Source organism: Corallincola platygyrae (assembly GCF_039544265.1).
Taxonomy (GTDB): domain Bacteria; phylum Pseudomonadota; class Gammaproteobacteria; order Enterobacterales; family Neiellaceae; genus Corallincola; species Corallincola platygyrae.
Map to the genome: position 1 here is coordinate 1 of NZ_BAABLI010000033.1, position 57,671 is coordinate 57,671.

A 57,671-nucleotide genomic window follows, 5' to 3' on the forward strand; every position below is an offset into this window, starting at 1 on the left:
ATACTCCACTTGAATACGGTCAGGAGCACTTCTAATGCATGTTTTAAGTAATCAGTCACCTTAAAAACCTGTATACACATAACGCCTAAAACAGGGAGCAAGTTAGCGGCAAAGCCGCGCTGTTTAGCTTGTCCCAATGGTTTTTCTTGTTAAATGCCGTTGCCTTCATTCTTCCACGCTGTGTTCTTTGATAGAGGCTCGTAATTGCAACACCAGATATGCTGGGACGAGTGGTAAAAATGCCATCCATGACTGCATTTGAAACGTCCAAAAGTATACGAACCAACACTGAGCGACCAGAAGACCACATATTTTCAGCCACCTTGGAATACGCATAAGGTCGCCCATAGCCGCCAGCAGAAGACCAAAACCTAACGCTCCTAACCCATAAAGCCAGAGGTTAAAATTACTGCTGGACTCGATAAACCCAAGATCAACTACTATTCCGAGTATCGATGGAATAAGCACTAAAAACATTACAGCCGATAAGAAGCGTTCGCCTCTACGCTGTTTTTGATGAGCCTTATTCTTCGCTGCAAGTTTCTCTAGAGCATCCATGGCATTTAACGCTGAGTAGGTATACACGGGGTATCTATCTGATTAAGGGAGCCATGTATACCTATCCCCCTTAGTACCCCTATCCTACTTCCCTAAAAAATAATCCTTCAATCTTAACCCACTGATACCTATGTTTTTCTCAGTCATGTCACAAATAACGCTGAAATAAGGGGCATACAGTTCCTTGACAGATATCACATGGTGTTCCATACATGTATGTACATTTATACAGTTAAAATCAGCGCAGACATGGAACAGTCGCCAAAGAAACTTCAACAACGCTTTCACGAAGCTATCAAACGCAACCACTATGCCCTTAAAACGGAAAAAACGTATTGGCATTGGATCAGGCGATTTATCTTGTTTAACAACAAGGTACATCCAGAAAAGCTTACCAAATCAGATGTGGAAAGATACCTCACTCACTTAGCGGTAAAACGTTTAGTGTCGCCCGCAACGCAGAATATAGCCTTAAACGCACTTCTCTTTTTGTATCAGAAGGTATTGGGGCGAGAGCTAGAGGGAATTAGAGCCCAGCGTGCGAAACCTAAAGAAAAAATACCTGTCGTTTTGACCCATGCAGAGGTGAGCCAACTCCTATCTCAGCTCAATGGTCACTATCAGCTAATGGCTTGCCTTATGTACGGTGCTGGTCTGCGACTTAGCGAATGCCTTCGGTTACGCATCGAAGCGCTCAATTTCGAACAGATGACCATCACCGTCCGTCGCGGCAAAGGTGGAAAAGACAGGGTGACCATACTGCCACCCAATTTGATTGAAACGCTGAGAGTCCAAGCAGAAAAGGTCCGATTAATACACGCACAAGATAGAGCAGAAGGTTTTGGCGAGGCCTCTATGCCACCAGCGCTCTATCGGAAGTATCCACATGTCGCCAAAAGCTATTATTGGCAGTATTTGTTCCCGTCACCCAACCGGGCGATAGACCCTATGACGGGTCGTATCAAGCGTCATCACTTATTGGAAAAAGGGTTACAAAGGGCGGTGCGAAAGGCTGGTGTTCAAGCTGGGATTCACAAGCATGTGACCTGTCATACGTTGCGTCACTCGTTTGCCACCCACCTACTTCAAAACGGAACGGATTTAAGAACTATCCAAGAGTTGCTGGGGCATGAAGATATTAAAACAACGCAAATCTACACCCATGTTCTAGGGATGCATGGTAGCGGCGTAGCCAGTCCACTTACGGCTATTAATCTGAGCACAATGATGAGTACTACCCCGGACTCGCCACCCGGTACAGCACCTTATCGTGATAGCCGGTGATCACAGCAATGGTACCGCAAAGCTGTTGGTTGAGTTCGGCATCGCCGGTATCGGCAATGAGTGGGCGGCCGTTTAAAGAACTGAGTTTGGCCTTGGTGGCCACTACCAGAATATTTTCTCGTTTGATCTGTTTGAGTAGCGCAGGGCTAAGCTGCTGATTACCACGGCCAAATAGATGCCCTTGGCCTCCGATAAGGGTGATCACCAGTTTCACGCTGTCGATATCGTTATGGGCTTCGATTTGTTCCAGTAGCTGCGCGGCGGTCTGATCGCTGGCAACAAGCGTTTCGTCTTGTATCAGGTCAACACCCAGCAACGTGTTGTCCAGGCCAAGCCGCTCCATCACGGCGGCGACGGTACTGCCTGATCCCATCAGGCAAAGGTCATCAGGCTCAAGTTCGTCAATCACATGGTCGGCGATGGCATCCAGCACCAATTCATCCGACTCCTGGCCACCTACTTTAACGCTTTGCACATACTGCAGCTCAGCAGGGATCGCCATTTCACCAAAACGTTTGGCTCTTACTCTGCCCTCACGAAAGGCAGCTTCGTCGATATCCATCACGTCGGCATCCATCAGGCTGACGGGTTTGCCTGTGATCAGATCTTCCACCACACGCCCGGCCGCGGCCGGCGTCACGCAGTAAACGCCGGAATGGATCTTACAGCCGGCGGGAATCCCCAGCACTGTGGTGTGTTCGGCGTCGCAGGCTTCTAACGCTGCGCAGATATCTCTGGCGGTGCCATCGCCACCGGCAAACAGGATCAGATCAACCTGTGCGTTGACCAGCTGCTCGGCAGCAGCACGGGTATCAGATGCTTCGGTGGGAGATTGCAGGGGCTGATAAACGGTATGAGTTTTAAAGCCCAGCTGTTTGCTAAGCTCCTCGCCCATAGTGCCAGTGACGGTGAAAACCTCCAGCTGATCTCGATATGGCTGTAAACGCAGCAGCGCCTGTTCAGTGCGAGTTTGGGCCAGAGGCTCAGCGCCCATGGCCAGTGCCTGCTCACGTATCTCTGCGCCATCACTGCCCTTAAGTGCGACGCTACCACCAATACCGGCAAAGGGGTTGATGATCAGGCCCAGCCGAAACCTAGCGCTCATACATGCCTCGGTAATCAAAACTCTCGCGGGTGATCTCAGGAACAGCAAACGCTTTTTGCAGCGCTCGCATCAGCTGTGCGGCTCTGGGAGGGAAGCCGTTTTTCAGGTACACCATCGCCTGATCATGAACTTTGTGCTGAAACGCCAACCGGTCTGGCATCACGCCATTAAGGTTGTCACTACTGACGTTAAACGCAAAGCCGCAGGCGACTGCCAGACCCCACTCTATCGCCTGAGGTTTAATTTCTACCTTTTCAAAATCTGCCTGTTGCTGCGCATCTCTTCCGTCTGGGCAATACCAATAGCCGTAGTCGACCAGTTGTCGTCGTTTTTCGCCGGCCTGACACCAATGGGCGATTTCGTGCAGTGCGCTGGCAAAGTACCCATGGGCAAAGATGATCTGGTGGTGGGGATTGTTGTCATCCGCGGGCTGATAAAGCGGCTCTTCATCGCCAGCCACCAGCACAGTATTCAGTGACTGTTTAAACTCTTGATTAAACAGGGAGATAAGGGCGTGGTAATCGTGTTCGGTTGTCACCGTCTCAACATTCGAATTTTCAGCGACAGCAATGTCAGACATAAATAAAACGCGGATTGCTTTAGTTGGCTGGCATTGTAATGGGTTCAACAGCTCAAATCACCTGTGTCGTCCTTGCTTCATTTGTGCGTTGGCGCCAGGCGCTGTGTGGGGATAAACATAATAAGTGCCCAGGCTAATAGGGCTGCGATGGTAGCAATGGCAAAACTGGTCGTTGCGCCCTGTCCTTGCTGCCAGGTCAACCCGGCGATCCAGGCACCAATGGCACCGCCAACGCCAAAACCGATACTGTTATACATCGCCTGACCGCGGCCCTGCTGTTTTTCACTGAAATAGCCATGGATAAACTGGATGGATGCGGCATGGGTCAGACCAAAGCTGGCCGCATGAAGCACCTGAGCCAGCAGCAGAGTTGGCAACCAGTGTGCAAACCAGGCCAGTAACGCCCAACGCCCTGCGGTTAACAGCAAGGCACCGGCTAATACCGCTTTAATCCCCATACGCTCAAGTAAGCGCCCACTGACCATAAACACGCCTATCTCAGCGACTACCCCCAGCGTGATCAGCCAACCAGCAATGGCATTGCTATAACCAAACTGTTCCATGTAAAGCACGAAAAAACCGTAATAAGGTCCGTGGCTTATCTGTAGCAAGATGGTCGAAACCATAAACGCCGCCATCGGCCAACTCAGCCAATTTTCGGCCAGAGTCTGGCTTTGCGAGTCGTCACGCGGTATTGCTATATCGTTAATCAGGTAAGTGCTGACTACCAATAAACCCAGCAGCACAGAGCCGATAATCAGTAGCTGTTCTGCCCCACGCGCTTCAATCACATAGCCCGCGATCACCACTACCAGAATAAAGCCGATGCTGCCCCAGGCCCTGATTTTGCTGTAGTGATGGCGCTCCTGACCCAAGCTGCGCAGTGTCAGCACTTCCAATTGAGGCAAAATCGCCGCCCAGAAAAACGAGAAGCTGGCCAATGCCAGTGCCATCCAAGCGATGCCGCGGTTGGGGTAAGCCAGAAAGAAACAAACAAACGCCAGCAGTGCGCCAACGCGCATCACGTGAACGCGTTTACCGGTATGGTCGGCCACATAGGCCCAAAGGTTGGGAGAAACAATGCGAGTGGCCATAAGGATGGCCAGCAGCTCACCGATTTGCAGTGAGCTGTAGCCGCGGCCATCAAGGAATACGCTGAGATATGGCACCATCAACCCCAGTATGGCGAAAAAGGCAAAGTAGCCTGAGCCAAAACTGAGGTGATGGCGAGGGGTCATCAATCTAACCCTTTTTTATGCGCGGTATGATCAGATCAGGCTTGACCGGGCAAAACCGGCGTTTGGCTGTTCACATCAGCATTTTGACCACGATGGCGCAGGCAGTGATCCATCAGCGCTAATGCCATCATGGCTTCGGCGATAGGCACGGCTCGAATACCCACACAAGGATCATGACGGCCCTTGGTGATCACTTCCGCTTTCTCGCCGTTGATGTCGACAGTATCGCCCGGCACGGTAATGCTGGAGGTAGGTTTCAATGCGATGTGAGCGATCACTGACTGACCGGTGGAGATACCACCCAGCACACCACCGGCATGGTTGGAGGTAAACCCTTCTGGCGTGAGTGTATCGCGATGCTCACTGCCTTTTTGGTTTACGCAGTCAAAGCCATCACCAATCTCAACGCCTTTGACCGCATTGATGCTCATCATCGCGTGGGCGATATCGGCATCCAGGCGATCAAAAATAGGCTCGCCGAGGCCAACCGGCACGTTTTCGGCAACCACGGAAACTTTGGCACCGATGGAGTCACCCTCTTTTTTCAGGTCGCGCATCAATGCGTCCAGTGCTTCCAGCTTACTTGGGTCTGCACAGAAAAACGGGTTCTCTTCGGCTGCATCCCAATCTTTGATGTCGCATGTCACATCACCCATCTGGGTCAGGCAGGCGCGGATCTTAATACCATGTTTTTCGGCCAGGTATTTTTTGGCGATAGCACCGGCGGCGACACGCATTGCGGTTTCGCGGGCAGAAGAACGGCCACCACCGCGGTAATCGCGGATGCCATATTTTTGCTGATATGTGTAGTCGGCATGGCCCGGACGGAACAGGTCTTTAATCTTGCCGTAGTCCTGTGAGCGCTGATCCTGGTTAAAGATGACCAGGCCGATAGGCGTCCCCGTGGTTTTGCCTTCAAACACGCCGCCCAGGATCTGAACTTCATCAGATTCACGGCGCTGCGTGGTATAGCGGCTGGTACCCGGACGGCGACGGTCCAGATCAACCTGCAGATCTTCGGCTGATATCTCTAGTCCTGGCGGGCAGCCATCGACAATACAGCCCAATGCCACACCGTGACTCTCACCAAAGGTGGTTACGGTGAACAATTTGCCAAATGTGTTCCCTGACATCTTTCTCTTGTCCCCTAGAATCGCTTATAGATAATTATTTTATGTTCTTAATTTACTTATTGAACTGGTTTAGCGAGCTGGTCGCGAAACAGCGACTGAAACTCTTTTAGCTGTGCCTGATCCAACATGAAGACACCGTCACCACCGCGCTCAAACTCGAGCCAGGTGAAAGGCACTTCCGGGAATTGATCCATCAGGTGGATCTGGCTATTACCCACTTCCACAATCAGCAGGCCGTTTTCATTCAGGTGGTCGGCCGCTTCTGCCAGCATGCGGCGGGTCAGGTCCAAACCGTCGTTGCCAGATGCAAGGCCCAGCTCAGGCTCATGACCAAACTCTTCTGGCATATCCGCCAGATCTTCGGCGTCTACATACGGAGGATTACTGACGATCAGATCGTATTTTTGTCCCGGCAACTGATTAAACAGGTCGGACTCAATCGGATAGACACGATCATGCAGGTGATAATTCTGCACATTAATCTCTGCCACCTGCAGTGCCTCGCTGGAGATATCGACGGCGTCGACTTCAGCGTCTTCAAATGCATGGGCCAGCGCAATAGCGATACAGCCACTGCCGGTACACATATCCAGTACCCGCATTGGCATCTGCTGCAACCAGGGTTGGAAGCCCTGCTCAATCAATTCAGCGATCGGTGAGCGAGGGACCAGTACGCGTTCATCAACAAAAAACTCGAGTCCAGCAAACCAGGCGCGGTTGGTGAGATAAGGCACAGGTACGCGGTCAACGATGCGTTTAACTACACGGTCAACAATGCGCTTTTTCTCACACGTCGTCAGGCGCGCTGTTTGCACACTGGGGTCCACATCAATCGGCAGGTGCAATGTCTGCAATACCAGCGCTACGGCTTCGTCCCAGCTATTGTCAGTACCATGACCACAAAATACCTGAGCATCATTGAAACGGCTGACACTCCAGCGGATCATGTCACCGATAGTGCGCAGTTCATTCACTGCATCATCGACAAATATCTTGTCCAAAATAATCCTCTCTCAGTACCATAGCGGCCATGATAGGTCTGAAAACACGCCACCACTGGTCATGAAAAAACCACCTTCTACGTCCGATGACGAGTTACAGATGTTCCTCGACGCCGTCTCTGGCAGCAAAAAGTTGCAGCAGGATACCATACGTCACGCCCGCGCGCAGACTAAACCGACCAGAGCAACTGCCAAACCCGTCGCCAGTGAAAAGCAGGTAGATCAGTTTTTCAGTGATGATTATGAACCCTTGCTGGATTTCAGCCAGGGCGTTGAGTTTCGTCAGCCTGATCTTGCTTCACATCAACTGAAAAGACTAAAGCGTGGCGACCTGCCACCAGAGCTATTTCTCGACCTGCATGGTTTAAGTAAAGCGGAAGCTAAACAGGAACTACTGGGCTTGTTTAATACTGCCCGCAAAGAGTGGATTGATGTGGTGTCAGTGATGCATGGACAGGGGTTTGGGATCTTAAAACGGCAGCTGCCAAAATGGCTGGTGCAACACCCTGCCGTGTTGGCGTTTTGTGAGGCCCCCAGAGAGTATGGCGGCAGAAATGCCTTGCTGGTGCTATTAGATACGCCGGATCCTAAAGCAGGTTAAAAAATCCTGCCATCTATTGGTTACTACACCATATTCACGGCATCCTGCATCGCCAAAAGATGGCCAGACATTGAGTTAACATCATACTCAATACGTGCAACAGAGCTGGGAGCAAACATAGGCAAAGAACGCTGAACATCCAGCGATTCCACCAAAAAGCTCACCAGGGGCATGTGAGATACAATCAACAGGGAATCGACTTTCTTCTCTGCCAGCGCATAGATGTAGCCTGCGATCATTTCAGGATCACCATGGGGCGTCAGCTCATCCATCACTTCAACACTGGTCTGATTTAAGGTAAGTACGGTATTCACTTGGGCAAAGGTTTGCAGCGCTCTCAGGTAGGGGCTGACCAAAGCATGCTGAAATACCCCCCCCTGTTCCACCAGCCAACGCGCCATTAAACTGCTTTCCAGCATACCGTCTGGGGTCAGGGCGCGATCTTTATCTCGTCCCGCGAGTTCCTCTGCCTGACCATGACGCATGATGAACACTTGCATTCAAGTACAACCATAAAGAAGAAATTTCTTATATTTGCACTAGCATAGGGAAGGCCCTAACTTAGGGCAAGCAGAACCCGGACAAATTCTCATCTTGATAACAAACCCTGAGACAAGTCTTTGATGATCAACTAGTATTTATAATCTTCCAGTTTGAGACGGGGGTCTCGTGCTAACCAGCCCTAATGATCATAGAAACTACCGCTATCTGCGGTTAAAAAACGGGCTGCGAGTACTGCTGGCTGAAGACGCAAAAGCGACCAAATCGGCCATGGCATTAGCGGTGAACGCAGGACATTTTGACGATCCTGATGACAGACACGGCATGTCGCATCTGCTTGAGCACATGCTGTTTCTGGGCACGGAAAAATATTCCGATGCCGATGAATACCAGCGTTTTATCTCCACTCATGGTGGCAACCACAACGGTTGGACCGGCACCGAACACAGCTGCTATTTCTTCGATATCGAGCATCAACATTTTCTTGATGGCCTAGATCGGTTCGCTCAATTCTTTATTTGTCCGCTGCTTGACCCCGATTGGCTTGAAAAAGAACGCCAGTCAATAGATGCCGAATACCGGATGAAAATCAAAGACGATGTCCGTCGTCTTTTTCAGGTACAGAAAGAAACCATCAACCCCGCTCACCCCTTTGCCAAATTTTCAGTGGGAAACTTAGAAACCCTGGCCGACCGCGAGGGCTCAAATCTCGCCACAGAGCTCCGACAGCATTTTACGAATCACTATCACGCTAACAACATGACGCTCTGCCTGCTCAGCGCTTTACCGCTGGACACTCAAGAGCAGGCGGTCAAGGTTTTTGAACAGATACATCAAGGCAACGCCGACAAAATACCGGTAACAGAGCCGATGTATCACGATATGCACCAAAAACTGATTATTCAGGTGCGCCCACAAAAAACCGTGAGAAAGCTGATCCTCAGTTTTGCGCTGCCTGAAGTTGATTCAACCTATCGCTCCAAGCCCATCAGCTTTATCAGCCATCTGCTGGGGGATGAAGGGGCCGACAGCCTGCTAGCGCAACTAAAAGAGGTTGGCTGGGTTACCACCATGTCGGCGGGCGGCGGTATTAATGGCAGTAACTTCAAAGATTTTAATATCGACTTCTTGCTCACCGAGCAGGGTTTACGCTACGTAAACGAAATTATCGAATTTAGCTTCGCACTCATTAACGCGATCAAAGAGCGCGGTGTAGAGGAGTGGCGCTATCAAGAGAAGCAACGGATCACCGAGCAAGCATACCGTTTCCAGGAAAAAGGCCGCCCCATCGATGTCGTCAGCCACTTGGCTGTCAACATGCAGCACTACGATGAAGAAGACACCATCTATGGCGACTATCGTATGGATGGGTTGGAGGAAGAGCTGGTAAATAACACGCTTAACCTGCTCACGCCGGACAATATGCGGGTCTACCTGATCGCACCTGAAGTGGCGACCAACGTAGAAGCTGATCTCTATTTTACCGAGTACGCGGTATCTCAATTCAGTGACGAGCAAGTTGCCCATTGGAGCGCGCCAAGGGCAGAACTGCGTCAGAACGTTTTACCGCCGCCAAACCCTTATATCGTGGACCTGGCCGACGCCAGGCCCATACAGAAAGAGCTGAACCACCCAGAGCGGTTGGTGGATACCCCACATTTCAGGCTTTGGCACAAACAGGAACACAAGTTTCACCTACCCAAGGGGCACCTCTATCTGAGTGTCGACAGCCCCGCCGCGGGTCGCAGCCCGGCAGAGGTTGCCATGCTGCGTTTGGCTGTCGAAATGGTGCTGGACAACCTGTCTGAAACCACGTATCCCGCCGAAATAGCCGGGCTTAGTTATCATATTTACGCCCATCAATGCGGCGTGACACTGCACCTTGCCGGTTTTACCGGCAAACAAAAGCTGTTGCTGGAAACCCTACTTCAGCAACTTTATCGTCCCAAGCTAAAAATGGAGAGTTTTGAGCGCCTCAAGAAACAACTGTTGCGTCATTGGCAAAATGCTGAAAAAAACAGGCCCGTCAGCCAACTGTTTTCGGAGTTGGCGGCACTGTTACAGCCTGCTAACCCTGGGCCTCGCAGATTAGCCCATGAGATCACCCATATCACCTTGGCTCAACTCGAAGAGTATGTCGCCCGATTCAAACAAGAATTACACCTGGAGATGATGATCCACGGGGATTGGTTGGCAGAAGAAGCAAAGGCGCAGGGTGACTGGGTGCAAGAGCGGCTCTTCAGCAGTGCGAAACCAGTACAAGGCTGTCCAAGAGAACTCCTTAACATAGGTGGCCAGGGCACATTAGTGCGCGAGCTGGAAGTCCCACATAATGACGCAGCTCTGGTGGTCTACTATCAGTCGACGCTGACATCGCCAAACAAGGTTGCGTTGTTCTTGCTACTTAACCACCTGATATCTTCTCCCTTTTTCCATGAGTTGCGAACACAACAACAGCTGGGTTACATGGTGGGCACAGGTTACTTACCCATGCAGCGCCACCCGGGTTTAATCCTGTATTTACAGTCACCTAATAATGGTCCGGCCAAACTACTTTCCGCGGTTGATGACTTCCTTAAGCAGTTTCCAGACATTTTGACGCAGATGAGTGAAGAAGAGTGGCAGCATGCCCAGCAGGGCTTAATCAGCCAGGTCATTGAACCGGACAACAACCTGAGAACCCTGGCCCAACGTTTTTGGGTCTGCATAGGCAATAAAGACTTTAAGTTTAATCAACGAGAAAAAGTGGCCCAACAAATCGCGCAATTGGACAAAGCCGCCATCATTCGATTCGTTGAAGAGCGATTGATCGCGGATAACGCCGACAGAGTTGTCATGTTCAGTCACGGCGAACAGGCGCAAGAAAAACCAACCTTCGTGGACGCCAGCTGGATCGAAGATATATCCGAATTTAAGTCATTGTCTGAGCGTTTTGTTCTAAATTAACGCAAAGCCATGTAATAGAAATCAAACAACGCGACATCCGTCCTTGTTCATACATAAGAATTCACATAATGTAGCTTTTTGATACCTATGTTACAGGTATCATTTTGCTTATTTTTTATTCAGCGCAGTACGACAAGGGATTTCACAACACTAGCGCTGTTTTTTTGTTGTTTTTGGGGAAGTTGTGCCGCCAAGTTTTACCTCCTTTGGTAAGAGAGTCTGTCGTAATGTGTGTTTACCCCACGCACATCGTTTACTCGTCCCTCTGGCACTCATTTCTGCACCGGCAAGCGCTGTAAACACGGCAGACAGTCATATTTGCGGCTATGCTCAAATAACACTGATAACCCTGTCGACACTGCTGTTAATGTACGGACTACTTAGCAAGCTGATGGCTCGGCTACAGCGACACCGTCATCAGCTGAACGAACAACTTATTCGACTCAACCACTCCATGGACGCCAGTGGCGATGAATGGTGGGAGTGGGATATTGCTAAAAATACCGTGCACCGCGGCCACCACTGGAGTTTCTTTCCTGATGATGGCATGCGAAGCCAGGATCATTACGACGCCGGCGCCATCCACCCGAAAGATCTTCCCCGAGTTCGAAAGGCGATCGAAGACCATCTGAACGGGAAAAGCGAACACTACCAACTGACTTACCGCGTTAAAGGTGAACAAAGAAAAGGTTGGTTGTGGGTGTTAGACCGAGGTCGCATCGTGGCCCGTAACGATGGCGGCAAACCAAGCCGAATCGCAGGCACCCTGTCCGATGTTAACCACCTGATGCAAACCAAGGATCAGCACCTGCTGTTTGCAAGAACATTGGAAAACATCTCTGATGCGGTCGTCATTCTCGACAAGCTGTTCCGCCCTATCGACATCAATCAGGCGTTCACCAAGATCACGGGCTACACCAAAGATAAGCTTCCAGAATGGAGCTTCGCTTTTAATCGCTATCCAGAGCAGTTCACCGAACAGTTGAAAAAAACGCTACAAAACAGTGGACGCTGGTTTGGCGAGTTGGAAGTACATCGTGCTGATGGATCGCTATTCCAGATCGAGTTGACCCTGGATGCAGTGACCGATGACGAGGGTAACTTTACCCATTACGTGGGTGTCTTTTCCGACATTACACAGCGTAAAAGCACCGAACGTGAACTCCGCAAACTGGCCAATTCAGATACGCTCACAGAGCTGCCGAATCGTTCCCTGTTCTACGCTAACCACCAGCATATGGTGCGCCGCAGCGAGCCACACGCCCTGTTGGTGTTTGACCTGGACGATTTCAAGAAGGTAAACGACTCTCTGGGCCACAATGCCGGGGATCAGGTGCTCTGTGCCGTTGCCCGCAGGCTGCAACGCTGTTGCCGCTCTGAAGATACCCTTTATCGCCTGGGTGGTGACGAGTTTGCCATTGTGATTGAAGGCGAAAACTCTATCAGCACATTGTCGGAAGTGGCTGAGCGGGCCATGGACACGCTCAGTGACCCGTTTAAAGTGCAGAACTCAGAGTTGTTTGTAAGCAGCAGTATCGGCATTGCAATGTACCCGCTGGATGGTGAGTCAACGGAAGACTTGCTGAAAAAAGCTGACATTGCGATGTACTACGCCAAGAATCAGGGCGCCAACAGATTCCAGTTCTTCTCTGAGTCGATGAACGAACAGGCGGTCAAGCGACTGCATTTGGAGTCCATGCTGCGCCAGGGCTTACGCGAAAAATGGTTTGAAGTGCATTACCAGCCGCAGTACTCCGTAGAACGGCAACAGATGATTGGTATGGAGGCGCTGGTGCGTTTGCGTCATCCAGAGCAGGGACTTATCTCCCCTGGAGATTTCATGCCACTGGCGGAAGAGTCAGGGCTGATTATCGACATTGGTCGATGGGTACTTGAACAGGCCTGTCAGGCGGCACAAAGCTGGCGTGAGCAAGGGCTTTACGACGGAAGAATAGCGATCAACCTGTCGGCAAAAGAGCTTGATCTGGACCACTTTAATGAAACCGTAGAAGAGATCCTGGAACGTACCGGCCTGCCAGCCGATGCGTTAGAGCTGGAGATCACCGAAGGCTCGGTGATGCAGTCGCCGAAGCAGGCGATTAGCTCGATGCAGGCATTACGCAAGCAAGGTGTGTTACTGGCACTGGATGATTTTGGGACTGGCTATAGCTCGCTGGCTTATCTTAAAAAATTCCCAATCACCACGTTGAAGATTGACCGTACTTTTGTCAAAGATCTGGAGCATACGCTGGAAGACAGACAAATGGCGAACGCGATTATTACCATTGCCCATAATCTTGGTTTGGAAGTGGTCGCGGAGGGCGTTGAAAACAGCGACCAAATAAAGATATTAAGCGCAATGAACTGTGATATCTGCCAGGGCTTCTACTTCAGCCACCCCTTACCTCATCGCGACATGACTGGTTTGCTCAGAGAGCACAAAGGCAGCTTACCCCCTCACCTGCTGAGTCATTCCACGCCGAAGCTGGCCTGATTACGGACACCAAAAAACACTTTCTCTGCCAGCCTGCCTGCGCCAATGCATACGTTTTTCTGCGTTAAATAGCGGCCACAATAGCGGACCAGCAATGGCGGCAGCCACCGCCCAGCGACGTGGCCCCATCGCGGCCTTCATCGCTTCAACATAAAAATACAGTGCGCTAAGTAGACTTAGGGGTAACAACAGCAACAACATGGCTTACCGACTCTCCTTCAATTGGTGCACATTCTAACATTGGAATGTATGAAAAATAACCACAAAAAAGGCGCCAGAATAGCGCCTTTTCTCTATTTAACGGTTTTGATTTGGACTACTGATAAAATTTTTCATCATTTTCAGCCATCTTCACCAGCAGGTCCGCAGGGGTGAAACGGTCGCCGTTACGTTCTTTGAGAGCATTCAACGTGTGCACCATATGCTTGGCACCCAAGGTATCCATGTAGCGGAATGGACCGCCTAGGAAGGGCGGGAAACCAATGCCGAAAATAGCACCAATATCGCCGTCACGTGGTGAGGCAATGATGCCCTCTTCCAGGCAACGTGCCGCTTCATTCAGCATCTGCAATGCACAGCGCTCTGCCACTTCGGTAGCTACCGTGGTAGCGGTTGGCTGAGATCCCAACACACCATATACAGACAGGTCGACTTTCTTGCCTTTAGACTTCTTCGAGTAGTCGTAGAACCCTTTCTTACTCTTCTTGCCCAGGCGGCCATCAGCGATTAACTTGCTGAACGCGTCAGGCGCTTTAAAGCGTTCACCCAACTCATTTTCTAAGATCGGTGCGATCTTACTGCCAACATCGATACCCACTTCATCCAGCAACTTGAATGGCCCAACCGGGAAGCCAAAGTTCAACAGTGCATTGTCCATCGCATCAACGCTGTGCCCTTCCAACAACACTTGGGCAGCTTCGTTCACGTAGAGTGCGAGAATACGGTTAACATAAAAACCGGCACCATCTTTCACCACAATCGGCGTTTTGCCCTGCGCTTTTGCAAAGGCAACCGTGGTTGCGATGGTCTCAGGTGAGGTTTTCTCATGGGCGATCACTTCCACCAGTGGCATCTTCTCTACCGGCGAAAAATAATGTAAGCCAATCACCTGCTCCGGACGCTCTGCCGCTTCGGCGATCTGACCGATAGGTAACGAACTGGTGTTACTGGCAAAAATGGTGCTCGGCTTGGCATTTGCTTCCACCTCTTTGACCATGCTGTGTTTCAGTGACAGATCCTCAAACACGGCTTCGACCACGATGTCGATATCACTGAAACCGGAATAGTCAGTAGCACCGGTTAAACGGGCCATCTGATTTTCCATCTGACGCTTGGTCAGGTGACGGCGCTTAACCTGCTTCATCAGGCGATCGTAGCTGTAGCGCAGCGCATTACTGACACCCGCCGGAGCAACATCTTTGACTCGCACCGGAAGCTTGGCGCGCATCGCCGTAACATTGGCAATGCCTGCGCCCATCAAACCGCCACCAAGCACCCCAGTTTTACGAACGGGCAACGCCTCACCACCTTCGGCACCACTCTCTTTCTTCATCTCAGTGGTCGCAAAGAAGATATTACGCAGTTGCTGCGATTCAGCAGATTGCACCAGGGCACCAAAGTGTTTAGCTTCGGTGGCATAACCACGCCGACTATCAGACACACCTGTTTCAACACAATCCAGGATCCGCTCTGCCGCTGGGTAATTACCACGGGTTTTCGCCAAGGTCTTTTTACGCGCCTGGTCGAATAACACCTTCAAACCCACCGGATTGTTTTCCAGTAGCTTTTCAACCCCTTTCAGGCGCGGTTTAACCGACTTGGGCTTACCTTTGAGCACCAGCTTAACTGCGGTTTCCAGCAAAATGGTATTCGGCACCATTTCATCTACTAGGCCCATTTTCAGTGCTTGTTTAGAACGCAGTTGCTTGCCTGTCAGCATCATATCCAGTGATTTGGCAATACCCACCAGTTTGGGTAAACGCTGTGTACCACCACCGCCAGGTAATAAACCCAGCTGAACTTCCGGTACACCCAAGCGGGTTTTATCGTCGTCGCTGCACACGCGGCGATGACATGCCAGTGCCAGCTCTAAACCACCGCCCAGGCAAGGGCCGTGAATAGCAGCGACGACAGGTACTTTCAGCCCTTCAAGACGGGCAAACACCTTATGCCCTTGCAGAGACAAAGCTTCCGCTTCTTCTGCGGTTTTGCAGGCGTCCAGCATGCTGATATCTGCACCCGCCACAAAGGAGTCCGGCTTGCCACTGATCAGCACAACCCCCTGCAGGTTGTCAGTCGTTTCAAGTTGATCCAGCACGCCGTTAACTTCATCACCAAACGCCGCTTTCAGCGTGTTCATCTTCTCGCCTGGCACGTCCATGGTGATAATGGCAACCCCGTCTTCACGTGTGGTCAGTGAGAATGCATTTGTATGTTCTGTCATGATTTATGCCTCCAACACCATTGCCGCACCCAACCCACCTGCCGCACAGGCGGTGGTTAACCCTAATCCGCCACCTCGACGTTTCAGCTCTCGCAGGGTTTGGATGATCATGCGTGCACCTGTAGCGGCAAATGGGTGGCCATAAGCGATAGAGCCACCCAGCACATTGAACTTGTCCATGTCGATTTCACCGATGGCGCTGCTACGGCCCAGTTTTTCCTGAGCAAACGTGTCGCTGGCAAACATCTTCACATTCGCCAGGCTTTGCGCCGCAAACGCTTCGTGCATATCAATCAGGGTGAGGTCCTGCAGCGTAATACCTGCGTTATCCAATGCCTTGGGTGTGGCATAAGAGGGGCCCATTAACATGTCCTGCCAGACATCAATGGCGGCAAACGCGTAGCTGCGAATGTAACCCAGCGGCTCCAGACCGTGGGCCTTGGCCACGTCTTCCCGCATAAGCATCACAGCGGCAGCACCGTCGGTCAGTGGAGTACTATTGGCGGCAGTAACACTGCCATGACGCTTATCGAATGCCGGGCGTAACTTGGCGTAACTTTCCAGCTTGCCATCAGCACGAATGTTGTTGTCCTGCTCGATAAAGCTCTTGTATGGCGCGACATGGGCAGTCATCACTTCATCGGACAGTAGACCATCGGCCCAGGCTTTGGCTGCTAGGGTATGAGAACGATGGGCCAGTTCATCCTGAGCCTGACGGGTAATACCGTGGCTCTTGGCCATCTGCTCTGCCGTTTGTCCCATGCTCAGGCCGGTTGAGTATTCGGCTACAGCGGGAGGCACTGGCATCAGGTCTTTCAGACCGAGTTGACGAATAATTTTGAGGCGTTGGCCCAGGGTGCGAGCTTTGTTTAGTTCAACCAGAATGGTCGCCAGCTTCTTACTGACACCAATGGGTAACACTGAGCTGGAATCGGCACCGCCAGCAATACCAATCTCGGTCTGACCGGCCAAAATCGACTCAGTCACATTGGCAACCGACTGAAAGCTGGTCGCGCAAGCACGGCTAACACTGTAGGCATCGGTGGATACGTCCATGCCGGTACCCAGAACAATTTCTCGAGCAATGTTGGGGGCTTCAGGCATCTGTACCACTTGACCGAACACCAACATATCCACCAGTTTCGGATCCAGATCGACTCGCTGTAGCATCTCTGCCACCACAAGTTTACCCAAATCCAGCGCTGGAACCTTGTGATACGCCGTTGCCTGTTTGGCAAACGGGGTTCTCAGTCCTGACACCACCGCGATCCGGTGGCCCCCCTGACTGACCAGGGGTAATGCCTGCTTACTCATCCCGCACCTTCTCGTTATCTAATTATCGTTATCGGTGAACCATCACTGATCCAGACGGTCAGACTCTAGCCACATAAAAAGAAAGAGGTCTGACCTCTTTGCTTAGCATTGTAGCCAGTCGGCCAGTAGTTTCAAACACTCGTTTTGATTTTTGCTTACAAAGTCTGAATTAGGTGGGCTGGATCTCAAGCTTAAAATCGGATAAAACCAAGCGCTAGTTAGGTTTTACCTCGAACAAATCGCGACAAAATCAGATAAGAAAGGTGCACGTCAGATGCCTGTCAGTCAGTTTCAACAGCTCAACCTCCATTTGAATCAGCAGATCCTGGGACAACCGGAATTAACTCACAATATCCTTATTGCCCTACTCGCTGATGGTCATTTGCTGGTTGAAGGGCCTCCAGGACTGGCTAAAACTCGGGCCATTAAATCACTCTCTGATGGCATTGAAGCCGATTTCCATCGTGTTCAGTTTACCCCCGATCTATTGCCCGCCGATCTGACAGGTACCGATATCTACCGTCCGGAAAATGGCAGTTTTGTATTCCAGAAAGGGCCGCTATTTCACAACCTGATCCTTGCCGACGAGATCAACCGTGCACCGGCAAAAGTACAGTCCGCATTACTTGAGGCGATGGCTGAACATCAGATCACTGTCGGTAGCAAGACCTATGCATTGCCAGAGCTATTTCTGGTGATGGCAACCCAAAACCCGATTGAGCAAGAAGGCACCTATCCGTTGCCAGAAGCCCAATTGGACCGCTTTTTGATGCATCTCGAAGTAGATTACCCAGGTGCAGAGGTCGAACAACAGATCCTGAGCTTAAGCCGCAATGAAGCCAAGGGCAGCACGGTAGAGATTAAGCGTAAGCTATCTCAGCAAGAGATACTCGATGCCCGTCAGGCGATACTGAACATCCATTTGGCACCGGAATTAGAACACTATCTGGTACAGCTGGTTATCGCGACCCGCCAACCGGAAGCCTATGATGCGCAACTGGCCAGCTGGCTGCAATTTGGTGCAAGCCCGCGTGCAACCATCTCCCTTGAGCGTTGCGCTCGCGCAAATGCCTGGCTGTCAGAACGGGATTTTGTCACGCCGGATGATATCCACCGTGTATTCCATAACGTGCTTCGTCACCGCTTGTTGCTCAGCTATGAGGCAGAAGCTGATGGCATCACTGTCAATCAGGTCCTCGACAAGATACTAACCCTGGTACCACTTCCTTAAACGGGAGTCTTAATCAGCGATGGCATCAACAAACGAACAAGCAGGTTGGCTATTAGAGCAGGCCAGCCTGATCGCACTAAAGCAGCAGGCTGGCACTATCTCATTAGCCAGGCCAAGGCAACTGCGCAGCAAGCTTGCTGGCTCATACCAGTCCAAGGCGCGCGGTCGCGGAATGGAATACGCTGAAACCCGTCACTATCAGCCGGGCGATGACATTCGCAGTATCGACTGGCGTGTAACCGCCCGAACCGGTAAAGCCCATACCAAACTGTTCCATGAAGAACGAGAGCGTCCGGTGTTCTTTCTGGTGGACCTGGGTGCCAGCATGCAGTTTGGCAGCCAGTGGCGGTTTAAATCTGTTCAAGCCGCCCATCTGGCTAGCTTGTTAGCCTGGCAAGCCTGCATCGCAGGTGACCGCATTGGCGGTCTGGTCTGGAACCAACACTCTCATCAGGAATTGAAGCCTCGCAGTCGCTCGGGCGCCGTGCTGCAGCTGATTCATGCCATGGTCGGCCTGAACAGCGACGGCAGCGATAGCAGCGATGCTGCCAGTACAAGTACAAGTCAGGACTTTAACCAGGCTCTGAGCCGGTTGCGTTACATCGTAAGACCAGGCAGTCAGGTGATACTTATCAGTGACTTTCATCAGCTCAATGACGAAGGTAAACGCCACCTGTCGCTGCTGAGCAGACACAATGATCTGATTGGTTGCGAGATCTACGACCCCCTTGAACTGGAGTTGCCACAGGCCAGTTTTGGCCAGTCATTGGCGATCACTGACGGCGACAAAGAGGCACAGCTTGCGATTGGCACCAAACAGCAACGGCTGGCACATCAAAGTCATCTGGAAAATGCCCGAGCGATGAGATTAGCAAGACTTCAGCAGGCGGGTTGCCGACTGTTTCATATCGGTGCCCATACTGAGATCAGCAAACAGTGGCGGGGGCAGCAACATGGCGCCTGACCTACAACTGGAAGCTATCATTCTGCCTGAAGCGGTCAATGCCTATTGGTCGCCAGCGCTCACAAAGCTGGTCAGCGGTATCGCTTTTGCCATTGTGGCCATCGCAGTCGTATTGGCCGTGAATTATTACCGAAAGCGCCATTATCGGGCCGCCTTAAAAGCACTTTCACAGATGACCGATGCTGAGCTGAGCAAGGTCTACCCGGTGAATATGCTGCTAAAACAATTGGTGGGTAAATACCTGCCCTTTGATCAGGTTTCATCACTTACTGGCGCAGACTGGATCGCTTTTCTAAACAAGCATTCATCACTGCTCAAGCCAAGTAGTCATTTGCTGGTTTTGGCGGATGATCTTCGCTTTAGCAAAGACGGCAACGTCAACATCGCGCCTACGCAACTTAGGGCAGTCGTCGAACAGTGGATTACTAGTGCCAATCTGCACAAGCAGGCAGCTGCCAGTTCGACACTGACGCCAAGCAAAAAAATAGCGGGGGGCCAAGATGCTTGAGTTGTATTGGCCCTGGCTGCTTTTGTTGCTGCCGCTGCCGTTCGCCAGCTATTTTTTGCTGCCCAAAGTAGAACGAAAACAAGGCGCTCTGAAACTGCCCACCTTCCACCTGCTTGCCGATGGCACGGCAGAAAAACAAGAAGCCCACCCGATGGCTCGCCGCTGGCTGGCTATTGTCGCCTGGAGTTTATTAGTACTGGCCGCCGCCAGGCCACAGTGGTTGGGAGAGCCCGTGGCCGTGCCAGCCAAAGGCCGAGATTTGATGCTGGCCGTTGACCTGTCAGGCAGCATGGAAATTAAAGATATGCGTGTCGGTGGCCGCACCGTTGACCGCCTGACTTTGGTTAAACATGTAGTCGGCGAGTTTATTGGTCGTCGCCAGGGCGATCGCGTTGGTTTGATTCTGTTTGCCGATAACGCCTATCAGCAGGCACCACTCACCTTCGACACCGCCACGGTACAGACACTGCTGGAAGAAACGGTCATTGGCCTGGTTGGCCAGGCAACTGCAATTGGAGAAGCAATAGGACTGGCAACCAAGCGGTTACTGGCCGATCAACAAGAACAAAAAGTACTGGTGCTGTTAACCGACGGCGAGAACACCGCCGGAGAAGTTGCCCCTTTGGATGCGGCAAGAGTCGCTGCAGAACAGGGCGTTAAGATATACACCGTAGGTGTGGGTGCCGACGTCATGGTGAAGCGTACCTTTATGGGCCAACGTAAAGTCAACCCCAGCCGGGATTTGGATGAAGTCACCCTAACCAAAATCGCAGCCCTGACTGGCGGCACCTATTTCCGCGCCCGAGATGCGGCGGATCTAGAGCAAATTTATACCGAGATCGAATCGCTGGAACCCGTGGACCAATCTCGCCCAATGATGCGTCCACGTACCGAGATCTACGTCTGGCCGCTGGCACTCGCCTTTGTGCTCTCGTTTATCGGCCTGGCCTGGAACCAGTTTGCAAAGGCCCTATTTGACAAAAAAGGGAGGCAAGCATGACAAGCCTTCTCGATTTTCATTTTATGCGCCCCTATTGGTTGTTGCTGCTGACCCCCCTGCTCCCCACCCTGTGGTGGCTGTATAGGCAACAGTATGCCAGCCGTGGTTGGCAAAAGTTTGTCAATCCGGCGCTGCTCAATAAATTGATGACCAGCCAACAAAACCAGCGACACTCTGGATTAGTACTGTTGGCAGTCGCCTGGGTAATAGGTACGGTCGCGCTTGCGGGCCCTAGCTGGTATCAAACCAGCACCCCTATCAGCAAAGTGCCAACGGCCCGTGTCCTGCTGATGGATATGTCACTCTCCTTGTTGGCGACAGATCTTAAGCCCAACCGACTGACACAAGCGCGGTTTAAGGCGATGGACCTTCTTGATCGCTGGCACGAAGGGGATACCGGCCTGATTAGCTTTGCCGGGGATGCGTATGTACTGAGCCCGCTGACAGCAGATATAAATAACCTCAAGACCATGTTACCCGCGCTGGACCCCACCATCATGCCCGCGCTAGGTAGCCGACCTGATAAAGCGATCGCCAAGGCGATCGAACTGCTGCAAAGCGCTGGTTACCAGCAAGGAGATCTTTACCTGATTGGTGATGAGATCCGCCCTGCTCAACAATCCAGAATCGATGGCCTACTGGGTGATAATTTCCGTCTGCATATCCTGGGTGTCGGAACGCCAGCAGGCGGCCCGATCCGTATGCCTGATGGCAGTCTGCTGAAAATGCCCGATGGTGAACTGCCCGTCCCCGGACTTGATGAATCAACCTTAAGAGCGGCAGCCAGCACGAGTGGCGGCAGTTATGTTCGCCTCTCAGCCAGCGATGCGGATCTGGACAGGCTTGCAAGTGCATCTGCCGCCGGATTCGCAGACAGAGAGTCGGGAGACGGCGAAGTTAAAAGCTGGCATGACGCCGGATACTATTTTGTACTGCTATTATTGCCCCTCGCCGCATTAGCATTCAGGCGGGGACTGCTGGTAGCCCTCGTGGGACTGCCACTTTTTATGTCGCCGATTGAACAGGTAAAAGCCTCGCCCCTGCCAGGCTGGCTGCAAAGCGATGATCAGAAGGCGAGCGAAGCCTTTAACAAAGGTGACTTCAAGTCTGCCGCCGAACGCTTTGAAAACGACGCATGGCGTGCTGCCAGCCTTTATAACGCAGGTGATTATGAAGCAGCCGCAGCGCTCTACCGCCAGATGGAGGGCGCTGAAGCAGAATACAATCTGGGCAATGCACTGGCCAAATCTGGTGATTTCCAAGGGGCGCTGGAAGCATACAACAATGCCCTGGCACAAAATCCAGATCTGACGGCTGCAGCAACCAATCGCCAACGCTTGCTCGATTTTCTCGAAGATCAGCCGCCACCATCTTCAGACCCAAAATCTTCAGATCCACAATCCCAACCTGACCAGGGCGATAACGAAAGTCCTGATGATCAACAGCAACAGGATGGTGAAGGCGAGCAACCAAGCGACAGTGGCGAACAACACCAGGACGAGCCTGATCAACAAAGACAGGAAAACAAAAAGGGACAAGGCGAAAACCAGCAACCAAATCCCAGTGACGATTCAGCTGATGACGGCTCTGCGGATGACTCCCCCCGTGACGCAACTAAAGATAACTCGCCACCGGAAAACAAACCCAGTCAACAGGGCTCTTCTGATCTAGACGTGAACGATGATGCACCCCAGCAGCCGCCCTCACCCACACCAGCATCTCAGGAAGCGAAAAAGCAACCTGATACGGTTGAGTCTGGCCAAGAGCAGCAAGAAACCTCCGCGCCGGGCCGGTTAACACAAGGCGAGCCTGACGAACAGGCCGAACCTGAGGGTCAGGTAGCTGTTGGCCAACCCGGCGAAGAGCTCAACCCAGAGGATCAGCAACTTCAGCGTTGGCTGGAGCAAATTCCGGACGATCCCTCTCTGCTTCTCAGAAACAAAATGCAATTGGAACATCGGCGACGTCAAAAAGCCGGTGAGACAACCGAGGAAACACAACTGTGGTAACCCAAACGTTATCTTCGCGCAAAGCGTTATTACTAAGGCTTCTTGGCATTACGCCTTGGCGCTGTCTGCTCCCGTTCATCAGCCTGATGATGTCGTTTCACGCGTCAGCAGCACCAGAGATATCTGTCTCAGTGGCGCCGAACCCGGTGTTTGTAGAAGAACGTTTTGTATTAACCATCAAAGCGAACACCAGCGCTGACGATTTAGAGTTGGACCGCGATGCCATGCTCAGACAGGGCTTGATCGTGGGTTCAACCAACGTCAGCCGCAATCTGCAGATCATCAATGGTGATAGCCGTCGAGAAACCACATGGCGTACCGAGCTCTATGCCCGCAAGGCAGGCGTTTATACCCTGCCCGCGCCAGTGGTAGACGGGGTTGTGGGTAAACAGATTAAGGTTGATGTGCGACCTATTCCGAAACAAACTGGCCCGGCCAGAGATCTGTTTGTTGATGCCGAGTTGTCCAGTGACACGGCATATATCGGACAACAGGTGACTTACACGGTGAAGCTATATCTCGGCGAGGAGCTGCGCGGCGGTAGCCTAGCGGATCCACAAATGCCAAATGCCGAAATCCGCAGCATCGGATCAGATAAAGAATCGAGTGAAATTATCGATGGCCGCAGATACCAGGTGATAGCCCGCAGTTTCGCCATCATTCCAGAGCAAGCCGGTACCTTCACCATCAAAGGGGCCAATGTAAAAGGCCAGCTGGTAAAGCAGAATAGTCGAGGCCAGCTATACGGCATGCCGGTCAATGAGAGTGCATTGGACCAACAACTGACGGTTAAAAGCCAACCTGAAAGCTATCAGGGCCATTGGTTACCTGCAGAGCTGGTCACCCTCAACGATGAATGGCAACCACAAAGTGACACGCTCAATATCGGCGAACCGGTGACACGTACCATCACGCTGAGTGCCGTTGGTATTAATGACAAGCTGCTGCCAAAACTTCAGGTCAGTTATCCAAACAGCGTCAAGGTCTATCCCGATAAAACAGACAACGATACCTATGTTCAAGACCAAAACCTTATCGCTCAGCGCGTCGAGTCTGTGGCGTTAATACCTACCCAACCAGGCTCTCTCACCTTCCCGGCCCTGAAAATTCAGTGGTGGGACACCAAAGCTGAAGTGATGCGGATAGCCGAACTTCCCGCCAGAACCATTGATGTTGTGGGCAATGGTCAGGCACCTGCGGGAGCATCACCCTCACCTTTGACTCAGACAACACAAGTTACTTCCAGCGACTGGCTGTGGCCGTTCTGGATAATGACGTTGTTGTGGATGAGTTCAACGGGCGTCGCGATTTGGCTGTGGGTTAACAGGCGTCCAGCCACACTAAAAGACAGCAACGCAAAAGCACATGCCATCTACAACGGCCTAAACACAGGTTCAGATAAGCAAAAACTTAAACAACTGCTCAGGTCGATAAATGGCCAGTCAGCGACAGAGTCTCAAAAACAGATCCAAGCCTGGTGTTTGCAGCAGGGTTATCGCCATCGCCAGGATTGGCTCTCGGAGTTCAAACAACCAGAGCAAGACGGTATTACGAAAGCGCTCAAAGCAATGGATAACGCAGTGCAACAAGGCAGCAACTGGAGCTCTGACGCACTTGTTGCCGCCATCATTGCCGCAGCCAAGCAGCAAAATCAGCCTGAAGACAGTCTGCAAACCTTCTATCCGACCAGATAGATGACGTTGCTGAACTGATAATCCATCAAAAAAGGCGGCCGATTGGCCGCCTTTTCTCTTTTTACTCTGCTTCTAGCGAAGGGCTAATTGGAACAGCAGGCCTTCGGCTTGGCAACCAAAGGTATAAGTACCAGTGAGCTGAATACCACCTTCTACCGCTTGCCTTTCAACTTTTGCAGTAACTGGCTCGGAGGATTTACTCTCCGCCACAGACAACCAGTGCGCAAGGATTGTTTCTACGGCTGCTTCGTCAGCAACAATCGCAGAGACTTCCGCGCTGCAATCTTCACCATCGAGAATGGTGCCAACATCAACACAGCAACACACTTCAGTCTCATTGGCTGTGCATTCGATTTCTTTGCTCATACCTATCACCTTAACCATAAGTAATGCGGGCACTATATCTCAGAATAGCCCGAGACGTTTGAACTGTATCAATCACACCGCGCATAATAGACTTTCTGAATTGTCGCTTATCCCCGATAATATCGACAACAAAAACAATAACTCCGACTGGATGTTGAGCCCAATTTTATGGCAGTCACACTTTTTCGAAAGAAAAAATCCAAAGACCCGGTCTCTGTAGATATGGCAAATAAGCAGAAACGCTACGAGGCCCTGGTTAACGCCCTGCACGGTGACTTATACCGCTATGCATACTGGCTTTGCCACAGCCCCGATATAGCAGAAGACCTGGTACAGGAGACTTTCCTTCGCGCCTGGCGATCTTTGGATTCGTTAAACGATGAAAAAGCCGCCAAAAGTTGGTTATTCACGATCCTCCGTCGTGAAAACGCCCGCAGGTTCGAAAGGAAACAGTTAGACGTGGTGGATATTGACGATCAGCCTGTGGCTGATGTGCATTCAGTATCGACAGAACAAGACACTGAAAACCATCTGCTTAGACGCCAGATAGAGATGCTGGCCCCTGAGTACCGAGAACCTCTGATATTGCAGGTGTTGGGAGGGTTCAGTGGAGATGAGATTGCTGAGCAGCTAGGGCTGAACAAAAACACGGTGATGACTCGCCTGTTCCGTGCCCGTAACCAGTTGAAAGAAGCGCTCGAGCGAAACGAAATTAAGCGAGGTCGTAGCAATGGATGATCTGGAGTTAAGAAGGCGACTTTATGCTGCTCCCAATGAGCAGGATGACGAGATCCGCGCCGCCTTGGCATCATCCCCTCAGAATCAGCAGTTTGCTGACGAGTTGAAGCAATTGGATAGCAAGCTGGCTGATGCCATGAAGGTACCTGTGCCGGAAGGATTGGCTGACCGCATTATTCTCAGTCAGTCGATGGAGCAATTCCGACAAGAGCGAAAACGTACCCGTGTGCATTTGGCATTGGCGGCGTCTGTTGCCTTTGCGGTGGGCATCAGTTTCAGTCTGCTTAAAGGCACGCCGAAACACGAATTCGATATAGTAGAGCATGCTCTAGCCCATGTTTATGGTGAACAGGACCATTTGGGTGATATTGATGAAGGGCTGAGGTTCCAGCAAGTTAACAGCAAACTGGCCAAATGGGGTGGCTCACTGAATAAAGATATCGGACATATCTATTTTGCCAACTTCTGTGATTTTGATGGCACACGTTCACTTCACCTGATTGTCGACGATGACCAGGGGCAACGTGTCACCGTATTCTTCGTGCCTGACGATCAGTCACCGGCCGAAGAGGTGTTCACTGATGGCAAGATGAACGGGAAAGTGCATCACTTTCCTAAATCGAAAGGTCATGGCATGAGCATGGTGGTGTTGTCGTCACCCAACGCAAACCTAGATAACGTTGAAGCCAAGCTTGAGAAGTCCCTGAAGTGGGAATCCATTTAAGTTTCGATGCCTATTGATATCTTGAGTGAAAAAACGCGGCAATGCCGCGTTTTTTTATTCACTAATAATTTTATCACTACGCTTGATAATCTTCAGGCGCGAGCAACATATCCAAATGCATCACACCGCCGTCATCATACGGTTCACTGACCACCTCAAAACCAAAGTGCTGGTAGTAATCCACCAAAGCTTCCTGAGCCGAAATCTTGATGCTTTGTTTTGGAAAGTGGCGGTGCAGCCAATCAAGGCCTTTTTCTATCAGAACTTTTCCGGTACCACCGCCCCTGGCCTCTTTGGCCAATACAATGCGGCCCAGAACCGGATACTTGCTATGGCATACGCCCGGCGGCGTGAGTCTGGCGTACCCCCGCAGCTCCCCCTGCTCTGTCATCAATAGATGGTGGCAGCCGGGATCGGCATCATCGATATCTAGGTAGAGACTGTTTTGCTCCAGCATAAATACTTCCTGCCTGAGCTGTAGCAGAGCCAAAAGCTGCAGTTTATCCAATTCATCAAAACTTAAGATCGACCAATCGTACTTTTGCATGACGCGCCCTTTCTGGCAGGAAACTGGCAGAGAGCCAGTTGGGTTGTTAGCATGTGATGAACAATAACGACAATGAAGTGCCTCATGCAACTTGATACGCCGCTCCTCACCACATTTATAGCCTACCTGATAATTACGCTTTCGCTTGGTGTCATCGCCTACAAACTTACCTCGAATCTGAGTGACTACATTCTTGGTGGGCGCAAGTTAGGTCCTGCCGTGACGGCATTGAGCGTTGGTGCGTCAGATATGAGTGGCTGGTTATTGATGGGACTGCCAGGCGCAGTTTACCTCAGCGGTCTCAACCAAGCCTGGATTGGTATCGGGCTCGTTGCAGGCGCTTACATCAACTGGTTGCTGGTAGCGGGCAGATTGAGAACCTTCACCGAAAAAGCGGGGAACTCACTCACTCTGCCTGATTTTCTGGAGCACAGATTTAACGACAGTTCAGGCATCTTGCGCGTCGTTTCTGCTGTCACCATTCTGGTGTTTTTTACCTTGTATGTCTCATCGGGTATGAAAGCGGGCGCCGTGCTGTTTGAGCAGGTACTGAATGTGCCCTACACCACCGCACTCTGGGTAGGCGCTTTGATCATTGTCGGTTATACCTTTGTCGGCGGCTTTCTTGCCGTTAGCTGGACGGATTTTTTCCAGGGATGTTTGATGCTGCTGGCACTGTTAATTGTCCCGTGGGTCGCGATTCAGGCCGATGGCGGAGTGTCTGCAACTTGGCAAGCCTTGCCGCCTGCGCATCAGGATATCTGGCATGAAACCAGTTTAATAGGCATTGTATCCCTTCTTGCCTGGGGCTTAGGTTATTTTGGTCAGCCACATATTCTTGCGCGCTTTATGGCGATCGAATCGGCCAAACATCTGCCTACAGCTCGTCGAATTTCTATGTCATGGATGATCCTATCGCTAATTGGCGCCCTGCTGGTTGGCCTTGCTGCCCAGGTTTACTTCCATGACCAGCCTTTGGAAAATGCCGAAACCGTCTTCATCGTCCTCAGTAAAACACTCCTCAACCCTTGGGTCGCAGGCATTATCGTAGCCGCAATTTTAAGTGCGGTGATGAGTACTATTGATTCCCAGTTGCTGGTGAGTTCAAGTGTAGTGACAGAGGACTTTTATCGCCGCTGGCTTCGACCTGAAGCCAGTGACAAAGAGCTGGTATGGGTTGGCCGAGGCGCGGTGATCGCAGTCTCCATTCTAGCCATACTTCTGGCTGCAGATGAAGACAGCACCGTATTAGCGCTGGTCAGCTACGCATGGGCTGGCTTTGGCGCCAGTTTTGGCCCAACACTGCTACTTGCGCTGTTCTGGCGGAGATACACCAAGCTTGGCGCAATCACCTCATTAGTATCTGGTGCACTGACAGTGGTGATTTGGAAACAACTAGAGGGCGGATTGTTTGATCTCTATGAGATCGTCCCAGGCTTTATCATTGCCCTGTTACTAGGTGGCTTGATCAGCAAGTGCAGCAATCCTCCTTCGGACAGCCACCAGCTTTTCAGTTCAAATAATGAGCGTTCAGCTTAATTATTAAACAGTGACAGCCGTTTGCTATTGCAAATGGCTGTGCCTATCTGCATAGTCCCCATCCTCACAAAAGTGGCGCTTCAAAGTTGGCACTTTTCTCCAGAAAGATAAGCTGGCGCAAAGACGCGGGCACAGATAAAAAGTAATCAGAGTCTCCAATGAAACTAGTACGTAATACGGCCAGTGTGGCACTGCTCGGCCTGTTTTCCAGTCAACTGTCTGCCGCTGGATTCCAGCTGCACGAGCACAGCGCCAATGGATTAGGTCGAGCATTTGCCGGCGAAGGTGCCATCGCCGAGAACGCCGCTGTAATCGCACGCAACCCTGCTGCAATGACCGTGTTTGACAGTGCACAGCTTTCGTTTTCGGGTACCTACATCAATCCCGAAGTAGATATCAAAGGGCATACGGTGAATCACTATGGCGAGCTATACAACGGTGCCGCCACAGCCGTAAACAATGCAGTGCCAGGTGCGAACCTGAGTATGGTCGAAACAGAATTTGATGCATCTCAGCGAGACATTGCCCCTGACGCATTTATTCCAACTTTCTTCTATCTGCGCCCAATCAATGAGCGCTGGTACTGGGGCTTTGGCGCATTCTCTAACTTTGGTCTGAGTACCGAGTACGGCAGCAGCTCAAACACCAGTGAATTCGCTGACAAAGCGGAAGTGATCACCATCAACCTGAACCCAAACATCGCTTATAAGATTAACGAGCAATGGAGCATTGGTGGTGGTATCAACTTCGTCTATGCCGATGCTGAGATTGGTAGCTCAACACCCGCTTATATGGACGACTATGTCCAGCCAATCATGGAATACAACCAGATCGCGGAAGGCATTGGCGCACCTCAGCTACTGCCAGTGCCAGGAAACGCAACAATCCTAAGGGTAAGCGGAGATGACTGGGGCTACGGCTGGAACATTGGTGTGTTATGGGAGCCTGTAAAAGGAACCCGCATCGCTTTGAGCCACCGTTCAGAAGTCGAGTTGGAGCTTGATGGTAAAGCGGAATCAGACCTCTCTGCAGACCTCAATCGAGACGGCAGCCTTGACCTTGATCTTCCTGCAATCAGTGAACTGGCCATTCATCACGAACTCGACCACCAATGGTCGGTACAAGCCAGCGCTGTTTATACCCAATGGGGCAGCTTTGAAAAACTTGAAGCCAAATTGGACGGCATTGATGAGCCAGTGCATATCAAAGACGAATACTGGGATCACAGCTGGCGCTTGGCCGCGGGGGTAACATACAAGGTGTCACCTAAGTGGACGCTCCGCGCTGGTTACGCCTACGATGAAACTCCGGTGGATAGTAAACGCCGCAGCCTGAGCATCCCTGATACCGATCGTCAGTGGTATACCGCGGGAACAACTTATCAATGGGACGAAAATATTTCCATTGATGTCGGTTACGCGTATCTCCATGGCAGAAAAGTAGACGTTAATGAAGAGTTTGGCTTAACAACGACAAACCCGAATACGGGCGACGCTATCCATATTCCAGTCAGCAGTTATCAGGGCCATCTGGAAACCGCTGACGCACATATATTCTCTGCACAAATGAACTACAGCTTCTAACGCTTGCTGATTGTTTATTGATTTGAATAGCCCGCTTTGATGCGGGCTATTCAATTAATGGCAATATATTTCTTTCTAACTCTGGAATCGCAACTTCTACCGCTTTTTTTCCCGCGGCAATGGCTTCATCTGCCCGATGAAACTCCATAATGCCAAAATCAGCCATTAAAGGGGCAATTAAACTGTCTGCCGGGTCTCCCGCCATGCGGGCTCGAGTTAATCGATCCTGCATAATGTTTAATGAGTTTGAGAACACTCCCAGAATGCTGGGGGAACGGACCTCATCAGAGGAAGAGCGCTTCATAGCCTGTTGAAAATAATTCCGACCACTTTCCAACATATTCTTAAAGCCAGCATTTAAGCCGTTTCTGGGTGGCAAATCGCTTTCTTCCTCAGGTACTTGCTGTGCCTCAGGGGTTGCGATCGCTGTTGTTGGCCCTCGATACTGCTGCGCAGCTTTGACATTGTTATCACCATTGAGGTTAATCGCTATCACCAAATCAGCCCCCATGGCTCTGCATAGAGAAACCGGTACAGGGTTAACCAAAGCACCATCGATCAACCATCGTCCCTGGTACATTTTTGGTGAAAACAACACGGGCATGGCGCAGGACGCTTTAACCGCGCTGATAAGATTTCCATCCTGAAGCCAAACTTCGCGGCCACTATGAAGCTCTGTGGCTACCGCACCAAATTTTTTCGCCAGCGATTCAAACCTGTGTTCACCGATAAGCTCTGCGGCTTCATTAAACACTTTTTCACCCGCCAGTAATCCTCCTTTATTGAGTGAGACATCAAATCGGCTGATAACTCCCCACTGGGAAAAATCTCTGACCCACTGCTCAAACTGATCAAGCTTATGATTGCAATACGCAGCCCCCACTAACGAGCCGATAGAACACCCAGCCACAACATCTGGATGAACCCCCAACTCTGCCAGCGCTTTGATTACGCCAATATGTGCCCAACCTCTGGCAGCACCGCTGCCCAATGCCAAGCCAACTTTTACATTTGGATACACTGTTCTTGTCATTCAGATAAGTCCCTTTAGTTTCTCATCTTACCGATCACAAAATGGTAGTGGTACTAATGCGTCGCTACCTAGTTTGGATTAGATTAGCGACAATGTTGTTATCCGAGGTCATATCGGCTTTTCATGTTTTCCTATGTTGCTCGCCAACCCATTTTAAATCGAGACAAAGCCCTAGTCGGCTACGAGTTGCTATTTAGAGATAGTTTGGAGAATGTTTTCCCGAACATCGACCCTCACGAAGCAACCACCAAGCTACTGGCTGGCAGCCATTTCCATCTGGGTATCGATGAATTAACAGGCCAGGTCCCTGCGTTTATCAACTTTCCTGAAATGTCTCTCTTGGTAAAAGTGCCAGAGCTACTGCCTAAAGAGCAGGTAGTTATCGAGCTACTGGAAAATATTGCACCCAGTGATGAAATAGTCACTGTATGTAAAGCGTTAAAGAAAAAAGGTTATCGCATCGCACTGGATGACTTTGTATTAAGTCAGCACTGGTTACCGGTATTGCCTTATGTCGATATGGTAAAAATCGACTTTCGCTCCACGGGTATCAATGATATTCAGAAGACCTGTGATGCGTTGGAAAAATACGATATCAAGTTACTTGCCGAGAAAGTTGAGACTCATGATGAGTTTAACTTCGCGATGACACTTGGTTTCGATTATTTCCAAGGCTACTTTTTTTCTGCTCCTGAAGTCGTCAAAACACGTGCACTCAAACCAAACGAAGTTAACTTAGTAGAGTTGTTATCGAAGCTGGGGCAAACCCAATGTGACTTTAACGAACTGGAAACCATTATTCAGCGTGACGTCTCGTTGTCCTACAAACTCCTGCGCTATGTAAACTCATCGTTCTTCAATCGCCGACGCGAGATCAACTCAATCCGTCAGGCGTTGGTTTATTTGGGCGAAGATGACATTCGCAAATTCATCGCACTGATCGCCGCGGCGAACCTGAGTGAAAACAAGCCCAGTGAACTGATTCGTTTGTCTATCACTCGCGCTCGCTTCTGTGAGTTGGTTGCGATGCAAAAAGCCCCCGATTACGCCTCTAAAGCCTTTTTGCTCGGACTGTTCTCTCTTATTGGTGCCATTCTGGATGAGCCATTAGAAAAAGTGCTGTCTAAACTACCATTATCAGACGATATTAAATCCGCTCTGCTTAATAACGAAGGCGAGTTAGCGAATTATCTGGCTCTGATCCTGGACTACGAACGTGCAGTTTGGGATGGCGTCAGTTCACTATCACACAGCTTAGGTGTCGACTCGGGGCAATTACCCGAGTTCTACCGGGATGCGATAGGCTGGAGTAATAGTTTAATTGATTAGAAAAGGCGCGATCTATCGCGCCTTTTTACTTTACCCTAAATTCATGTTTCTAAATTTAACCACACATTCTCTTGGTGAATTAACCAACCACCAGTAGCCCATATTTCCAAAACAAATTCGGTTTTGTGATCTCTTTGGCAAATAACTTGCACCAATAAAAATCTTCTTTATTATATTTAATTAGTAATCTCCACCGACATAATCCGTAACTAAGGAATATACATGAGCGATTTTTTGAAAATTCTGAGCCATTCTCGCCGTCTGAAAACTGCGACAGAAGAACTAAGCGTCGAGCAATTAAATGAAGTGAAGGATAAGCTTCAGAAGATAATTGATGATCGCGCTGCTGCTGAAGAAGAAGCACGTAAAGCTAATGCGGAAAAAATCGCCAAAATTGAAAAATACCGTGAAATGCTGGCTGCAGATGGAATCGCTCTTGATGACCTTTCAGAGGGTGCAGTGGCTAAGCCAAAAGCGAAGCGTGCACCACGCCCAGCAAAATATGAGATCTGGAATGATGCTGGCGAACGTATAACCTGGACAGGCCAAGGCCGTATGCCAAACGTATTCAAAGTACGTGTTGATGCTGGCGAATCTCTTGATAACTTCCTTATCAAATAAATTCGCTACCTATAAAAAAACCTGCCGATTGGCAGGTTTTTTTATTTCTGATCTTAAAAAGCTAATTATCGAACCAGGTATTGGCATCCTGGGGAAGCGGTAAAACCCTGTCGATGACAAAGACGGAGGGATCCTCTTCCAATCGAATAAATTGGCCACCTCGCTCTTTGTCTAACGCGCCGACAAGGATCTCTTTTTCATACTCTTCACCGGCTCTGATCACCACTTTCCAAGCGCTGCCTTCTTCCTCGCCCGGCACATTCATTTTCAGTGGCACATAGTTACGAGGCAAACTCGTCTCCGCAGCAATGACTTTGGCTTTTGCCAGTTGCTGGACCAGATTAGCCAGAGGCATGATTGCGACCTTTCTTCCGGTGCTTTCATCTTGCCAGCCTTGAGCAACTTTTTTAGCAAGAATCAACGACTCTCCCTCAGAGTTGATTACTTCCACCGAGGTTATTTTGTCGGAGCCTAATTGAAGCTCAGGCAAAAAGCGTCTCTCAACAGGTTTGTCATCACCGCCAATAATCTGAAGTATGGCAGCCATCAAAACTGCAATACCCAAAGAAAACAACATCAACTGCTTACGCTTCATTGCCATTTTTTCTCCAAATCAGGCTGTGACAGAGGCGGCGCAAAGTATACGCGTTTATTAAAGCTAGTTGCAGCCATTATTGTTGACGCGCAAAATAGCAGTTCAATCATTAAGCTGGAATTAAAATGCGCGTATTGCTTGTCTCAGTCATGGCTGTCATCGGTTTGACCGGCTGTGCTGAGAACTACACTTTCAGTACCAATCTGGACCAAGAGAACTTTCAGGAGTATTACCGGGCTTCATCCGTGAAGGTTTATCAACAAAGCGACTTGGCCTCTTTGAAATACGATAAGTTAGGCCCCGTGCAAGGGGAGAGTTGCAGAAACAAAGCTGATCTCCCTCCCGCGCAGGCCAGCGACGCAAGGACTCAGGCTCGGCGAAGCACCGCCGAGATGGGAGGCAATGGCGTCGTTTTTTCTAACTGTGTAACACTGATAGAAGACGACGCTCTTCCTGGCTGTATCGATAGCGTGATCTGCACCGGAATCGCCCTCCGGGTTGATAGTGAATCAGAAGAGTAGTCCCAATGTCTGACATCACGCTGTCACCTGTTGCCGTCATTCGAACGCCTTACAAACAAAAGTTCGCCGTCCCCAGACAGCCCGGCTTGGTTAAAGCGGCCAAAGCGGAACTGGAGTTTCTGCCACCGTACGACAATCCAGAGTGTGTTCGCGGCATCGAAGAGTTCAGTCACCTCTGGTTATTGTTTCGCTTCCATCACACGGCAGACAAAGGCTGGAGCCCATTGGTGCGCCCTCCCCGCCTCGGTGGCAATAAACGCATAGGCGTATTTGCGACCCGTTCAACATTTCGGCCCAATGCCATGGGGCTTTCAGTGGTTAAGCTGCTGGGCGTGGAAATCACCAAAGGAAAAACAAAGTTGATTCTGGAAGGTGCAGATCTGGTAGACGGTACCCCGGTATTTGATGTTAAACCCTACCTTCCCTACTCAGACGCTCATCCAACCGCCAGCGGTGGCTATGCTGACGACCGGCCTGATACGGGAATGACTATCGAGTTCTCTTCAGCCGCGTATAAGCAGCTCGCCCACCATCAGCAACGATTGCCGGAACTGAAAGCACTGATTGAGCAGGTATTACAGCAAGATCCCAGACCTGCATACAAGCAAGGGCTTGAAGGCAAACAGAGCTTTGGCATGTCACTGTATGACCTCAATATCAAATATTGGGTGGATGGCCAAATAACCCACGTTACAGAAATAAGCACAATCACTGCAGACACCAACTAATGATAACTCCCAGCGCTGAGCAATATCAGCAACAGCACAAACGCCGATTGTCCTATATGCCCTGGCTCTACTTTCGGCTGAAAGCAAAACATCTGGCATGGGCTAAACCTTGGCAAGAGGGCGTACAAGCTCACCTGTGTGCAGTCGAGACTGTTAGCGTTGGGGAAAATAGTTTTATTGCTCCTGAAGCCAATCTATTTGCGGAACCAGGACGGGCTATCTCTATCGGCAGCCATAGCGCTATCGCCGCCGATAGCTTTATCCATGGCCCAATCCAGATTGGCGACCACGTTGGCATCAATCATGGCTGCTCATTTGATGGCGGCAGTGCAGGGATCACCATTGGCAGTCATTGCCGCATAGCCAGTGGTGTCGCTATCTACGCGTTTGATCATGGTATTGCGCCCAATGCCATGGTGCACGAGCAAGCGGTGACGTCCATAGGCGTCTCTATCGGTGAAGATGTCTGGATAGGTACACGAGCAATGATCAGGGACGGCGTGACCATAGGCAATCATGCCGTTATCGGCATGGGTGCTGTTGTCACCAAAGATGTTGCGCCCAATGCCATCGTTGCCGGTAATCCGGCGAAACCTATTGGTGACCGTCGCGACAAAGCGGACGCTCACCTACTCGAATCTAATTTCAAAAATAACTGAGAGTCCTGTTTTGATATCACCTCGCTTTCCAGCCCTGCTTTCAAGCCTATTTATCGCCGGTAGTCTTATATCCCAACCGCTAAGCGCGAAAGAAGCTGAGCTACCACCGCTACCTGAACCTGTGGCTAACAACGCAATAGCAAAAGTAGAGACCAAGCGTGGTACCTACTTTATTTCACTGATGGGACTAGGCAAAGGAAAAACATACAAAGATGTGCACGCCCGCGGCTGGCGCCTTGCTCTCAACGATCATCCTTTGCGTTGGCAGCCCACCAAGCCTGTACCCGCATCGCTTGAGCTCAGTGGCAGACTGGCATCTATCGCTGTCAGCTTACCCGGCGAGTTGTTGCTATTTGGCGGCTACACAGTAGCGGCAGACCATTCGGAAATCTCATCTCCAGACGTATACAGTTACAAACCTGATAGCGACACTTATGTGCAACTACCCGATATGCCCACCCCGGTAGACGATGCCGTGGCTCTGACCTACCAGGACAAATACATTTATCTGATAAGCGGTTGGCACAACCATGGCAACGTTAATTTGGTTCAACTGTTCAACCGCGAAACCAAACAATGGTCACTCGCAACCCCTTTCCCTGGCGCTCCCGTATTTGGCCACGCTGGCGGTATTGTCGATAACCAACTGGTGATTTGTGACGGCGTAAAAGTCGCTGCGGTTGTCGATGGCAAACGTCAGTTTGCTGCTGAACGCGCCTGCTACCAAGGAACGATTTCAACAGAAGATCCTGCGGAAATTCACTGGCAAGCACTTGCTCACTTCGACGGTGAAGCCCGCTATCGTATGGCTGCAGTTGGCGCGCCTGAGCTGGGCGGCATCTTATTTGTGGGCGGCTCAACCAACCCATACAACTATGAGGGGATAGGCTATGACGGCGTTCCCGCACCGGCATCAGCTCAGGTAGATCTTTACGAGTTTGCGACTGGACAATGGAAGCAACTTTCCCCGCGCACGGTGCCCTCTATGGACCATAGAGGTTTGCTGTTCTGGCAGGGGCAATACTGGACGCTGGGTGGTATGAATGGGCAACAACAGGTCATTGATACAGTAATACCTTACCTGCCGCGATAGTAGGCTTTTTTGCAACCGTCACGGTTGCTACAATAGCGCCAATTTTTTTAACTCCAACTTTCGGAAAATCGATGCGTACCACACAGTACCTGCTATCCACATTAAAAGAGACGCCTTCCGATGCAGAAATCATCAGCCACCAGCTGATGCTGCGTGCAGGCATGATCCGCAAACTTGCTTCTGGCCTTTACACCTGGCTACCCACTGGCCTGCGCGTGCTGCGCAAGGTTGAAAAGGTTGTGCGAGAAGAGATGAACCGCGCAGGTGCCATCGAGGTATCCATGCCAGTAGTTCAGCCAGCAGATCTTTGGCAGGAATCAGGTCGCTGGGATCAATTTGGTCCAGAGTTGCTGCGTATCAACGACCGCCATAGTCGCCCGTTCGCTTTGGGCCCGACTCACGAAGAGGTGATCACCGAACTGGTACGCAAAGAAGTTAGCAGCTACAAACAGTTGCCACTTAACCTGTATCAGGTACAAACCAAATTCCGTGACGAAGTTCGACCGCGTTTCGGGGTCATGCGTGCTCGCGAATTCCTGATGAAAGACGCCTACTCTTTCCACCTCAGCGATGAATGTCTGGAAAAGACCTACCAGCGCATGTTCGAAGCCTACTGCCGTATCTTCGAGCGTCTTGGTCTTGAGTTCCGCCCAGTACTGGCAGACACAGGCTCTATTGGTGGTAGTCTGTCGCACGAGTTCCACGTTTTGGCTGAGTCTGGCGAAGATGCCATCGCCTTTGCCAGCGGCAGCGACTACGCTGCCAACATCGAAATGGCCGAAGCAGTTGCACCAGAGACTGAGCGTGCAGCGCCTGGCGAAGAGATGAAACTGGTCGATACACCAAACGCCAAAACTATCGAAGAGCTGGTAGAGCAGTTTGGCCTGGCTATCGAAAAGACAGTGAAAACGCTGTTTGTTAAAGCGACTGAAGAGAGCGAAGCGCCACTGATTGCTCTTATGGTTCGTGGTGATCACGAACTTAACGAAGTGAAGGCTGAGAAGCTGGCAAATGTAGCCGTACCTCTCACCTTTGCCACCGAAGAAGAGATCCGTGCCGCAGTAGGTGCAGGTCCTGGTTCACTGGGCCCTGTTGACCTTTCGCTACCAGTCGTTGTTGACCGTGCAGTTGCCGTAATGTCTGACTTTGGTGCGGGTGCAAACCAGGATGACAAACACTACTTTGGTATCAACTGGGAGCGCGATGTCGCTCTGCCAGAAGTTGCCGATCTGCGTAGCGTGGTTGAAGGTGACCCTAGCCCAGATGGCCAGGGTACCCTCTCTATCAAACGCGGTATCGAAGTGGGTCATATCTTCCAGCTGGGCACCAAGTACAGCGAAGCGATGAAGGCGGGTGTACTCAACGAGCAAGGTGCTCATCAGGTATTGAACATGGGTTGTTACGGTGTGGGTGTATCCCGTATCGTTGCCGCTGCTATTGAGCAGAACCATGACGACAACGGCATCATCTGGTCTGACGGTTTAGCACCGTTTAATGTCGCCGTACTGCCAATGAACATGCATAAATCAGCACGGGTTAAGGAAGTCGCTGACAAACTCTACACTGGCCTACAGGATGCCAATGTCGATGTGTTGTTCGATGACCGTAAAGAGCGTCCGGGTGTTATGTTTGCGGATATGGAGCTTATCGGTGTTCCGCACTGTTTGGTGATCGGCGAGCGCAACCTGGACGAAGGCGTGGTTGAATACAAGAACCGTCGTACGGGTGAAAAGCAAAAGATAGCGATCGATGAGGTGCAGTCTTTTATTCAGCAACAACTTGCTTAAATAGCTGACTGAATTTCAATGCTGAAAAGGCGGCCTGATGGCCGCTTTTTTTTGTTTCCAGAGCCTGGGTTCAAGAGTGATAACTTTAGATAATCCATCAAGTAATCAGATAGCTAGCTTGCACGCTGGCTCACATCCCAATCTGATATCCGGTCTATACTCGACTCATAATCATTAGAAACTGGTAACAAGGGAGTGGTCGTTGGCCAAGGCAGCTACACAGCCAACTTGCGCGTTATTACTTACTGGCGGCGGCGCCCGAGCTGCGTATCAGGTTGGCGTGTTGAAAGCCATCGCGTCGCTTTATCCCAGAAACCACGCTATTCCATTTCCAATTATCTGTGGCACTTCCGCAGGAGCGATCAACGCCACCGCTATCGCCTGTTACGCCTCTTGCTTTCATCTCGGTGTGAGAAAACTTGAATGGGTATGGAAGAACTTCCGCATTAACCAGGTGTATCGAACGGATTCAGTGGGCGTGTTTGGCCACCTGATTTCTAACATCATGGCCAATTTTAAGGCTGATTACGCCTATAAAAAACCAGTGTCACTTTTGGACAACTCCCCTCTCAGGGGGCTGTTGGAACAGGTTCTGGAATACAAACGCATAGACAGAAATATATTGAGCGGCGCGCTGAAGGCGCTCTCCGTAACCGCCTCCTGCTATACCACAGGTGACTCAATCAGTTTCTTTCAAGACAATCAGTTACGGCATGGCTGGCAACGTGCACGGCGCAAGGGTGTACCAACCATTATCAATAACCAGCATCTGCTGGCGTCTTCTGCTATTCCCGGTATTTTTCCATCCGTAAGAATTAACCAAGCGTATTACGGCGACGGATCAGTGCATCAGTTGGCCCCCCTGAGCCCGGCAGTGCATTTAGGCGCGGATAAACTATTCGTTATCGGGGTGGAGAAGCCCCAAACATCTCCCATAAAGCCAAACCCAACTCACCACCCGAGTCTGGCGACTGTTGCAGGTCACCTGCTGGATACGGTGTTTGCTGACACCTTGAATTCCGACCTGGAACGATTGCACAGGGTCAATAGTACGCTGGATAAAGTATCTTTCCGCGAATTAGATAATCTCGACTTAAAACGCATTGAGACGCTGGTCATCAACCCCAGTCATGACTTTCGGCGCATTGCACTGGAGTACTTTGAGCAAATGCCGCTCACAACCCGAGCGCTGTTACGCCTGTTTGGCGTACATAAACGCTCTGAATCAAGCCTGGTTAGCTATCTTTTGTTCGACAAAGGGTACTGCCAGAAATTGATAGAGCTCGGTTATCAGGATGGACTGGCGCAGAAAACTCAAATCAAAAGTTTTTTACAGCCAAGGTAAAGCCCCCTCAATCAACGCGATTATCTCGCCCAGCCAGGCCACGTTTTATAGGCGGCAACCACTTGCCCCTTTGTAAAAACAATCGGCAAGAATACTCATAAACCAACGTCAAAAGATTGCCGCACACAGCTAAACACAACGCACAAACAACAGCATGCCTATGTAAACAAAGGGGTTATTACATTAGGCACTTTTTTTGCAGATACTCAGACAGATGATGTAGGAGTGTGTTGTGGAAAATCTCTATCTAATTGAAAGTCACAGTGTCAGCGAGGCGGATTTTCGTCGTGCAGCGTATATTCCGCCATTTTCGGCAGATGAGCTGCTCGATAGTGAAAACTTATCTGAGCGCCTGCAAACGACCCTTGAAATTGAAGAGCTGTTGGAGATCTTTGCTGAGTTTGCCGCTAGCCAGGTAAATTTTGCCAGCATGACATTTCACAGAACCGACTTTAAACACGTTGTTGCCTATACAGATCATTCCAAGTTTGCCCACCACTTTGCATTGGCGATAGCCGGCCGGCAGCTGGGCCATATCTGTTACAACACGCTGACAGCGTTGTCACCGCTGCAGCTTGAGCAGTTGGCCAGATTACACAGGCAACTGGTATATCCGTTGAAAAACGCAGTGACTTTTCTTGAACTGAAACAGTCCGCACTAAAGGATGGTCTGACAGGACTGGGAAACCGCTGTGAGTTTGAAGACATTCTGCCGCGGCAGCTGGCTCAGGCTCAGCGCAGTGGCATCAAATTACACCTAATGGTGCTCGACCTAGACAAGTTCAAACAGATTAATGACAAAGAGGGCCACTTGGTTGGCGATGAAGTGCTGACCAGCTTTGCCCGGGTGATCAAACGTTCAATTCGTGAATCAGACAGCGCATTTCGTTTAGGTGGGGACGAGTTTGTCATTTTGCTTTTTGATGGTGACGAAGAAGTACCTGCAACGATCAATCAACGCATACAGGATGGCATGAGAAGCGACTCAACCCTGAGGAAGCTCAAGGTATCCACCAGTATTGGCTGCGCGCGCTTCCGCCCCGCAGACAGTATGCGCACGCTATTTGAACGAGCTGACAGAGCCTTGTACCAAGCTAAGGCGGCAGGCAGAAATTGCCTTAAAATCGCCTGATAAACGAGGCAAACACTCTCCAAGGCCAACGGATTGGCCTCTCCTTTGTGCTACAGACTCGCTTCCAGATTAACGTTAACCCCTTGACCGGCGACTTCAACAAAGGGCTCGCACACAAACAATCCCACCACAGCAGCCAATTCCTCACCGTAGAAAAGCAAAGGCACCTGATCCCTTAACCAGGGCGGTACGCCATACTCATGAAGCAGTTTCTTAAGAGACCGACTGCCAGAGCGGCCTGCGGGTTTACATTGAATTGAAGTAGCAGGAGAGCGAAACCTGACTGTCACCACCTCTGCGTCACTCAGCGGCAGGCGCAAACCAATCGATGAATCGCTCTTTACTTTGTCAGCGTGCAACCAACCGAGACTGCAAGGTAATTTAAGTGGCTCAGACATATCCCAACAAATGACCTCGTTACTCAAATCAGACACAGGCTGAGGCTCAACTAACCACAGCAAGTCGCGATATCGACGCACAACCCATCCCTCGCCCTGTAGTTCTGGCGACGCGTCTGCGCGCGCATACAACAAATCGGGTAAGGCAGACGTAAGCTTCGCTTCGTTAGGCATCAGAGCACGATGCAACTTTAACCAACCTCGAAACAGTGCGCGTTGTTTCAACGTTGATTGATCTCGTAGATAAATGACTGACAACTGCCCGGGTCTTTCTGACTGGCCTGGAACTCCGCCCATGGCTCGCATTAAGTCATCCTGAAGCAACTCATCCACTAATTGCTCTTGTTCGGTACACAGTTTTGCGCTGCGGGAGATGGTGGCATCGATGGCCGGCCATCGTGTCCGAAGCAGAGGCATTATCTGATGGCGTAAAAAATTACGGTCAAAGCCTTGGTCAAAATTACTTTCATCTTCCACCCAGGCGATCGATTTAGTGGCCAAATACGCCTCTAAGCCCTGCCTGCGAACCTCCAAAAGCGGCCTGCCTACCCACAACCCCTCTCTTACTTCAGAGATCGATGCCATCGCTGCCAATCCAGTTGGCCCTGAGCCGCGCTGAAGCCTCAACAGAAAGGTTTCAGCCTGATCATCCTGATGGTGCCCTGTTAACAGTAGTTCGTTGGATGAAACGGTCTCCTGCAACGCTTGGTAACGCGCAGCGCGTGCTTCCTGTTCCAGGCTGAGGCGAGCGCCCTGCCTCGGAATAACGTGACGAACGGCCAGCTCAATGTCTAGATGTTCACACAGTGATTGGCAGCTGTTTTCCCAATCTGCCGCATTCTTACTTAAGCCATGATTAATATGCACAGCTTTGATTGGTAGTTGCAACCAGCCTTGACGACGAGCATCCGCAACCAGATACAGTAGAGACACCGAGTCCAAGCCACCGCTTAACGCAACCCAAAGACAATCGGGCTGGCGGGTAGCAATCAAGTAATTCAGTGAGGATTCAAATGCTGACTTCAGTTCCATAACAGGCAGTGTACTCAGCTACCGGTTGTAATGACAGGTGCAAAAAATAGCGTGATAACAAGAACAATGATAAGCGTGATAATAAGAGAGAAGAAATCATAATTCGTAAGATCAAAAATGGGCGCCTAAGCGCCCATCTATCTACCTGGCCATGTTACTTGGTGGCAGTTTAGCAGTAACCGTAGCCCATCAGGCGCTGGTAGCGCTCTTCAAGTAACTGGTCCGTGCTCATCCCTTTTAATACCTTAAGGTCTTCCAGGATCTTGCTACGAAGCGTTTCGGCCATCGTATCTGGGTGACGATGGGCGCCGCCCATAGGCTCTTCTAACACTGAATCAACCAACTTCAACTCATGCAAACGCTCTGCAGTAATACCCATGGCATCCGCTGCCAGAGGTGCTTTTTCAGCACTCTTCCACAGAATTGATGCACAGCCCTCTGGCGAAATCACTGAGTAGGTACTGTTTTGTAGCATGTTAACGCGGTCGCCCACACCAATCGCAAGCGCTCCACCAGAACCACCTTCACCAATCACGGTACAGATAATCGGTACCTTAAGGCCGGCCATCACTTTCAGATTGCGAGCAATAGCTTCACTCTGACCACGCTCTTCAGCGCCAACACCCGGGTAGGCACCTGGCGTGTCGATAAAGGTAATGATTGGCATATTGAAACGCTCAGCCTGTTCCATCAGTCGCAGCGCTTTGCGGTAGCCTTCCGGTTTGGGCATACCAAAGTTACGGCGGACCTTCTCTTTGGTTTCACGGCCTTTCTGGTGACCGATAACTACTACTGGTTGACCGTCGAGGCGTGCAGTACCACAAACAATCGCTGGGTCATCAGCAAAAGCACGGTCACCCGCTTGCTCATCAAACTCGGTAAAGATGAGAGGAATATAATCCAGGGTATATGGGCGCATAGGATGACGCGCCAACTGTGATACCTGCCAAGGGCCTAATCCAGAGAAAATCTTCTTGGTCAGCTCATCGCGCTTTTGGCGTAAACGGCTGATCTCTTCTTCCAGATCGATATCCACTTCGGTGCCTTTGGCAACCAGTTGCAGCTCTTCGATTTGCGCTTCTAACTCGGCAATCGGCTGTTCAAACTCTAAAAAATTCAAGCTCATCGCTTCTCTTACCGCAATCAGGCCTCATCCGGGAACTATAGGATGAGACGATTAAAATTCCAACTCGACCTGTTCTGCGCCGAGCATTTCTCGTAATTCGTAAAGCAGCTTATCGCTGGGCGTAACTCGCCATTGCGTACCCAACGTCAGGCGGGCCTCAGCTTCGGCTCGCGTGTAGTGCAGATTGACCGGACATACGCCTTGCCAATGTTGCTGCAGAATCTGTTGTAAACGCGTTTTGCCCTGAACATCTAATTGTGCTTGATTGACTTTTAATAACAAGCCTTTGGCATATTTTTCACGCGCTTGTGAGATGTCCATGACATCCCGGGCGGTCATTCTAAGTCCACCAGAGAAGTCATCAAAGCTGACCTCTCCTTCGACCACCAAAATGCGATCTTTCTCCAATAACTCCTGATATCTTTCAAATGCTTCGGAGAACAACATCACATCCATACGGCCGCTCTTATCATCAAGTGACAAAAGCCCCATACGATTGCCTTTTTTGGTCATCATCACTCGCACACCCAAGACAAGCCCGGATGCAACCGCAGTCTTACCCCGCCCTGTGGGTCGCAAGTCAACCAAGCGGCCTGACGCGTAGTGCTTTAGCTCTTTCAGGTAACGGTTGATGGGGTGACCAGTCAGATATAAGCCGAGCGTTTCACGCTCGCCTTCCAACCAAACCTCTTCAGGCCATTTCGGCACTTCAATAAAGTGCTGAGTCACATGTTCATGTTCACTGGCCAGCAAGCCAAACAGGTCGTCCTGACCTTGAGATTGCGCTTTATGGTGCTGGTCAGCGGCCTTTAGTGCATCAGGCAACGTCGCCATCAATGCGGCACGATGAGGGCCCAGGTTGTCCATGGCACCGGATTTGACCAGCTTCTCCAGGATCCGTTTATTGATCCGTTTAAGATCTACCCGCGCACAAAAATCGAAAAGATCCTTGAACGAACCGCCGTGCTCTCGTGCTTCGATAATCGCTTCAATTGGGCCTTCACCGACCCCTTTGACCGCACCAATGCCATAAACGATGGCACCCTTCTCGTCGACGCTGAACCGGTACTGACCTTCGTTAACGTCTGGCGGCCTGATGGTTAACCCCATGCGGTTAACTTCATCCACCAGGGTGACGATCTTGTCAGTGTTATCCATATCCGCCGACATTACGGCGGCCATAAACTCTGACGGATAGTGGGTTTTCATCCACAACGTCTGATAAGACACCAAGGCGTATGCGGCAGAGTGTGATTTGTTAAATCCGTAACCGGCGAACTTTTCCACCAGGTCAAAGATCTTCATCGCCAATTCTGGGTCGATGCCGTTATCGCTGGCGCCGCTCTCAAAGGTCGAGCGCTGTTTGGCCATCTCTTCGGGCTTTTTCTTACCCATGGCTCGACGCAGCAAGTCAGCGCCACCCAGGCTATAACCCGCCAGAACCTGGGCGATCTGCATCACCTGCTCCTGGTAGAGAATAATACCGTAGGTGGGCTCCAGGATCGGCTGCAACGACTCATGCTGGTAGGTTGCATCCGGATACGAGATATCTTCTCGACCCAGCTTACGGTCAATAAAGTTATCGACCATGCCTGACTGCAGCGGTCCCGGTCGGAACAGCGCCACCAATGCAATCATATCTTCGAAGCAGTCGGGCTTGAGGCGTTTAATCAGGTCCTTCATGCCGCGAGATTCGAGCTGGAATACCGCGGTAGTCTCTGCTTTTAGCAAGGTTTTAAAACTTGCCGGGTCATCCAGCGGGATCGATTCGATCCGCTCATCTTCCAGCCCTTGTTTTGCCCGCGTGGCATTTACCATATCCAGTGCCCACTGAATAATGGTCAGCGTACGCAGACCAAGGAAGTCAAATTTAACCAGCCCCGCGGTTTCAACGTCGTTTTTGTCAAACTGAGTAACCGGGTTCTTACCCTCGTCATCACAATAGAGCGGCGAAAAGTCCGTGATCGTCGTAGGCGCGATAACCACGCCCCCAGCGTGTTTACCAGCGTTTCGTGTTACCCCTTCAAGGATCCGCGCCATATCGATCAGCTCACGAACCTCTTCGTCAGCATCATAGATTTCGGGAAGTTTAGGTTCGACTTCAAACGCCTTTGCCAGGGTCATGCCCGGATCACCAGGCACCAGCTTTGAGATACGGTCTACGAAGCCATAGGCATGGCCAAGTACCCGGCCAACATCTCGAATCGCCGCTTTGGCCGCCATAGTACCGAAGGTAATGATCTGAGATACCGCCTGGCGACCATATAGCTCTGCCACGTGATCAATTACTTCATCTCGCCGATCCATACAGAAATCGACGTCAAAGTCCGGCATCGAAACACGTTCAGGGTTAAGGAATCGCTCGAAGAGAAGGTCAAATTCGAGTGGATCAAGGTCGGTAATTTTTAATGCATAAGCCACCAATGAACCAGCACCGGAACCCCGCCCCGGTCCCACCGGAATATTGTTGTCCTTACTCCACTGGATAAACTCGGCAACGATCAGGAAGTAACCAGGGAACCCCATCTGGTTAATAACGCCCAGCTCAATATCTAGGCGCTCATCGTATTCAGGGCGCTTCTCTGCTCGTTCTTTTTCATCAGGGAACAAAAACTCAAGTCGTTCCTCCAGCCCCTCCTCGGATACCTTGACCAGATAGTCCTCTGTCGTCAGGTCGCCCGTAGGGAAGTTAGGAAGGAAGTACTCGCCTAGGCGAACTGAAACATTGCAGCGTTTTGCAATCTCGACACTGTTGCTCAGTGCTTCTGGAATGTCGCTGAACAGTTCACACATCTCATCTTCATCACGAAGATACTGTTGTTCACTGTAGCGTTTGGGACGGCGCGGATCTTCAAGGGTAAAACCATCGTGGATTGAAACGCGCACCTCATGCGCCTCAAATTGGTCTGGTTCGAGAAACACCACTTCATTGGTGGCCACCACAGGCAATCCCATTCGCCCTGCAAGGGCAACCGCTTCATGCAGATAGGTTTCTTCTTCAGCACGCCCTGTGCGGATCAGTTCCAGAAAGTAGTTTTCTGAAAAATGCTGCTGATAAAAGGCTAAAAGCTCATCGACCAGCGCGTGGTTGCCTTTGAGCAATGCTTTACCAACATCCCCTTCCCTGGCCCCAGAGAGCAGGATGAGCCCTTCTGCGTGCTCAGCCAACCACGCCTTGTCCACCACAGCACGCCCAAGAAAATGACCCCGCTGATATGCCTTTGAAATCAATAACGTCAGATTTTTGTAACCTTCATTATTGGCGCAAAGCGCGGTCAGGCGGCACAATTCTTCAGGAAACTCTTCAACGTTAACCCAGAGGTCGGCACCAATGACAGGTTTAATACCATTGCCTTGGGTATTGCCATAGAAACGAACCAGACCACACATATTCATCTGGTCTGTCACCGCGACGGCTGGCATGCCTAACTCTTTTACCCGGTTAACGATAGGCCCTACTTTCTTGAGGCCATCGCACATGGAGAAGTCACTGTGAACGCGGAGGTGGATAAATCTTGGATCAGCAGTCATAAAAATGCTCGTTATGACATCGCGTCGATAATACGTTGAACCGGTTTAAAGCTTCGGCGGTGTTCAGGTGTCACACCCAAGGTTTGAATCGCTTCTAGGTGCTGTTTGGTCGGATATCCCTTGTGTTTGGCAATGCCATAGCCTGGGAAACGCGCTTCAAGTTCAACCATCTCTCGATCTCGCGTCACCTTGGCAACAATCGAAGCCGCGCTGATACATTCAACGGTACCATCGCCACCCACAATCGCTTCGGCGACCATCGGTAACTCAGGACAACGGTTACCATCAATCAGCACTTTTTCTGGCGTTTCAGATAAGCCAGCCACAGCGCGCTGCATCGCCAGCATAGTGGCATGGAGGATATTGAGTTGATCGATCTCCGCAACGCTTGCCCGCCCAACAGACCAACACAAAGCGCGCTCAATGATCAAATCATAAAGTGCATCGCGCTTCTTTTCAGAGAGCTTTTTGGAGTCATGTAATCCCTCAATTGGCCTGGCAGGATCAAGTATCACTGCAGCGGTTACCACATCACCTATCAGGGGGCCACGGCCAACTTCGTCCACACCAGCAATTAACATCCGTTCTCCAATAAATTCTGTACTACATCTGCGGCTCTCTCGCTGGCATTTTGCCTTAAAGTCAGATGCTGCGCTCTAAATGTCTCTGTGAGTTGTGAACAATCCTGGCTCAATTGTTTGTGCAGGGTGTCGGCAAGCGCTTCCGGTGTCGCATCGTCTTGCAGCAGCTCGGGCACCAGAGGCGCATCGGTGAGCAGATTGGGCAAAGAGACATAGTTCACTTTCACCAACCGTTTCGCGAGCCAGTAGGTCATAGCGCTCACTTTATAAGCAACAACCATGGGGCGATTCACCAACATCGCTTCCAGCGCTGCTGTTCCCGAGGCCAGCAGAATTGCATCAGATGCCGCCATGACCTCCCGGGACTGCCCATCAAAGGTGACAAACAAGCCTTTTGCACCGGGACTCTGTTCAATAAACTGCTGAAATTGTGCTTGCCGCGCTTCATTGGCTAACGGCATCGCGCAGACCAGATTTGGTAGCTTCTGTCGCAGCCGCGTGACAGTCTCGACAAACGTCGGCAACAAACGCTCCATTTCGCCGCCACGACTGCCCGGTAACACCCCCAGCACCAACGCATTTTCAGCTAAACCTAGCTTTTTGCGTGCCGCTAATTGAGAGCTATCGAGCGGAACGTCATCCGCCAACGGATGGCCTACAAATTCGCAAGCTACCTGATGTTTGTCGTAGAACGCTTTTTCAAACGGCAGCAGCGACAGCACCACATCCGTGGCTTTGTCTATCTTGAAGATACGTTTTGGCCGCCATGCCCAAACCGTCGGGCTGACGTAATGGACAGTTTTGATCCCCTGCGCTTTAAGCTTGGCCTCAACACCCAGATTAAAATCTGGCGCATCAATGCCAATAAACACATCGGGTTTGAGTGCCAGCAGCCTTTTAACCAGTTGGCTACGAACTTTCAGTAACTCAGGCAAATGTTTGATTACTTCAAACAATCCCATTACCGAAAGTGTCTCCATCGGAAACCAGGAATCAAACTCCTGCTCCAACATGCGGGGACCGCCGATGCCAACAAAGTTTGCGTTTGGATATCGTTTTTTGAGTGACTTGATAAGACCAGCGCCGAGGATGTCTCCTGACATCTCCCCGGCAACAATGGCGATATTAAAGGGGCGGTTTCCCGCCTTATCGGACAATGCCACGCTCACTGGCCAGGATGAAGTCTGAAAGCGCTTTCACTTCGGGGTGCTCTTCAGCCATTTCCTGCAAAACAGGCTTCGCTTCTTCCAAAGTGAGATTCTTACGATATACCGCCTTGTAAGCACGGCGGATAGCCATGATAGCTTCTTTGCTGAAGCCACGGCGTTTCAGGCCTTCACTATTGATACCATGGGCATGGTCATCACGACACATAACATAGGTTGGCACGTCTTTATGCACCGTTGAACCACCGGCGATAAAGGCGTGATCACCAATTTTCACAAACTGATGAAATGCCGATAGCCCGCCGATAATGGCGTGGTTACCCACTTTGATATGGCCCGCTAGTGTGACGTTGTTAGCCAGGATCACGTCATCACCGACAATACAATCATGAGCGATATGGACGTAAGCCATAAACAGGCCACGGCTACCGATTTTTGTGATCCCTTCATCCTGAACCGTACCACGATGAATAGTCACACACTCGCGGATAACATTGTCGTCGCCTATCTCCAGCTCAGTGGGCTCACCAGCATATTTTTTGTCCTGGCAATCCTCACCAACAGAGGCAAACTGGAAGATACGATTTCTTTTACCGATACGCGTCGGGCCTCTCACAACCACATGAGAACTGATCACCGTATCGTCACCGATGCTTACGTTATCTGCGATATAAGAAAAAGGACCAATCTCTACATTGGCACCAATGACTGCCGTAGGTTCAACTACAGCAGTTGGATGTATCTTAGCGGACTTGTCTATCACCCTTAGGCCTCGCGACGTGCACACATGATTTCAGCAGAACAAACTACCTGACCTTCCACCTTGGCTACACAATCGAACTTCGCCATCCCGCGACGCTCTTTTACCAGTTCCACTTCCAAGACCACAGTATCACCAGGAACCACCGGGCGCTTAAAACGCGCATTGTCACAAGATGCAAAGTAGTAGATGGTATTTTCAGTCGGCTTATCTACCGACGTTTTGTATCCCAGAATACCGGTTGCCTGAGCCATCGCCTCAAGGATAAGTACGCCTGGAAAAACCGGTTTCTTTGGGAAATGACCAGGGAAGAAGTGCTCGTTATACGTCACGTTCTTAATCGCGTGCAGCCACTTACCTGCTTCATAATCGAGAACTTTGTCGACCAAAAGAAAAGGATAACGGTGTGGTAGATGATCCAGGATATCCTGAATATCCATAGTGTTCGCGTCAGACAAAGTACGCTCCTTAAATTCTGTTAACTAATAGCGACGAATTCAGTCGTCGCCTTTCAATGCGTTCAGTTCCGATTCCAGCGCTTTAATACGCCGGTACATCTCATCCAGCTTGGGGAACCTGGCGGCATTTTTACGCCACTCTTTATTTGGCAGAGTGATGACACCAGAGCTGTATACACCCGGCTCTTTTTCGCCACGCATCACCATACTCATTCCAGAGTAGTGCACATTATCGCCAATTTCGATGTGGCCATTGACTACGGACGCGCCACCGATAACACACTGTTTGCCAACCTTGACGCTGCCAGCAAACGTTGCCGCGCCAGCAATGGCAGTACGATCACCAATTTCAACGTTATGGGCCACATGACAATGGTCGTCAATAATGACCCCGGCACGAATGATGGTGTCATCCAGCGCCCCACGATCAATAGTTACCAATGCGCCAATTTCCACATTGTCTTCGATGATCACTCGACCCGTCTGTGGGATCCGTACCCAGTTGCCTTTATCGTTGGCGTAACCGAAACCATCAGCGCCAACTACTGTACCACTATGTATGCGACAATCTGCTCCGATTACCGTGCGGTGATAAAGGGTTACGTTGCTGAAAATGTGCGTATTTTCACCAAGTTTAGAGTTATGCCCAATATAGCTATTAGCGCCGATGACAGCGCCGTCGCCGATCTCAGAACCTGGTTCGATGACCGCATGAGCACCTATCGAAACGTTAGAGCCTAACGTAACCCCATCAACCACGGCACTTGGGTGTATGCTGCTGGCATGTGCAGGGGACGTGTCCAAAAGCTGAGCGGCTAATGCATAACCAAGGTAGGGATTAGCCATGACCAGGGCATTGCTGTTTACTTCTTCAGCAACATCAGGGCTTACGATAACTGCTGTGGCTTTTGCTTCTTTCAGGTGCGTTTTGTACTTGGGATTTGTAAGAAAGGCGACCTGGTGGTCGCCTGCCTTGTCAAGCGAGGCGATAGACTCGACCTCTGCTTGAGGATCCCCCTGTAACTCGGCGCCAATATGAGCCGCCAACTCAGAGAGTGTAACTTTGGACATAGATTTCCTTACTGGGCTTTCGCCAGCTCGGCGATCACCTTGTCAGTGATATCTGTATTATCAGCAGCAAAAACCAGCGCGTTGGTATTGAACACCATGGCGATACCTTCTGCAGTTGCAACCTTATTAATTGCTGCCTGTACTTTCATGAGCAGCTTATTTCGTTCGTCCGCCTGACGGCGACGATTGTCTTCTTCCAAAGCTTTGGTTTTAAGCTCGTACTGAGACTTTAACGCTTCAAGTTGGCGTTCAAGCGCAATGCGCTCATCTTCGCCCATTAAAGCACCATCTTTCTGTGCTTTCTGAACGATTCCCTGCATCTCACCTTCCATGCGCTTAATCTCTTCAACACGGTCGGCGAATTCGCGCTTAAGGAGTGCGCCAATTTCATCCTTCTGAGGCATCTCCTGCAGAACTTTTGGCATATTGACGTAGGCAACGTCTGCTGCCGCTACATTGGAAATCAAAGCAATTGCTGCCAAGGCAGCGAAAAACAGCTTTTTCAAAGCATGCTCCTTAAGTTTTGTAATAGGCTTCCTAACAGCCCGTAAATCTAGCACTTCCGATAATGTGATACCAGCGGACTAGAAAGTCTTACCAATATTGAACGAGAACACTTCTGTTTCGTCGCCTTCGTAGTCTTTAACAGCTTTCGCCAGGCTGAATACCATAGGCCCCATGGGCGATACCCATTGGACAGAGATACCTGCAGAAACTCGCATTCTACTGGGATCAGAGTAGTCATCGATTTTTGCAAATTCTTCAGGTGAAAGATCTCGATAGCTATCATAGTCAAATTCTGTATCCCAAACGTTACCTGCATCAACAAAGAAGCTGGAACGGACAGAGTTGTTATATGACTCATCCAAGAAGGGTGTCGGGACAAACAACTCAAAAGTTGCCATAGCCATCGCATTACCACCAAGTGAGTTACTACTTGTACTGATTAAATCATCTTGGGGACCTGGCAGAATCGAGTCGCTGCCTCCGCCAGGGTTTGGCGAACCTGGAATATTTTCTGGGTCTGGGTACCTGATAACCCCACGAGGACCGACAGAGTTTGAACGGAAGCCCCTTAGCGTGCCAGAGCCGCCCCCCCTAAAGTTCTCCCAGAACGGTAAGATTTGATCATTGCCATCCTTGTCGCCATAACCGTTACCGTAACCCAAGCTGGTTTTCACCATAAAGCTGAAGTCTTGTTTTTGAGTTAGCGGGAAATACCAGCGACTTTCATAGTTCAGCTTGAAATATTGCAAATCACTACTTTCAGGTGTAGTGACTTTTCCACCCACGGTGTGGCGATAGCCTGAGGATGGGAATAAACCTCTGTTCAACTTGTTACGAGACCACTGGGCATTCAAATCGAACGTATCAAACTCGAGTTTGGCATCCGGGTCATCTGTGTCCGCGTAAATTAAGAAGAATTGCTGGATCTGATCGTAGGGATCCAAGTTGGACAATTCATTGTGGCGAAAACCAACGCCAAAGCTCAATCGGTCATATTCGTTCAGCGGGAAGCCCAAGTTACTACTTACACCATATGAGTCATTGTTGTAGTTGACCAAGTTAGCATCACCCGCATCGAACGAGCTGTAGAAAACACGTCCGCCTAGTGATACCCCATCTTTAGTAAAGTATGGGTCGGTATAAGAGACATCGACTCGCTGTGAATATGTATTTTGGGAAACATTAAGAGAAACACTGTTCCCTGTTCCCATAAAATTCTTTTGAGAAATACCACCCTGTAGGCTGACACCACTGCCAGTACCGTAGCCTACCCCGGCGTTAAACGAGCCAGTCTGCTGCTCTGTTACTGTCCAGTCGACATCAACGATATCCTCACTACCCACTAATCTGACTACTTCATAATTGGGATCGGCAAAGAAACCAAGACGATTTAATCGTGCTTTTGATTGTTCAAGAGCAGCTTCTGACAGCCACGCACCTTCCATCTGTCGCATTTCTCGGCGCAACACCTCATCTTTAGTGATGTGGTTGCCGGAGAAATTGATACGGCGCACATAAATTCGAGCTCCGGGCTCAACGTGAACAGTTAGCTTAACAGTCTTGTCTACATCATCGACTTCTGGGTAAGTACTAACCTTTGGATACGCATAACCAAAACGTCCCAGATAACGGCTGATGGTTTCTTCTGCATAGGTAACCTCAGCTGCGCTGTACAGGCTACCCTCTTTAAACGGAATCAGAGCGCGAATCAGTTCGTCTTTTCCTACCAGGTTACCGGCAACTTTCACTTCTGAGACGTTATAGGTCTCTCCCTCAGAGACGTTGATGGTGACGTAGACAGCTTTCTTATCTGGTGTCAACGAGACCTGTGTCGAATCAACGTTGAAGCGGATATAACCTCTATCGCGGTAGTAACTGGTCAGGTTTTCCAAATCGCCACTTAAGCGTTGCTTCTCGTAGCGCTCAGAACCGAAAAAGTCCCACCAAGGTACGTGGTCTGTGAGCTCAAATAGTTCTCGTAACTCTGCTTCAGGGAAAATGCGGTTACCAACGATATTAATCTGCTGGATCTTAGCCGCATCACCTTCATTGAATACAATTTTCAAATCAACTCGGTTTCGCGGTAACGGCGTGACAAATACATCAACTTTTGCGGTGTACTTACCCACACCATAATAGAAGTCTTCCAACCCTTTCTCGACATTGGCAATGATACTTCGATCTAAAGGCTCACCGACCTTAATACCGTTACCGGCAAGACTTTCTTCCAACTTTTCATCAGGAATATCTTCATTACCGCTGAACACGATATTACTGATAGTTGGGCGTTCTGCTACACGGATAAGAAGTACATCACCATCTCGCAGCACCTGGATCGACTCAAAGTGGCCAGACTTATTCAGTGACTTGATTAATTGAGCCACACTGAGTGGTGTTACCTCATCACCGACACGCACTGGCACATGCAGCAGTGCTGCACCCAGAGCAACACGTTGCAGCCCTTCAATCTGAATATCTTCAACAACAAAAGATGAAGAAGATGCCGATGCACTTGCAACAAAAGATGCGCCAAGCAGGCAGAGTGCGGAAAGCGCTTTACGAAACCCCATTGAATTCATTCTATTTTTGCTCGAATACTTCTTATAATTCTTCGCTGTTTGGACTACAGGCGTGCGACATCGTTAAAAATCGCTATTCCCATGATCATAAGCAGCAGTACAGACCCAATTCTGAATCCTACCTCTTGAATGCGCTCAGACACAGGTTTGCCCCGAATAGCTTCGACGATGTAATAAACCAAATGACCACCGTCTAATACCGGAAGTGGTAATAGATTAATCACTCCCAAATTGACACTGATTAACGCCAGAAAACCCAGGAAGTAGACTAATCCATAACCTGCGCTACTCCCTGCACCTTGGGCAATGGAGATCGGTCCACTAAGGTTCTTGACCGACACATCACCCGTGATTAGCTTGCCGATCATATCAATGCTAAGAGTAATAAGCTGTCCCGTTTTCTCGACGCCTTTCACAAAGGCATCAACAAAACCGTATTGCATTTCTAATCTATAGGCGTCCGGCCAAGGTTCAACTTTGGGGGCAACACCCAGGTAGCCCACCCTCCCGTCATCACTGTCCCTTTCTCCGGGAACCACGGTAAGGGACATTTTCTCGTCGGCACGAGTTAGATCCAGCAATACTGGTTGGCCTGGACTGGTCGCAATAATCGATACCAGCTGCGGCCATGATTCAATCACTTCGCCATTAGCAGCTAAAACCTCATCACCCACCTGCAAACCGCCCACAGCGGCTGCACTTCCTTCCTCTACATGGGCAAGTTGCAATGTCACTTCAGGAAAGAACGGTTTAATGCCCAATGATTGCAGAAGAGGCTCTCTATCTGGATCAAAGTTCCATTGACTAATGTCTAATTGTTTGGCGACTTTTCCTTGGTCTGGCGCATCGACCAGTACCTCTATTTTCTCACCGCCAATGTGACTGACCAGAGCTAAACTGACCTCTTCCCAGTCAAGCGTCCTACGACCTGCTATCTCTATAAACTCTGACTTTGGCTGCAGACCGGCATCAGCCGCTATGCTCTGCGGTGCGACCTCACCTATCACGGGCTTGACGCTAGGAACACCTATGCCGAACATCAACCAATAAGCAAAAACTGCAAATACGAAGTTGGCGATAGGCCCAGCGGAAACGATCGCGATTCGTTGCCAGACCGGTTTACTATCAAATGCATAAGGCTTGTCTTGTTCTGCGATGTCGTCTACTCGTCCATCCAACATACGGACGAAGCCGCCAAGTGGTATCGCCGCTATGACATATTCGGTGCCGCTGGCACTGGTTCTACTCCATATGGCCTTACCAAACCCGATTGAAAATTTGAGCACCTTTACGCCACAACGACGTGCCACCCAAAAGTGCCCGTATTCGTGAAACGTTATGAGGATGCCCAGCGCGATAACAAAGGCGAAAAAATTCCAGAGGATATCCAACATGAACTATTGAGTCTCAGCGATGACTTGATTAGCTACCTTGCGAGCCATTCTATCTAGCTCTACAACCTGTTCCAAACTATTTAACTGCTGTGATTGGACTTTCTCTAGTACCTGTTGGTTCACCGCAGATATATCCGTAAACCGGATCAACCTCTCAAGAAATGCATTTACTGCCACTTCATTGGCTGCATTTAATGCAGTGCATGCCCACTGGCCCGCCTTACAGGCGTCAATCGCTAGCTTTAAACAAGGAAAACGTTCGAAATCGGGTGCGGTAAAACTAAAATCGAGCATATTAGTGAAGTCGAGAGGAGCGACACCGCTGTCTATCCTCTCAGGAAACGCCATGGCATGCGCTATCGGGGTGCACATGTCGGGATTACCCAGCTGGGCCAATACGGAGCCATCGCGATACTGAACCATGGAGTGGATAACACTTTGCGGATGAATAACGACCTGGATCTGCTCAGGATCGGCATTAAACAACCACTTAGCTTCGATGAATTCGAGCCCCTTGTTCATCATGGTGGCAGAATCAACTGAGATCTTCCGTCCCATAGACCAATTAGGATGCTTACATGCTTGCTCCGGCGTCATGTTACTCAGAGACGAGATGGGCGAGGTTAAAAACGGTCCACCACTCCCCGTTAGCAGGATCTTCGAAATACCGTGAGACGCCAACTCAGAACCAGAGCTATCCTGTTGCACCTGATGAGGTAAGCACTGAAAAATCGCATTATGCTCGCTGTCGATAGGTAACAGAGTGGCACCGTGTCTTGCGACTTCCGCAATAAAAAGCTCACCCGACATGACCAAAGCTTCTTTATTGGCCAGTAACACTTTTTTGCCAGCTTTTACCGCTGCCATGGTTGGCAGCAGACCCGCCGCTCCTACAATCGCAGCCATGACGGTATCGACATCACTATCTGACGATACGCTCTCAAGAGCCTCTTTCCCTGCTAAAGGAACACTGGAAGAGCCAGCATTGGAAAGCGCCAACTTGAGTTCGTCGAGGTCAGATTCCGATGCCACAACAGCAAACCTTGGCTTAAACTCCAGGCATTGTTGGACAAGACGATGGATGTTTTTCGCCGCAGTGAGAGCAAACACTTCAAACTGGGTTGGGTTACGACGGATAACCTCTAACGTGCTTTGACCAATCGAGCCTGTCGCACCAAGAATCGAGATTCGCTGCATCACCCGATCCACAGCCAGTAGCAAAGAGCAAATACAGGTAGAGCGGCTGTCAGGCTGTCAATGCGATCCAACACGCCACCGTGGCCAGGTAATATTCGGCCTGAATCTTTAATCCCTGCTTGGCGCTTAAACATACTTTCTGCCAAATCACCAAACACTGAGGCAAGCACTGCCAGTACACTTGCCAAAACGAAGTAGCCCCAATCGGAAGGAGCCACTTTAAGTGTCCAGGCACCACCCAGAGCCACTAAAGCTGCTGAGCATAAACCACCGAGCATGCCCTCAATGGTTTTCCCCGGGCTAACTTTTGGCATCAGCTTGCGCTTGCCAAACTGCTTACCTGTGAAGTAAGCGCCAGAATCAGCAGCCCAAACCATGGCGAGAACAATCAGCAGCAATTCTGCGCCATACCAAACACCGTATTTTTCAGCATGGGTACTGCGGAGTAACACTACCGCGATTGCGAAGGGCAGCAGGGTCATCAACCCGGCAATAAACTTGAGCACGGTTTGGGATTTCCAAATCACCGCGCTTTTGGGAAACGAAAACACCAGTATGACGGCAGCAACCCACCATAAACAGCCAATGATCAACACCGACAGCAGATAGGGAGGCAGAGAAGAAATCGCCTCGAGACTCTGCGGTGGCACCTGCCAGCAGAGACCAGCAAATGCCGCAGTAATAACAGAAGCAAACAAAGCACGCTGCAGTTTGTTAACCAATAGGCAAAACTTGGACCACTCCCATCCGGCTACCCAGACCACCAAACCGACTGCGATAGCCAGTCCATTTGCAGAGAGATAGAACAGTGCAGCTAACGCAACAACAAGTAGGGCTACTGCAGTTATGATTCTTTGCTTAAGCAAAAATTACCCCTTTACGCTCTCATCAGTCGAGCCGGTTCTCACCTGATCGCCGGTATGGCCA

At 50.4% G+C, this 57,671-nt stretch carries 51 protein-coding genes (1 of these 51 running past the window's edge); 23 read left to right on the top strand and 28 right to left on the bottom strand.

The window, feature by feature from the left end:
- Positions 1 to 165: 165 nt before the first annotated feature.
- A complete protein-coding gene (locus tag ABEA14_RS17870; RefSeq protein WP_345341982.1) occupies positions 166 to 585 on the bottom strand; it encodes a hypothetical protein in 420 nt (139 codons plus the stop codon).
- Between the two features lie 189 nt (positions 586 to 774).
- Between ABEA14_RS17870 and ABEA14_RS17875 the strand changes: the two genes are divergently transcribed.
- A complete protein-coding gene (locus tag ABEA14_RS17875) occupies positions 775 to 1,842 on the top strand; it encodes an integron integrase (RefSeq protein WP_345341984.1) in 1,068 nt (355 codons plus the stop codon).
- Here ABEA14_RS17875 and ABEA14_RS17880 read toward each other — a convergent pair.
- The 5 genes from ABEA14_RS17880 to prmB form a co-directional block, all read right to left on the bottom strand.
- Positions 1,793 to 2,947: an ATP-NAD kinase family protein gene (locus ABEA14_RS17880; protein ID WP_345341986.1), complete on the bottom strand. Its 1,155-nt coding sequence runs from the start codon at positions 2,945 to 2,947 to the stop codon at positions 1,793 to 1,795. The genes ABEA14_RS17875 and ABEA14_RS17880 overlap by 50 nt on opposite strands.
- Positions 2,937 to 3,527 carry an elongation factor P hydroxylase gene (locus ABEA14_RS17885; RefSeq protein WP_345341988.1) on the bottom strand — a complete coding sequence of 197 codons (591 nt, stop codon included), beginning with the start codon at positions 3,525 to 3,527 and terminating at the stop codon, positions 2,937 to 2,939. The genes ABEA14_RS17880 and ABEA14_RS17885 overlap by 11 nt, the downstream gene beginning before the upstream one ends.
- A 77-nt stretch (positions 3,528 to 3,604) precedes the next feature.
- Positions 3,605 to 4,765 carry an MFS transporter gene (locus tag ABEA14_RS17890; protein WP_345341990.1) on the bottom strand — a complete coding sequence of 387 codons (1,161 nt, stop codon included), beginning with the start codon at positions 4,763 to 4,765 and terminating at the stop codon, positions 3,605 to 3,607.
- Between the two features lie 35 nt (positions 4,766 to 4,800).
- Positions 4,801 to 5,898, bottom strand: coding sequence for a chorismate synthase (gene aroC / locus ABEA14_RS17895; RefSeq protein ID WP_345341992.1), 1,098 nt, complete (start codon positions 5,896 to 5,898; stop codon positions 4,801 to 4,803).
- A gap of 56 nt (positions 5,899 to 5,954) precedes the next feature.
- Positions 5,955 to 6,899: a 50S ribosomal protein L3 N(5)-glutamine methyltransferase gene (gene prmB / locus ABEA14_RS17900; protein ID WP_345341994.1), complete on the bottom strand. Its 945-nt coding sequence runs from the start codon at positions 6,897 to 6,899 to the stop codon at positions 5,955 to 5,957.
- Here prmB and smrB point away from each other — a divergent pair.
- Complete coding sequence (smrB, locus tag ABEA14_RS17905) at positions 6,892 to 7,500, top strand: endonuclease SmrB (protein WP_345341996.1); 609 nt, start codon at positions 6,892 to 6,894, stop codon at positions 7,498 to 7,500. The genes prmB and smrB overlap by 8 nt on opposite strands.
- Before the next feature lie 23 nt (positions 7,501 to 7,523).
- Here smrB and sixA read toward each other — a convergent pair whose 3' ends face one another.
- Positions 7,524 to 8,000, bottom strand: a complete 477-nt coding sequence (sixA, locus tag ABEA14_RS17910; RefSeq protein ID WP_345341998.1) for a phosphohistidine phosphatase SixA — start codon at positions 7,998 to 8,000, stop codon at positions 7,524 to 7,526.
- A gap of 169 nt (positions 8,001 to 8,169) precedes the next feature.
- Here sixA and ABEA14_RS17915 point away from each other — a divergent pair, with 169 nt between their 5' ends.
- Both ABEA14_RS17915 and ABEA14_RS17920 read left to right on the top strand, forming a co-directional pair.
- A complete protein-coding gene (locus tag ABEA14_RS17915; RefSeq protein WP_345342000.1) occupies positions 8,170 to 10,947 on the top strand; it encodes an insulinase family protein in 2,778 nt (925 codons plus the stop codon).
- A 229-nt stretch (positions 10,948 to 11,176) separates the two neighbouring features.
- Complete coding sequence (locus tag ABEA14_RS17920) at positions 11,177 to 13,441, top strand: bifunctional diguanylate cyclase/phosphodiesterase (protein WP_345342002.1); 2,265 nt, start codon at positions 11,177 to 11,179, stop codon at positions 13,439 to 13,441.
- Here ABEA14_RS17920 and ABEA14_RS17925 read toward each other — a convergent pair whose 3' ends face one another.
- The 3 genes from ABEA14_RS17925 to fadI form a co-directional block, all read right to left on the bottom strand.
- Positions 13,442 to 13,642 (bottom strand): hypothetical protein, encoded by a 201-nt coding sequence (locus ABEA14_RS17925; protein ID WP_345342004.1) that lies wholly within the window; start codon positions 13,640 to 13,642, stop codon positions 13,442 to 13,444.
- Between the two features lie 115 nt (positions 13,643 to 13,757).
- Entirely contained in the window at positions 13,758 to 15,884 is a 2,127-nt protein-coding gene (fadJ, locus tag ABEA14_RS17930) for a fatty acid oxidation complex subunit alpha FadJ (RefSeq protein WP_345342006.1), read from the bottom strand.
- Between the two features lie 3 nt (positions 15,885 to 15,887).
- Complete coding sequence (fadI, locus tag ABEA14_RS17935) at positions 15,888 to 17,198, bottom strand: acetyl-CoA C-acyltransferase FadI (RefSeq protein ID WP_345342008.1); 1,311 nt, start codon at positions 17,196 to 17,198, stop codon at positions 15,888 to 15,890.
- Between the two features lie 274 nt (positions 17,199 to 17,472).
- Here fadI and ABEA14_RS17940 point away from each other — a divergent pair, with 274 nt between their 5' ends.
- The 6 genes from ABEA14_RS17940 to ABEA14_RS17965 are packed head-to-tail and all read left to right on the top strand — an operon-like array spanning position 17,473 to position 24,604.
- Positions 17,473 to 18,429: an AAA family ATPase gene (locus ABEA14_RS17940; RefSeq protein WP_345342010.1), complete on the top strand. Its 957-nt coding sequence runs from the start codon at positions 17,473 to 17,475 to the stop codon at positions 18,427 to 18,429.
- Between the two features lie 19 nt (positions 18,430 to 18,448).
- A complete protein-coding gene (locus ABEA14_RS17945; RefSeq protein WP_345342012.1) occupies positions 18,449 to 19,393 on the top strand; it encodes a DUF58 domain-containing protein in 945 nt (314 codons plus the stop codon).
- Positions 19,383 to 19,901, top strand: a complete 519-nt coding sequence (locus ABEA14_RS17950; RefSeq protein ID WP_345342014.1) for a DUF4381 domain-containing protein — start codon at positions 19,383 to 19,385, stop codon at positions 19,899 to 19,901. The genes ABEA14_RS17945 and ABEA14_RS17950 overlap by 11 nt, the downstream gene beginning before the upstream one ends.
- On the top strand, positions 19,894 to 20,901 hold the full coding sequence (locus ABEA14_RS17955) for a vWA domain-containing protein (protein ID WP_345342016.1): 1,008 nt from the start codon (positions 19,894 to 19,896) through the stop codon (positions 20,899 to 20,901). The genes ABEA14_RS17950 and ABEA14_RS17955 overlap by 8 nt, the downstream gene beginning before the upstream one ends.
- Complete coding sequence (locus ABEA14_RS17960) at positions 20,898 to 22,910, top strand: VWA domain-containing protein (protein ID WP_345342018.1); 2,013 nt, start codon at positions 20,898 to 20,900, stop codon at positions 22,908 to 22,910. The genes ABEA14_RS17955 and ABEA14_RS17960 overlap by 4 nt, the downstream gene beginning before the upstream one ends.
- Positions 22,904 to 24,604, top strand: a complete 1,701-nt coding sequence (locus tag ABEA14_RS17965) for a BatD family protein (RefSeq protein WP_345342019.1) — start codon at positions 22,904 to 22,906, stop codon at positions 24,602 to 24,604. Before ABEA14_RS17960 ends, ABEA14_RS17965 begins: the two co-directional genes overlap by 7 nt.
- Before the next feature lie 72 nt (positions 24,605 to 24,676).
- Here ABEA14_RS17965 and ABEA14_RS17970 read toward each other — a convergent pair whose 3' ends face one another.
- Positions 24,677 to 24,970 carry a YfcZ/YiiS family protein gene (locus ABEA14_RS17970; RefSeq protein WP_345342021.1) on the bottom strand — a complete coding sequence of 98 codons (294 nt, stop codon included), beginning with the start codon at positions 24,968 to 24,970 and terminating at the stop codon, positions 24,677 to 24,679.
- Positions 24,971 to 25,138: 168 nt separating this feature from the next.
- Here ABEA14_RS17970 and ABEA14_RS17975 point away from each other — a divergent pair, with 168 nt between their 5' ends.
- Positions 25,139 to 25,708, top strand: a complete 570-nt coding sequence (locus ABEA14_RS17975) for a sigma-70 family RNA polymerase sigma factor (RefSeq protein WP_345342023.1) — start codon at positions 25,139 to 25,141, stop codon at positions 25,706 to 25,708.
- Complete coding sequence (locus tag ABEA14_RS17980; RefSeq protein ID WP_345342025.1) at positions 25,701 to 26,432, top strand: DUF3379 family protein; 732 nt, start codon at positions 25,701 to 25,703, stop codon at positions 26,430 to 26,432. Before ABEA14_RS17975 ends, ABEA14_RS17980 begins: the two co-directional genes overlap by 8 nt.
- Before the next feature lie 76 nt (positions 26,433 to 26,508).
- On the opposite strand, the gene ABEA14_RS17985 is transcribed toward ABEA14_RS17980, so the two are convergent.
- On the bottom strand, positions 26,509 to 26,979 hold the full coding sequence (locus ABEA14_RS17985) for a GNAT family N-acetyltransferase (RefSeq protein WP_345342026.1): 471 nt from the start codon (positions 26,977 to 26,979) through the stop codon (positions 26,509 to 26,511).
- A gap of 84 nt (positions 26,980 to 27,063) precedes the next feature.
- On the opposite strand from ABEA14_RS17985, the gene putP reads away from it, so the two are divergent.
- Both putP and ABEA14_RS17995 read left to right on the top strand, forming a co-directional pair.
- Positions 27,064 to 28,518 (top strand): sodium/proline symporter PutP, encoded by a 1,455-nt coding sequence (putP, locus tag ABEA14_RS17990; protein WP_345342027.1) that lies wholly within the window; start codon positions 27,064 to 27,066, stop codon positions 28,516 to 28,518.
- Positions 28,519 to 28,676: 158 nt separating this feature from the next.
- On the top strand, positions 28,677 to 30,101 hold the full coding sequence (locus ABEA14_RS17995) for a porin (protein ID WP_345342029.1): 1,425 nt from the start codon (positions 28,677 to 28,679) through the stop codon (positions 30,099 to 30,101).
- Positions 30,102 to 30,147: 46 nt separating this feature from the next.
- Here the strand turns inward: ABEA14_RS17995 and rssA are convergent, their stop codons facing one another.
- Complete coding sequence (gene rssA, locus ABEA14_RS18000) at positions 30,148 to 31,134, bottom strand: patatin-like phospholipase RssA (protein WP_345342031.1); 987 nt, start codon at positions 31,132 to 31,134, stop codon at positions 30,148 to 30,150.
- A gap of 123 nt (positions 31,135 to 31,257) precedes the next feature.
- Between rssA and ABEA14_RS18005 the strand changes: the two genes are divergently transcribed.
- Both ABEA14_RS18005 and ABEA14_RS18010 read left to right on the top strand, forming a co-directional pair.
- Complete coding sequence (locus ABEA14_RS18005) at positions 31,258 to 32,463, top strand: EAL and HDOD domain-containing protein (RefSeq protein WP_345342033.1); 1,206 nt, start codon at positions 31,258 to 31,260, stop codon at positions 32,461 to 32,463.
- A gap of 222 nt (positions 32,464 to 32,685) precedes the next feature.
- Entirely contained in the window at positions 32,686 to 33,084 is a 399-nt protein-coding gene (locus ABEA14_RS18010; protein WP_345342035.1) for an H-NS family histone-like protein, read from the top strand.
- A gap of 61 nt (positions 33,085 to 33,145) precedes the next feature.
- On the opposite strand, the gene ABEA14_RS18015 is transcribed toward ABEA14_RS18010, so the two are convergent.
- Complete coding sequence (locus ABEA14_RS18015; protein ID WP_345342037.1) at positions 33,146 to 33,685, bottom strand: hypothetical protein; 540 nt, start codon at positions 33,683 to 33,685, stop codon at positions 33,146 to 33,148.
- 119 nt (positions 33,686 to 33,804) lie between these two features.
- On the opposite strand from ABEA14_RS18015, the gene rcsF reads away from it, so the two are divergent.
- The 7 genes from rcsF (at position 33,805) to ABEA14_RS18050 (ending at position 40,944) form a co-directional block, all read left to right on the top strand.
- On the top strand, positions 33,805 to 34,200 hold the full coding sequence (gene rcsF, locus ABEA14_RS18020) for an Rcs stress response system protein RcsF (protein ID WP_345342039.1): 396 nt from the start codon (positions 33,805 to 33,807) through the stop codon (positions 34,198 to 34,200).
- A 5-nt stretch (positions 34,201 to 34,205) separates the two neighbouring features.
- Complete coding sequence (gene tsaA, locus ABEA14_RS18025; RefSeq protein ID WP_345342041.1) at positions 34,206 to 34,928, top strand: tRNA (N6-threonylcarbamoyladenosine(37)-N6)-methyltransferase TrmO; 723 nt, start codon at positions 34,206 to 34,208, stop codon at positions 34,926 to 34,928.
- The gene (locus ABEA14_RS18030; protein WP_345342043.1) at positions 34,928 to 35,587 is read left to right on the top strand and encodes a DapH/DapD/GlmU-related protein; all 660 of its coding nucleotides are present in this window, start codon (positions 34,928 to 34,930) and stop codon (positions 35,585 to 35,587) included. Before tsaA ends, ABEA14_RS18030 begins: the two co-directional genes overlap by 1 nt.
- Positions 35,588 to 35,597: 10 nt before the next feature.
- The gene (locus tag ABEA14_RS18035; RefSeq protein WP_345342045.1) at positions 35,598 to 36,680 is read left to right on the top strand and encodes a Kelch repeat-containing protein; all 1,083 of its coding nucleotides are present in this window, start codon (positions 35,598 to 35,600) and stop codon (positions 36,678 to 36,680) included.
- 71 nt (positions 36,681 to 36,751) lie between these two features.
- Complete coding sequence (gene proS / locus ABEA14_RS18040) at positions 36,752 to 38,467, top strand: proline--tRNA ligase (RefSeq protein WP_345342047.1); 1,716 nt, start codon at positions 36,752 to 36,754, stop codon at positions 38,465 to 38,467.
- A 202-nt stretch (positions 38,468 to 38,669) separates the two neighbouring features.
- Positions 38,670 to 39,812, top strand: coding sequence for a patatin-like phospholipase family protein (locus ABEA14_RS18045; protein ID WP_345342049.1), 1,143 nt, complete (start codon positions 38,670 to 38,672; stop codon positions 39,810 to 39,812).
- 232 nt (positions 39,813 to 40,044) lie between these two features.
- Positions 40,045 to 40,944, top strand: a complete 900-nt coding sequence (locus ABEA14_RS18050; protein ID WP_345342052.1) for a GGDEF domain-containing protein — start codon at positions 40,045 to 40,047, stop codon at positions 40,942 to 40,944.
- Positions 40,945 to 40,994: 50 nt separating this feature from the next.
- Here ABEA14_RS18050 and tilS read toward each other — a convergent pair whose 3' ends face one another.
- The 14 genes from tilS to uppS all read right to left on the bottom strand — a co-directional run.
- Positions 40,995 to 42,374 carry a tRNA lysidine(34) synthetase TilS gene (gene tilS / locus ABEA14_RS18055; RefSeq protein WP_345342055.1) on the bottom strand — a complete coding sequence of 460 codons (1,380 nt, stop codon included), beginning with the start codon at positions 42,372 to 42,374 and terminating at the stop codon, positions 40,995 to 40,997.
- Positions 42,375 to 42,543: 169 nt separating this feature from the next.
- Positions 42,544 to 43,500 (bottom strand): acetyl-CoA carboxylase carboxyl transferase subunit alpha, encoded by a 957-nt coding sequence (accA, locus tag ABEA14_RS18060; protein ID WP_345342057.1) that lies wholly within the window; start codon positions 43,498 to 43,500, stop codon positions 42,544 to 42,546.
- Between the two features lie 51 nt (positions 43,501 to 43,551).
- Positions 43,552 to 47,031, bottom strand: coding sequence for a DNA polymerase III subunit alpha (gene dnaE, locus ABEA14_RS18065; protein ID WP_345342059.1), 3,480 nt, complete (start codon positions 47,029 to 47,031; stop codon positions 43,552 to 43,554).
- A gap of 11 nt (positions 47,032 to 47,042) precedes the next feature.
- Positions 47,043 to 47,612, bottom strand: a complete 570-nt coding sequence (gene rnhB / locus ABEA14_RS18070) for a ribonuclease HII (protein WP_345342061.1) — start codon at positions 47,610 to 47,612, stop codon at positions 47,043 to 47,045.
- Positions 47,606 to 48,769: a lipid-A-disaccharide synthase gene (gene lpxB / locus ABEA14_RS18075; protein ID WP_345342062.1), complete on the bottom strand. Its 1,164-nt coding sequence runs from the start codon at positions 48,767 to 48,769 to the stop codon at positions 47,606 to 47,608. Before lpxB ends, rnhB begins: the two co-directional genes overlap by 7 nt.
- Positions 48,759 to 49,541, bottom strand: coding sequence for an acyl-ACP--UDP-N-acetylglucosamine O-acyltransferase (gene lpxA / locus ABEA14_RS18080; protein ID WP_345342064.1), 783 nt, complete (start codon positions 49,539 to 49,541; stop codon positions 48,759 to 48,761). The genes lpxB and lpxA overlap by 11 nt, the downstream gene beginning before the upstream one ends.
- Positions 49,542 to 49,543: 2 nt before the next feature.
- Positions 49,544 to 49,978: a 3-hydroxyacyl-ACP dehydratase FabZ gene (gene fabZ, locus ABEA14_RS18085; protein WP_345342194.1), complete on the bottom strand. Its 435-nt coding sequence runs from the start codon at positions 49,976 to 49,978 to the stop codon at positions 49,544 to 49,546.
- Positions 49,979 to 50,035: 57 nt separating this feature from the next.
- A complete protein-coding gene (gene lpxD / locus ABEA14_RS18090; RefSeq protein WP_345342066.1) occupies positions 50,036 to 51,067 on the bottom strand; it encodes a UDP-3-O-(3-hydroxymyristoyl)glucosamine N-acyltransferase in 1,032 nt (343 codons plus the stop codon).
- Between the two features lie 8 nt (positions 51,068 to 51,075).
- Positions 51,076 to 51,573 carry an OmpH/Skp family outer membrane protein gene (locus tag ABEA14_RS18095; RefSeq protein WP_345342068.1) on the bottom strand — a complete coding sequence of 166 codons (498 nt, stop codon included), beginning with the start codon at positions 51,571 to 51,573 and terminating at the stop codon, positions 51,076 to 51,078.
- Between the two features lie 78 nt (positions 51,574 to 51,651).
- A complete protein-coding gene (gene bamA, locus ABEA14_RS18100; RefSeq protein ID WP_345342070.1) occupies positions 51,652 to 54,144 on the bottom strand; it encodes an outer membrane protein assembly factor BamA in 2,493 nt (830 codons plus the stop codon).
- A gap of 53 nt (positions 54,145 to 54,197) precedes the next feature.
- Positions 54,198 to 55,547, bottom strand: coding sequence for a sigma E protease regulator RseP (gene rseP, locus ABEA14_RS18105; RefSeq protein ID WP_345342072.1), 1,350 nt, complete (start codon positions 55,545 to 55,547; stop codon positions 54,198 to 54,200).
- A 3-nt stretch (positions 55,548 to 55,550) separates the two neighbouring features.
- Positions 55,551 to 56,744, bottom strand: a complete 1,194-nt coding sequence (ispC, locus tag ABEA14_RS18110) for a 1-deoxy-D-xylulose-5-phosphate reductoisomerase (RefSeq protein WP_345342074.1) — start codon at positions 56,742 to 56,744, stop codon at positions 55,551 to 55,553.
- Entirely contained in the window at positions 56,744 to 57,610 is an 867-nt protein-coding gene (locus ABEA14_RS18115) for a phosphatidate cytidylyltransferase (protein WP_345342076.1), read from the bottom strand. Before ABEA14_RS18115 ends, ispC begins: the two co-directional genes overlap by 1 nt.
- Before the next feature lie 3 nt (positions 57,611 to 57,613).
- On the bottom strand, positions 57,614 to 57,671 hold the 3' portion of the coding sequence (gene uppS / locus ABEA14_RS18120) for an undecaprenyl pyrophosphate synthase (protein ID WP_345342078.1). It continues 719 nt past the right edge of the window; 58 of the gene's 777 nt are visible here — the last part of the coding sequence; its start codon lies off the right edge, out of view — the gene reads right to left on this strand; its stop codon occupies positions 57,614 to 57,616.

Excerpts from the sequence above, each read along its gene's own strand:
- ABEA14_RS17880 (WP_345341986.1), bottom strand. The coding sequence starts at position 2,947 with ATGAGCGCTAGGTTTCGGCTGGGCCTGATCATCAACCCCTTTGCCGGT.
- rcsF (WP_345342039.1), top strand. The coding sequence starts at position 33,805 with ATGCGCGTATTGCTTGTCTCAGTCATGGCTGTCATCGGTTTGACCGGC.
- rnhB (WP_345342061.1), bottom strand. The coding sequence starts at position 47,612 with ATGTTAATTGCTGGTGTGGACGAAGTTGGCCGTGGCCCCCTGATAGGT.
- ABEA14_RS17925 (WP_345342004.1), bottom strand. The coding sequence starts at position 13,642 with ATGTTGTTGCTGTTGTTACCCCTAAGTCTACTTAGCGCACTGTATTTT.
- rseP (WP_345342072.1), bottom strand. The coding sequence starts at position 55,547 with ATGTTGGATATCCTCTGGAATTTTTTCGCCTTTGTTATCGCGCTGGGC.
- ABEA14_RS17985 (WP_345342026.1), bottom strand. The coding sequence starts at position 26,979 with ATGCAAAAGTACGATTGGTCGATCTTAAGTTTTGATGAATTGGATAAA.
- ABEA14_RS18010 (WP_345342035.1), top strand. The coding sequence starts at position 32,686 with ATGAGCGATTTTTTGAAAATTCTGAGCCATTCTCGCCGTCTGAAAACT.
- ABEA14_RS17970 (WP_345342021.1), bottom strand. The coding sequence starts at position 24,970 with ATGAGCAAAGAAATCGAATGCACAGCCAATGAGACTGAAGTGTGTTGC.
- ABEA14_RS17950 (WP_345342014.1), top strand. The coding sequence starts at position 19,383 with ATGGCGCCTGACCTACAACTGGAAGCTATCATTCTGCCTGAAGCGGTC.
- dnaE (WP_345342059.1), bottom strand. The coding sequence starts at position 47,031 with ATGACTGCTGATCCAAGATTTATCCACCTCCGCGTTCACAGTGACTTC.
- fabZ (WP_345342194.1), bottom strand. The coding sequence starts at position 49,978 with ATGGATATTCAGGATATCCTGGATCATCTACCACACCGTTATCCTTTT.
- tilS (WP_345342055.1), bottom strand. The coding sequence starts at position 42,374 with ATGGAACTGAAGTCAGCATTTGAATCCTCACTGAATTACTTGATTGCT.
- ABEA14_RS17885 (WP_345341988.1), bottom strand. The coding sequence starts at position 3,527 with ATGTCTGACATTGCTGTCGCTGAAAATTCGAATGTTGAGACGGTGACA.
- accA (WP_345342057.1), bottom strand. The coding sequence starts at position 43,500 with ATGAGCTTGAATTTTTTAGAGTTTGAACAGCCGATTGCCGAGTTAGAA.
- ABEA14_RS17975 (WP_345342023.1), top strand. The coding sequence starts at position 25,139 with ATGGCAGTCACACTTTTTCGAAAGAAAAAATCCAAAGACCCGGTCTCT.
- putP (WP_345342027.1), top strand. The coding sequence starts at position 27,064 with ATGCAACTTGATACGCCGCTCCTCACCACATTTATAGCCTACCTGATA.
- fadI (WP_345342008.1), bottom strand. The coding sequence starts at position 17,198 with ATGAGTAAGCAGGCATTACCCCTGGTCAGTCAGGGGGGCCACCGGATC.
- ispC (WP_345342074.1), bottom strand. The coding sequence starts at position 56,744 with ATGCAGCGAATCTCGATTCTTGGTGCGACAGGCTCGATTGGTCAAAGC.
- proS (WP_345342047.1), top strand. The coding sequence starts at position 36,752 with ATGCGTACCACACAGTACCTGCTATCCACATTAAAAGAGACGCCTTCC.
- ABEA14_RS17955 (WP_345342016.1), top strand. The coding sequence starts at position 19,894 with ATGCTTGAGTTGTATTGGCCCTGGCTGCTTTTGTTGCTGCCGCTGCCG.
- fadJ (WP_345342006.1), bottom strand. The coding sequence starts at position 15,884 with ATGACAGAACATACAAATGCATTCTCACTGACCACACGTGAAGACGGG.
- ABEA14_RS17945 (WP_345342012.1), top strand. The coding sequence starts at position 18,449 with ATGGCATCAACAAACGAACAAGCAGGTTGGCTATTAGAGCAGGCCAGC.
- ABEA14_RS17890 (WP_345341990.1), bottom strand. The coding sequence starts at position 4,765 with ATGACCCCTCGCCATCACCTCAGTTTTGGCTCAGGCTACTTTGCCTTT.
- ABEA14_RS17960 (WP_345342018.1), top strand. The coding sequence starts at position 20,898 with ATGACAAGCCTTCTCGATTTTCATTTTATGCGCCCCTATTGGTTGTTG.
- sixA (WP_345341998.1), bottom strand. The coding sequence starts at position 8,000 with ATGCAAGTGTTCATCATGCGTCATGGTCAGGCAGAGGAACTCGCGGGA.
- ABEA14_RS18030 (WP_345342043.1), top strand. The coding sequence starts at position 34,928 with ATGATAACTCCCAGCGCTGAGCAATATCAGCAACAGCACAAACGCCGA.
- tsaA (WP_345342041.1), top strand. The coding sequence starts at position 34,206 with ATGTCTGACATCACGCTGTCACCTGTTGCCGTCATTCGAACGCCTTAC.
- bamA (WP_345342070.1), bottom strand. The coding sequence starts at position 54,144 with ATGGGGTTTCGTAAAGCGCTTTCCGCACTCTGCCTGCTTGGCGCATCT.
- ABEA14_RS17980 (WP_345342025.1), top strand. The coding sequence starts at position 25,701 with ATGGATGATCTGGAGTTAAGAAGGCGACTTTATGCTGCTCCCAATGAG.
- rssA (WP_345342031.1), bottom strand. The coding sequence starts at position 31,134 with ATGACAAGAACAGTGTATCCAAATGTAAAAGTTGGCTTGGCATTGGGC.
- lpxD (WP_345342066.1), bottom strand. The coding sequence starts at position 51,067 with ATGTCCAAAGTTACACTCTCTGAGTTGGCGGCTCATATTGGCGCCGAG.
- aroC (WP_345341992.1), bottom strand. The coding sequence starts at position 5,898 with ATGTCAGGGAACACATTTGGCAAATTGTTCACCGTAACCACCTTTGGT.
- ABEA14_RS17995 (WP_345342029.1), top strand. The coding sequence starts at position 28,677 with ATGAAACTAGTACGTAATACGGCCAGTGTGGCACTGCTCGGCCTGTTT.
- ABEA14_RS17875 (WP_345341984.1), top strand. The coding sequence starts at position 775 with ATGTACATTTATACAGTTAAAATCAGCGCAGACATGGAACAGTCGCCA.
- ABEA14_RS18015 (WP_345342037.1), bottom strand. The coding sequence starts at position 33,685 with ATGGCAATGAAGCGTAAGCAGTTGATGTTGTTTTCTTTGGGTATTGCA.
- ABEA14_RS17940 (WP_345342010.1), top strand. The coding sequence starts at position 17,473 with ATGCCTGTCAGTCAGTTTCAACAGCTCAACCTCCATTTGAATCAGCAG.
- ABEA14_RS18005 (WP_345342033.1), top strand. The coding sequence starts at position 31,258 with ATGTTTTCCTATGTTGCTCGCCAACCCATTTTAAATCGAGACAAAGCC.